This is a genomic window from Bradyrhizobium sp. UFLA01-814 (assembly GCF_046718885.1).
Lineage (GTDB): Bacteria > Pseudomonadota > Alphaproteobacteria > Rhizobiales > Xanthobacteraceae > Bradyrhizobium > Bradyrhizobium elkanii.
Genome location: NZ_JAQOSR010000036.1, coordinates 1 through 57419 on the forward strand (window position 1 = coordinate 1; position 57419 = coordinate 57419).

48 protein-coding genes and 1 pseudogene are annotated in these 57419 nt (G+C 65.5%); 27 read left to right on the forward strand and 22 right to left on the reverse strand.

Annotated features, from left to right (window positions below; translation table 11 throughout):
- Positions 1 to 85: 85 nt before the first annotated feature.
- Positions 86 to 853 (reverse strand): hypothetical protein, encoded by a 768-nt coding sequence (locus tag PMN64_RS13470; RefSeq protein ID WP_411781039.1) that lies wholly within the window; start codon positions 851 to 853, stop codon positions 86 to 88.
- 16 nt (positions 854 to 869) lie between these two features.
- Positions 870 to 1064, reverse strand: coding sequence for a hypothetical protein (locus tag PMN64_RS13475; RefSeq protein WP_024579523.1), 195 nt, complete (start codon positions 1062 to 1064; stop codon positions 870 to 872).
- 295 nt (positions 1065 to 1359) lie between these two features.
- Between PMN64_RS13475 and PMN64_RS13480 the strand changes: the two genes are divergently transcribed.
- Positions 1360 to 2292 (forward strand): DUF2336 domain-containing protein, encoded by a 933-nt coding sequence (locus PMN64_RS13480; RefSeq protein WP_411781040.1) that lies wholly within the window; start codon positions 1360 to 1362, stop codon positions 2290 to 2292.
- On the opposite strand, the gene PMN64_RS13485 is transcribed toward PMN64_RS13480, so the two are convergent.
- Positions 2289 to 2633, reverse strand: a complete 345-nt coding sequence (locus PMN64_RS13485; RefSeq protein WP_411781041.1) for a DUF1491 family protein — start codon at positions 2631 to 2633, stop codon at positions 2289 to 2291. The two genes, PMN64_RS13480 and PMN64_RS13485, sit on opposite strands and share 4 nt — an antisense overlap.
- Positions 2634 to 2858: 225 nt before the next feature.
- On the opposite strand from PMN64_RS13485, the gene PMN64_RS13490 reads away from it, so the two are divergent.
- Positions 2859 to 4502 carry a hypothetical protein gene (locus PMN64_RS13490; RefSeq protein ID WP_411781042.1) on the forward strand — a complete coding sequence of 548 codons (1644 nt, stop codon included), beginning with the start codon at positions 2859 to 2861 and terminating at the stop codon, positions 4500 to 4502.
- Between the two features lie 119 nt (positions 4503 to 4621).
- Here the strand turns inward: PMN64_RS13490 and PMN64_RS13495 are convergent, their stop codons facing one another.
- Together PMN64_RS13495 and PMN64_RS13500 are read right to left on the reverse strand one after the other, a co-directional pair.
- Complete coding sequence (locus PMN64_RS13495; RefSeq protein WP_411781043.1) at positions 4622 to 5362, reverse strand: peptidoglycan-binding domain-containing protein; 741 nt, start codon at positions 5360 to 5362, stop codon at positions 4622 to 4624.
- Positions 5355 to 7166, reverse strand: coding sequence for a PAS domain-containing sensor histidine kinase (locus tag PMN64_RS13500; protein ID WP_411781044.1), 1812 nt, complete (start codon positions 7164 to 7166; stop codon positions 5355 to 5357). The genes PMN64_RS13495 and PMN64_RS13500 overlap by 8 nt, the downstream gene beginning before the upstream one ends.
- A 433-nt stretch (positions 7167 to 7599) precedes the next feature.
- Between PMN64_RS13500 and PMN64_RS13505 the strand changes: the two genes are divergently transcribed.
- Together PMN64_RS13505 and PMN64_RS13510 are read left to right on the forward strand one after the other, a co-directional pair.
- Positions 7600 to 7980 carry a DUF5330 domain-containing protein gene (locus PMN64_RS13505; RefSeq protein ID WP_028345346.1) on the forward strand — a complete coding sequence of 127 codons (381 nt, stop codon included), beginning with the start codon at positions 7600 to 7602 and terminating at the stop codon, positions 7978 to 7980.
- A 145-nt stretch (positions 7981 to 8125) separates the two neighbouring features.
- Positions 8126 to 8557, forward strand: coding sequence for a SufE family protein (locus PMN64_RS13510; RefSeq protein ID WP_304499400.1), 432 nt, complete (start codon positions 8126 to 8128; stop codon positions 8555 to 8557).
- Between the two features lie 4 nt (positions 8558 to 8561).
- Here PMN64_RS13510 and PMN64_RS13515 read toward each other — a convergent pair whose 3' ends face one another.
- Entirely contained in the window at positions 8562 to 8975 is a 414-nt protein-coding gene (locus PMN64_RS13515) for a MucR family transcriptional regulator (protein ID WP_038387183.1), read from the reverse strand.
- A gap of 177 nt (positions 8976 to 9152) precedes the next feature.
- On the reverse strand, positions 9153 to 10100 hold the full coding sequence (locus PMN64_RS13520; RefSeq protein ID WP_411781045.1) for a DUF308 domain-containing protein: 948 nt from the start codon (positions 10098 to 10100) through the stop codon (positions 9153 to 9155).
- Positions 10101 to 10384: 284 nt separating this feature from the next.
- Here PMN64_RS13520 and PMN64_RS13525 point away from each other — a divergent pair, with 284 nt between their 5' ends.
- Both PMN64_RS13525 and PMN64_RS13530 read left to right on the forward strand, forming a co-directional pair.
- The gene (locus tag PMN64_RS13525; RefSeq protein WP_411781046.1) at positions 10385 to 12034 is read left to right on the forward strand and encodes a glycosyltransferase family 39 protein; all 1650 of its coding nucleotides are present in this window, start codon (positions 10385 to 10387) and stop codon (positions 12032 to 12034) included.
- Positions 12035 to 12180: 146 nt separating this feature from the next.
- On the forward strand, positions 12181 to 12960 hold the full coding sequence (locus PMN64_RS13530) for a class II aldolase/adducin family protein (protein ID WP_028345351.1): 780 nt from the start codon (positions 12181 to 12183) through the stop codon (positions 12958 to 12960).
- 153 nt (positions 12961 to 13113) lie between these two features.
- Here PMN64_RS13530 and PMN64_RS13535 read toward each other — a convergent pair whose 3' ends face one another.
- From PMN64_RS13535 to PMN64_RS13545, 3 genes are all read right to left on the reverse strand, one after another.
- Positions 13114 to 13650 (reverse strand): REP-associated tyrosine transposase, encoded by a 537-nt coding sequence (locus tag PMN64_RS13535; protein WP_028345352.1) that lies wholly within the window; start codon positions 13648 to 13650, stop codon positions 13114 to 13116.
- 110 nt (positions 13651 to 13760) lie between these two features.
- Positions 13761 to 15161, reverse strand: coding sequence for a M20/M25/M40 family metallo-hydrolase (locus PMN64_RS13540; RefSeq protein WP_028345353.1), 1401 nt, complete (start codon positions 15159 to 15161; stop codon positions 13761 to 13763).
- Between the two features lie 95 nt (positions 15162 to 15256).
- Complete coding sequence (locus tag PMN64_RS13545; protein ID WP_028345354.1) at positions 15257 to 16879, reverse strand: helicase HerA-like domain-containing protein; 1623 nt, start codon at positions 16877 to 16879, stop codon at positions 15257 to 15259.
- A 339-nt stretch (positions 16880 to 17218) separates the two neighbouring features.
- Here PMN64_RS13545 and PMN64_RS13550 point away from each other — a divergent pair, with 339 nt between their 5' ends.
- From PMN64_RS13550 to PMN64_RS13615, 14 genes are all read left to right on the forward strand, one after another.
- Positions 17219 to 17584: a hypothetical protein gene (locus tag PMN64_RS13550; RefSeq protein ID WP_016841849.1), complete on the forward strand. Its 366-nt coding sequence runs from the start codon at positions 17219 to 17221 to the stop codon at positions 17582 to 17584.
- A gap of 56 nt (positions 17585 to 17640) precedes the next feature.
- A complete protein-coding gene (locus PMN64_RS13555; RefSeq protein ID WP_018270650.1) occupies positions 17641 to 18048 on the forward strand; it encodes a DUF4332 domain-containing protein in 408 nt (135 codons plus the stop codon).
- 87 nt (positions 18049 to 18135) lie between these two features.
- Positions 18136 to 18993, forward strand: coding sequence for a dihydropteroate synthase (gene folP, locus PMN64_RS13560; RefSeq protein WP_411781047.1), 858 nt, complete (start codon positions 18136 to 18138; stop codon positions 18991 to 18993).
- On the forward strand, positions 18990 to 19370 hold the full coding sequence (folB, locus tag PMN64_RS13565; protein ID WP_016842351.1) for a dihydroneopterin aldolase: 381 nt from the start codon (positions 18990 to 18992) through the stop codon (positions 19368 to 19370). The genes folP and folB overlap by 4 nt, the downstream gene beginning before the upstream one ends.
- A 6-nt stretch (positions 19371 to 19376) precedes the next feature.
- Positions 19377 to 19868 carry a 2-amino-4-hydroxy-6-hydroxymethyldihydropteridine diphosphokinase gene (gene folK / locus PMN64_RS13570; protein ID WP_304499395.1) on the forward strand — a complete coding sequence of 164 codons (492 nt, stop codon included), beginning with the start codon at positions 19377 to 19379 and terminating at the stop codon, positions 19866 to 19868.
- Positions 19869 to 19973: 105 nt separating this feature from the next.
- Positions 19974 to 21848, forward strand: a complete 1875-nt coding sequence (locus tag PMN64_RS13575; RefSeq protein WP_028345357.1) for a methylmalonyl-CoA mutase family protein — start codon at positions 19974 to 19976, stop codon at positions 21846 to 21848.
- Positions 21845 to 22315, forward strand: coding sequence for a GFA family protein (locus tag PMN64_RS13580; protein ID WP_028345358.1), 471 nt, complete (start codon positions 21845 to 21847; stop codon positions 22313 to 22315). Before PMN64_RS13575 ends, PMN64_RS13580 begins: the two co-directional genes overlap by 4 nt.
- A 12-nt stretch (positions 22316 to 22327) precedes the next feature.
- Positions 22328 to 24484, forward strand: coding sequence for a methylmalonyl-CoA mutase (gene scpA, locus PMN64_RS13585; protein WP_411781048.1), 2157 nt, complete (start codon positions 22328 to 22330; stop codon positions 24482 to 24484).
- A gap of 34 nt (positions 24485 to 24518) precedes the next feature.
- Positions 24519 to 24815, forward strand: coding sequence for a nucleotidyltransferase family protein (locus tag PMN64_RS13590; protein WP_028345360.1), 297 nt, complete (start codon positions 24519 to 24521; stop codon positions 24813 to 24815).
- A gap of 25 nt (positions 24816 to 24840) precedes the next feature.
- Positions 24841 to 25098 carry a DUF86 domain-containing protein gene (locus PMN64_RS13595; protein ID WP_245288970.1) on the forward strand — a complete coding sequence of 86 codons (258 nt, stop codon included), beginning with the start codon at positions 24841 to 24843 and terminating at the stop codon, positions 25096 to 25098.
- Positions 25099 to 25161: 63 nt separating this feature from the next.
- Positions 25162 to 25941: an RsiV family protein gene (locus tag PMN64_RS13600; protein ID WP_155258902.1), complete on the forward strand. Its 780-nt coding sequence runs from the start codon at positions 25162 to 25164 to the stop codon at positions 25939 to 25941.
- 77 nt (positions 25942 to 26018) lie between these two features.
- Positions 26019 to 27011, forward strand: coding sequence for a methylmalonyl Co-A mutase-associated GTPase MeaB (gene meaB / locus PMN64_RS13605; RefSeq protein WP_028345362.1), 993 nt, complete (start codon positions 26019 to 26021; stop codon positions 27009 to 27011).
- Positions 27008 to 27655 carry a pyroglutamyl-peptidase I gene (locus tag PMN64_RS13610; protein WP_028345363.1) on the forward strand — a complete coding sequence of 216 codons (648 nt, stop codon included), beginning with the start codon at positions 27008 to 27010 and terminating at the stop codon, positions 27653 to 27655. The genes meaB and PMN64_RS13610 overlap by 4 nt, the downstream gene beginning before the upstream one ends.
- A 521-nt stretch (positions 27656 to 28176) precedes the next feature.
- Entirely contained in the window at positions 28177 to 29550 is a 1374-nt protein-coding gene (locus tag PMN64_RS13615) for a TIGR03808 family TAT-translocated repetitive protein (RefSeq protein WP_411781049.1), read from the forward strand.
- 98 nt (positions 29551 to 29648) lie between these two features.
- Here PMN64_RS13615 and PMN64_RS13620 read toward each other — a convergent pair whose 3' ends face one another.
- The 4 genes from PMN64_RS13620 to PMN64_RS13635 all read right to left on the reverse strand — a co-directional run bounded on the left by PMN64_RS13620 (position 29649) and on the right by PMN64_RS13635 (position 33713).
- Positions 29649 to 30143: a TIGR03809 family protein gene (locus PMN64_RS13620; protein WP_028345365.1), complete on the reverse strand. Its 495-nt coding sequence runs from the start codon at positions 30141 to 30143 to the stop codon at positions 29649 to 29651.
- Positions 30144 to 30695: 552 nt separating this feature from the next.
- Positions 30696 to 32381 (reverse strand): S8 family serine peptidase, encoded by a 1686-nt coding sequence (locus PMN64_RS13625; protein ID WP_411781050.1) that lies wholly within the window; start codon positions 32379 to 32381, stop codon positions 30696 to 30698.
- A 37-nt stretch (positions 32382 to 32418) separates the two neighbouring features.
- Positions 32419 to 33147, reverse strand: coding sequence for a hypothetical protein (locus PMN64_RS13630; protein WP_411781051.1), 729 nt, complete (start codon positions 33145 to 33147; stop codon positions 32419 to 32421).
- The gene (locus PMN64_RS13635; RefSeq protein ID WP_016843228.1) at positions 33144 to 33713 is read right to left on the reverse strand and encodes a sigma-70 family RNA polymerase sigma factor; all 570 of its coding nucleotides are present in this window, start codon (positions 33711 to 33713) and stop codon (positions 33144 to 33146) included. The genes PMN64_RS13630 and PMN64_RS13635 overlap by 4 nt, the downstream gene beginning before the upstream one ends.
- A 418-nt stretch (positions 33714 to 34131) precedes the next feature.
- Here PMN64_RS13635 and PMN64_RS13640 point away from each other — a divergent pair, with 418 nt between their 5' ends.
- Together PMN64_RS13640 and PMN64_RS13645 are read left to right on the forward strand one after the other, a co-directional pair.
- On the forward strand, positions 34132 to 35280 hold the full coding sequence (locus PMN64_RS13640; RefSeq protein WP_411781052.1) for a GGDEF domain-containing protein: 1149 nt from the start codon (positions 34132 to 34134) through the stop codon (positions 35278 to 35280).
- Between the two features lie 59 nt (positions 35281 to 35339).
- Positions 35340 to 36446, forward strand: a complete 1107-nt coding sequence (locus PMN64_RS13645) for a DUF2336 domain-containing protein (RefSeq protein WP_411781053.1) — start codon at positions 35340 to 35342, stop codon at positions 36444 to 36446.
- A 226-nt stretch (positions 36447 to 36672) separates the two neighbouring features.
- Here the strand turns inward: PMN64_RS13645 and PMN64_RS13650 are convergent, their stop codons facing one another.
- Both PMN64_RS13650 and PMN64_RS13655 read right to left on the reverse strand, forming a co-directional pair.
- Positions 36673 to 37311, reverse strand: a complete 639-nt coding sequence (locus PMN64_RS13650; protein ID WP_411781054.1) for an NrsF family protein — start codon at positions 37309 to 37311, stop codon at positions 36673 to 36675.
- Positions 37312 to 37313: 2 nt separating this feature from the next.
- Positions 37314 to 37859: a sigma-70 family RNA polymerase sigma factor gene (locus PMN64_RS13655; protein WP_411781055.1), complete on the reverse strand. Its 546-nt coding sequence runs from the start codon at positions 37857 to 37859 to the stop codon at positions 37314 to 37316.
- 326 nt (positions 37860 to 38185) lie between these two features.
- On the opposite strand from PMN64_RS13655, the gene PMN64_RS13660 reads away from it, so the two are divergent.
- The gene (locus PMN64_RS13660) at positions 38186 to 38854 is read left to right on the forward strand and encodes a hypothetical protein (RefSeq protein WP_411781056.1); all 669 of its coding nucleotides are present in this window, start codon (positions 38186 to 38188) and stop codon (positions 38852 to 38854) included.
- Between the two features lie 124 nt (positions 38855 to 38978).
- On the forward strand, positions 38979 to 39758 hold the full coding sequence (locus PMN64_RS13665) for an enoyl-CoA hydratase (protein WP_016843234.1): 780 nt from the start codon (positions 38979 to 38981) through the stop codon (positions 39756 to 39758).
- A 75-nt stretch (positions 39759 to 39833) separates the two neighbouring features.
- On the opposite strand, the pseudogene PMN64_RS13670 reads toward PMN64_RS13665, so the two are convergent.
- Positions 39834 to 41704, reverse strand: a pseudogene (locus PMN64_RS13670) (acetyl-CoA hydrolase/transferase C-terminal domain-containing protein).
- Between the two features lie 243 nt (positions 41705 to 41947).
- On the opposite strand from PMN64_RS13670, the gene PMN64_RS13675 reads away from it, so the two are divergent.
- Entirely contained in the window at positions 41948 to 43366 is a 1419-nt protein-coding gene (locus tag PMN64_RS13675) for a TolC family outer membrane protein (protein ID WP_411781057.1), read from the forward strand.
- Between the two features lie 138 nt (positions 43367 to 43504).
- Positions 43505 to 44473, forward strand: coding sequence for an amidohydrolase family protein (locus tag PMN64_RS13680; protein WP_411781058.1), 969 nt, complete (start codon positions 43505 to 43507; stop codon positions 44471 to 44473).
- 11 nt (positions 44474 to 44484) lie between these two features.
- On the opposite strand, the gene PMN64_RS13685 is transcribed toward PMN64_RS13680, so the two are convergent.
- From PMN64_RS13685 to PMN64_RS13695, 3 genes are all read right to left on the reverse strand, one after another.
- Complete coding sequence (locus tag PMN64_RS13685) at positions 44485 to 47613, reverse strand: efflux RND transporter permease subunit (RefSeq protein ID WP_411781059.1); 3129 nt, start codon at positions 47611 to 47613, stop codon at positions 44485 to 44487.
- A gap of 115 nt (positions 47614 to 47728) precedes the next feature.
- Positions 47729 to 48976 carry an efflux RND transporter periplasmic adaptor subunit gene (locus PMN64_RS13690; RefSeq protein WP_028345377.1) on the reverse strand — a complete coding sequence of 416 codons (1248 nt, stop codon included), beginning with the start codon at positions 48974 to 48976 and terminating at the stop codon, positions 47729 to 47731.
- A gap of 151 nt (positions 48977 to 49127) precedes the next feature.
- A complete protein-coding gene (locus PMN64_RS13695; protein ID WP_411781060.1) occupies positions 49128 to 50534 on the reverse strand; it encodes a CoA transferase in 1407 nt (468 codons plus the stop codon).
- 122 nt (positions 50535 to 50656) lie between these two features.
- Here PMN64_RS13695 and PMN64_RS13700 point away from each other — a divergent pair, with 122 nt between their 5' ends.
- Complete coding sequence (locus tag PMN64_RS13700; protein WP_028345379.1) at positions 50657 to 50944, forward strand: hypothetical protein; 288 nt, start codon at positions 50657 to 50659, stop codon at positions 50942 to 50944.
- A 1258-nt stretch (positions 50945 to 52202) separates the two neighbouring features.
- On the opposite strand, the gene PMN64_RS13705 is transcribed toward PMN64_RS13700, so the two are convergent.
- Together PMN64_RS13705 and PMN64_RS13710 are read right to left on the reverse strand one after the other, a co-directional pair.
- A complete protein-coding gene (locus PMN64_RS13705) occupies positions 52203 to 55724 on the reverse strand; it encodes an error-prone DNA polymerase (protein ID WP_411781061.1) in 3522 nt (1173 codons plus the stop codon).
- Entirely contained in the window at positions 55721 to 57211 is a 1491-nt protein-coding gene (locus PMN64_RS13710) for a Y-family DNA polymerase (RefSeq protein ID WP_411781062.1), read from the reverse strand. Before PMN64_RS13710 ends, PMN64_RS13705 begins: the two co-directional genes overlap by 4 nt.
- Between the last annotated feature and the right edge of the window lie 208 nt (positions 57212 to 57419).

Here is a 57419-nt window from a genome sequence, read left to right on the forward strand (position 1 = left end):
GAATCATAAGTTTGCTAGTGTCCTTATCGAATCCGAAGTTCGTCCCGAAGGTGCGGCGAATGATGCGAACTTCGGATACGGGACACTAGCCCTTCGTCACCACGGCCTGGCCTGTCACCGGCGCGGAGATGAGCGGCGCGTTGGCCGTGAGCCGGGCGAGCTCGTTGATCTGGCGTTCGGCGTCGGCGGCCATGCCGTCGGGCGCCTGGATCACCAGCCGCTCCAGCGCCCAGCGATAGGACGAGATCCGCCGCTCCAGGGCCTGCTGGACCCATTGCACGATCAGCGTGTTCTCTTCCATCCGCGCCACCGCATCCGCCCGCTCGCGCGGCGACACATCGGCGATCATGTGGAGGCTGGCATTGCGCTTGCGATCGAGCTCGATCACCTGGATCGCGGTGGCGAAGAATGGCTCGAAGCGGGTGATGTCGTCGCGCACCTCGTCGATCAGCAGCGAATAGCGCGAGGCGAACGAGCGATGCGGCTCGTCGATCAGATTGCGGCCATAGGCGGTGCGATCGAACACGACCCTCTGCCGCCACGGCGAAGGCAGCGGCTGATAATCGCCGAATACGCTCTTCCACGCCGGACGCGACAGCGGCGGCTCGATGAACTGATAGGCGAGGTCGCGCAGCTGACGTTCGTGTTCGGTGAGCTGGAATTGCGAAGCGTTCTTGCCGATGCTGCCGGTCGCCTCGGCACCGATCCAGCGATGCATGTCGTCGTTGCGGAAATCGGCGCGGGTGCGGCCGAAATCGCCGCCGCTGCAGCCGACGAGCGCCGAGCCTGCCAGCAGCAGGATCAGCGCCGGGAGTGACCGCCGAGCGGCGGTCCGCTGCACAAGCTCCGGCATTGCCCGATGTCCGCGATCAGGAGCGGCGTCGGCGACGGCGGCCCTGCGCAGTGCCCTGCTCTGGTCCGCGACCACCGCCGGTCTCCTCCGTCGTTCGCTCGATCCGGACGACGGGAAGGATCAGTACGGTCCCCATGCCTTCGCCGGCAGCACCGGCCATGCTTGGCCGCCGTGCAGCCGCATCCGCCGGAAACTCAACGATGGTGCCCATGTTCCGTTCTCTCTGGCCCCGCACGGACATGATTTGCCCCGCGCACGCCGAGTTAAGAACGCGCATGGTTAATGACATCTTAAGCCGGCGGTACGGACGGTTACGGATATGGCGCTGTGCCTTAATAGACACGCGCAATTTCAAGCATTCACCTTCACGGCTTGTTTTCCTTAACTGCCTCTTAAAACAGCCTGCGTAGGCTCGCTGCCACAAGGTTTTCAAACCGAAGTTCACTGGCAAGTCGCGTACGCCCGAGATGAGCGCAGCTCCGCTATTTCCTGGTTTCGATGGGCTGATGACGCTCTCCCGTCGCGAGGGCGTCGACATCCGCCCGACGCTGCTGCGCGTCCTGACCGACCTCTATGTGCAGGCGAGCGCACACTCCGCCGATGAAGAGCGCCAGTTCGTCGAGCTGACGACGCGCCTGATCGACGAGGTTGACGACGCAACCCGTGCCGCCGTCCGCGCGCGCCTTGCGATCTATCCGGCCACGCCCGCAAGGATCATGGACAAGCTCGGGCTGCGCCGCGTCGGTCCCGACCAGCCGATGCCGACGGCAGCGCCAATTCCTGCGCCCGCACCGTCCGCGCTGCCGGCCAAGATCCCGACCGAAGCCGAGCTGCGGATGGCCGCGAGCCTCGCCATGCGGCCGAACGATGCCGCTGAAATCTCCGACATGTTCTTTGCCGCCAGCACGAAGGAGCGCGCGCAGATCCTGCACAATCTGCAGGACACGCCGCTGAAGGCCGCGGCGCGGATCCCGGCCGCGCGCGCCGCGCGCGCGATCCATATCCTGGAGATGGCGGCGTTTGCCGAGGACCTCGATAACTTCACGCTCGAACTCGGCGAGGCGCTGATCCTGCCGTCGCGGATCGCCGCCGATGTGGTCAACGATCCCGGCGGCGAGCCGCTCGCCTGCGCGATGCGGGCGCTTGACGTGTCGAGCGCCGCGTTCCAGCGGATCCTGATGTTCCTCAATCCCGAAGCCGGCTCCTCGGTCAATTATGTCTATCGGCTGTCGCGGCTCTACGATCGCTTGAGCGAGCGCTCGGCACTGGTGATGCTGGCGGCGTGGCGTGGCTCGACCATGGCGGTGGCCCGCGCCAGGTATCGCTCGTCGCTCTACGACGACGAGCGTCATCGCGTGCGCGCGGCACCCTCGCTGACGCGCCCCGCGTCGCAGCCCGGCAGCGCGCCCGCTATCCGTAATCAGAAGTCTGGAAGTTAGCCCTTCGCGAGATCAAGAAAGTGCCGCCCGGCACGGTCCTCGGTCTCGACAATCCAGGCGTCGGGATCGAAGCGGAGCTCCTTGGTCAAGCGCTCCTCGACAGATGGCTCGGATACCGGCTGTGGCGCCGTCGGCACGAACAGCCGCTCGACCGGACGGCTGTCGTCATAGACCGTCTGCGGCGCGGGCGCATACAGCATCGCGTTGCCGTCCATCAGCGCCACCTTGACGAACACGGCACCGGCTTCCTCAGCGCCCTTCTTGCGGACTGCGCCGAACACGCCCTCGGTCTGGCAGCGGCGCAGATACGCCGCGACCCAAATGTTTGTTTTCAATCGCATGCGCCGTCCTATAGGCCAGCGGCGCGGCCACGTCCAATTGTCACAGACGTCGTCGCGGAGCGGCGGGTTGACCGAACCAATCGTCACCCATATCCTTGCATCCGCGGTGCAAGCCGCGCCCGGGTCCACGGGAAGGGTTGAACCCACTTGCACCAATTGAGCGGCCAACCAAGCCTTTGTGCAGCCGGTTTTGTGGACCATCGGCGATGATGCACGGAGGTTTCCATGGACCGATCGCCCGCGCGATCGAATCTCGAACATCTGAAGAAGCAGGCCAAGGAGCTCATTCGCCTTTACCGGCGGCAAGCGCCGGAGGCTTACGCGCGTTTCCGGCATGCGCTTCCGGCTGCGGCCGGGCGCAGCGATACTGAGATCGCTGCGCTCAATCTGCGGCTGCACGATGCGCAGTCCTGCGTGGCGCGCGATCTCGGCTTCGCCTCCTGGCCGGACCTGCGGCGCTATGTCGACGCACAATTGCCGCCCGGTAAAAGCAAGGCCGACCGCGTGCGGCGATGGCTGCAGCTCGTCTATGCCGCAGACGTCGCCGGCACCACCGACCGCGCCAATCCGCGCGTTGCGGCGCGGATGCTCACCGAGGATCCCGGCCTTGTCGCCGACGATCCCTATCTCGCCTGCGCCATCGGTGACGAGGAGACCGTGCAACGCGCCGCCAACGACGATCCCACATGGGTCAACCGTCCCGGCGGTCCGTTCAAACTGCCGCCGTTGGTCGCCGTAACGCATTCCAGCCTGCTGCAGATTGCGGAATTTCAGGCCCGGCTGCATCGCTGCGCACGCCTGCTGCTGCAGGCCGGCGCCGATCCCGACCAGCACATCAGCAGCCGCTGGCCGCCCGGAACGCTCGACGCACCCGATGACAGCAATCCGCTGTCAGCGCTGTACGGCGCCGCCGGCCGCAACCACGATCTCGAGCTGACCAGACTGTTGCTCGAAACGGGTGCCAATCCGAACGACAATGAATCGCTCTACCACTCGCTCGAAGGCTCGGTGACGACAGGCCTGCTGCTCGAGCATGGCGCGCGGATCGCCGGCACCAACGCAATGTACAAGGTGCTCGATGACGAGAACGTGGCGGCGCTCGACCTGCTGCTGCGGCACGGCGGCAATCCGAACGAACCCGCCGGCAACACGCCGTTGACCGATTGCGGGTCGCCGCTGCTGTGGGCGATCCGCCGGCGGCGGTCGCGGACCTGCATCGCGACACTGCTCGACGCCGGCGCAGATCCGCACGTCACGACGCCGGATGGTCTCAGCGCATACCGCTACGCATTGCAGTTCGGACTGACCGAGGTCGCCGAGTTGCTGCGTGAGCGCACCGGCGACAAGACGCTTGCCGATGACGAGCGGTTCGTTGCGGCGTGCAGCAGCGGTGACGAGCGCGAGGCGCGGCGAATCCAGGCCGGTCGGCCCGATCTTCCAGGTTCACTTTCACCGCAGCAATTGCGGCTGCTCCCGGAGCTCGCCGCGGCAGGCGGCGACGATGCGGTGCGGCTGATGGTCGAGCTCGGCTGGCCGATCAAGGTGCGTGGCGGCGACTGGGATGCGTCGGCGCTCAATCACGCGGTGTTCCGTGGCAATGCCGGACTGACGCGATTCCTGCTCGAGCACGGCGCGGAGTGGACCGAGCAGCACGGCTTCGGCGACAACGCGTCTGGAAGCCTGTCGTGGGCCTCCTGCAACGAGCCGGTCAGCGGCGGCAATTGGGTGGGCTGCGCGCAGGCCCTGCTCGATCACGGGATGCCGCGCGCCATTCCAGATCGCTACGATCCGGAATGGGTGCTGGTGGCCGGCCGCAGGAAGCTGTTCTCCGACGAGGTCAGGGACGTTCTGCTGGGCGAGACGCCCTAACTCGTCACGGCCGGGCTTGTCCCGGCCATCCACGTGTTAGCTTCAACAGTCTCAAAGACGTGGATGCCCGGGACAAGCCCGGGCATGACGAATACACATTCAATGCCGTCGTAGAGAGGCTACTCGATTGAATGCCCGATCATCGTGCTGAGTTCGCGCACCAGGCGATCGGACATCTGCCCGGTCACCGGCAGCTTGCGGGCGCGCTCGAACTTCGCGATCGCGTGCTGGGTATCGGCGCCGATCGTGCCGGTCGGTTTGAGCTGGCCGTAGCCATACTCCGTCAGCGTACGCTGGACCGCGGCGATGCGTTTGCCGGCCGGGCTCAGATGCTGTGTCGGAATCGACGCCGGCGGACGAATGACGCTGGACGGCGCGGCGGCCGGGGACGGCGCGGCGGCCGGCGGGGCGGCGGTCGATTTCGCCACCAGATTGGCCATCGGATCGACCGGCTTGGCCTCGGCCTTCGGTTCTGCCGGCTTGGCTTCGATGGACCTGGTCTCGGCTGGCTTGGTCTCCACCGGCTTCACGTCGACGGGCTCGGCCGATCGGGCAGCCGCCTCGGCCGGACGCGGGCGCGGTATCGGGCTGGTGGCCGCGGCAACCGGGGCCGGCGGCGGCAGCGTCACCACCGAACCGCCGAACATCGGCGACGGATGACGGCCGGCCTGCAGGAACAGCGCATTGATCAGGATCGCAACAATGGCAGACGTCGCCAGCACACCGGCAACCAGATCCTTCGGACTGTGCAGCAGCAGGCGCAGGACGAGGCCACGTTCCTCCTCGGCCGCGATGGCCACCGCCTTGGCGCCGCGGCGACGGCGCGGCGTTTCGTCGTCATCCAAAGTCTGTCTAGGCACTCTTCTTCACCTGATGGGTTTGCTCTTGTAGTCCGGAACGCAGCGCGGGCTTCAGGGTCGAGACATTGCTGGACGGCTCGACGGCGGCGGGCGGGGTGAACGCCAGCGGCAGCGCGACCGACACCGTGGTGCCCTCGCCCACCTTGCTCTCCACATTGATTTCGCCGTGGTGCAGGCCAACCAGTCCCTTCACGATGGAAAGACCAAGACCGGTGCCCTCGTGGCGGCGCTGATAGGTCTTGCCGGCCTGGAAGAACGGATCGCCGATTCGCTTGAGATCATCGGCGGCGATACCGACGCCGGTGTCGGAGACACGCAGCACCAGCCGCGATCCCTCGACGCCGGCCGACACCGTCACCTTGCCGCCGCGCTCGGTGAACTTGATGGCGTTGGAGACCAGATTGAGCACGATCTGCTTGAATGCGCGCGGATCGCCGTTCACGATCGGCAGATCGTCGGGCACGCGCGTGACGAGGTCGACGCCGCTCTCGCGCGCCTTCAACGCCACCAGATTGCAGCAATTGAGCAGCGCCGGCCGGGGCGCAAACGGCTCCGGCGAAATCTCGAAATTCCCCGACTCCATCTTCGACATGTCGAGGATGCCGTTGACGACCGACAACAAGTGCTGGCCCGAATCGTTGATCAGCTGCGCGTATTCCTTGCGGCGGGCCACGTCGAGGCCGAGCACGTCTTCCTGCGCGATCATCTCGGAGAAGCCGATGATGGCGTTGAGCGGGGTGCGCAGTTCGTGGCTCATGGTGGCCAGGAAGCGCGTCTTCGACGCATCGGCCTGCTCGGCCACGTCGCGCGCCTGTTCGAGCGCCTGCTCCTGCACCTTGCGATCGGTCACGTCGCGGATCACGGCGACGACCTCGGCATCGGCGGCGGCCTGATCGAGCGGGCGGCAGCGCATCTCGGCCCAGATGAATTCGGCGACGGCTTCGCCCCGCGCACCGTCACGGCGCACGCGGAACTCGACGCTGCGCGAGTCACCGCGCGCGGCATCCGATAGTGCCGTGAGATAGGCCGGGCGATCGGCGACATGAACGCGATCGAACAGACCATGGCCCAACAGCCGCGATGCCGGCACGCCGAGCATGTTCTCGGCCGCGGGCGAAATGAAGCGCACCGCGCCGTTGCGGCTGTGCCGCGACAGCACGTCGCTCATGTTATGCGCGAGCAGGCGGTAGCGCTCCTCCTCGACATAGAGCAGCGCCACGCTGGTACGCGCCAGCGACTCCGCGCCGAAAGCGAGCGCGGCGGCGTAAAAGATCCCCGACACGACGCCGAAGCCGACCAGCGTGCTGTTCGAGGCAACCGCCGGATCGGCGACCGGCAGCACATGGTAATGGCCGAGAACGCTCAGCAACGCCGCGCAGATCATCGCCAGCGCGAATGCAAACGCCACCACGCGCCGCGAGGCCGACAGCGCCGCCTCGATCGGAATCACGACGAGCCACACGGCGGCGAACGAGGCGATGCCGCCGGTCGTCGCCGCGATCATCATCACGAGACCGGCGAGCGCCAGCGACGACAGCACATGCGCGCCTTCATAGCGGCCGGTGCGCGACAGGAACCACGACAGCAGGATCGGCGCGATCAGCCAGGCGAATGCCGCGACCTCGATCGCCGTCGGCGCACCGCGCATCGCAAGAAAGGCAGGGAACGAGGCAAGCGCCGCCAGGCTGCCGAGCAGCCGCGGCGCCATGAAGGCACGATGGCGCGCACGCGTCAGCGCATCATATTGCGCCGACGGATGCAGCAGCGCATCCAGGCAATCGCGGATCAGACTCAAACTACTCACAGCACTCGCGCTTCGGCTCAATCGTCAACACAGACGCGCCGGAACGCCTCCTTTGTGATTGCAGGTCAACGTGTCAGAGCGAACTTAAGCGAACGCTAAGGCTGGGCGGCCTGCCGCCAAACACCGTGCATTGGAGTGGGTTTGACCCGCTATTCACCGGCCATTTGTCGGGGATGGTGAACGGCTGGTTTCCGGATGCGACATGCTATGGTTTCGAAATGGTGGACGCGGCGGATCCTACGCATCCGGCGCGCGTCGGCCGCCATCAATCGAAAATTTACGGCGAATCAATTCGGGCGAATTTTCCGCGATTTTTCGGCGGATTTACTTCAATGCAGATACTTCCGATTTATCGACCGATGCTAACCCTCAAGGCCAATAGCGGCATCGACCGCGCAAGAAGCAAGACAAGACAGACGACCGGGATCGCGCCATGTTCTTCCTGCTCCGTTTGGCATTCTGGCTCGGGCTTGTGCTCGTGCTGCTGCCGAGAGACAAAACACCCGAAGCGGACAAGACGCCGCCGATCAGCGCGTCGGATGCGGTGTCGGCCGCGACCGCGACGATCAACGACATGGGTCAGTTCTGCAAGCGCCAGCCGTCCGCCTGCGAGGTCGGCGGCCAGGCCGCGACCGCGATCGGCCAGCGCGCGACCGACGGGGCGCGCAAGCTCTACCAGATCATCACCGACAAGAAGCCGCCGGACCACACCGGCTCGATCGGCAAGGACGATACCGATTCAGCCACCGCGTTCCGCGACACGCTGACCGCGGACGACCAGTCGATCGAATTCCGCCTGCCGCCGACGCCGTGAGCGGAAACCAAAGCGCCGTCGCGCGAAGCGGATCCCGGTTCGCGTTGAATAAAACCCGTCAAAACAACCGGGAACCGGTTCCATTTTCATCGCTTTCGCGGCCCGCCTTCCTATATAAGCCGTCAAGGACAGGACGCGGGCCACGATGACGACGATCGACGAAATCAGGGACAATTTTGCGCTGCTGGACGAGTGGGACGACCGTTACCGCTATGTCATCGAGCTCGGCCGCACGCTCGAACCGTTGTCGGAGGCGGAGCACTCGGCCGAAAACAAGGTGCAGGGCTGCGTCAGCCAGGTCTGGCTGTCGAAGCGGATCGAGCGCGGTGCCAACGGCGAACCGCGCCTGATCTATATCGGCGACAGCGACGCCCACATCGTGCGCGGCCTGGTCGCGATCGTGCTGACGCTGTTTTCCGGGCAAACGCCCAAGGAAATCCTCGGCACCGACGCGCTCGCACTGTTCGATGAATTCGGCTTCCGCGACCATCTGACGCCGCAGCGCTCCAACGGCCTGCGCTCGATGGTCGACCGCATCCGCAACGATGCGCGCGAGGCGCTGGCGTCCGCCGCGTAATCTCCTATTTCCGCTTCCGCGCCTGCTGGCCGAGGCCCATCTTCTTGGCGAGCTGCGAGCGCGCCACCGCATAGTTCGGCGCCACCATCGGATAGTCGGCCGGCAGCCCCCATTTGTCGCGATACTGCTCCGGGGTCATGTTGTACTGGGTGCGCAGATGGCGCTTCAGCGACTTGAAGCGCTTGCCGTCCTCGAGGCACACCAGATATTCGGGCGTGATCGACTTCTTCATCGACACCGCGGGCTTGGCCGGCTCGTTCGGCGTGTCGCTGCGTCCGCTCGACACCCGCAACAAGGCGGAGTGGACCTGGCTGATCAGGTTCGGAATGTCCGAGGCCGGCGTCGGATTGTTGCTGAGATAGGCCGAAACGATGTTGGCGGTCAGCTCGACCGGCGTTTTGCCTGACGTATCGGACATGGCTCAATCTTCCCCGTGCTATCGACAGCCCGGCGCCCACCGGACAGTATCCATGCGCAGCAATACATTAATGGAATCGCGTACTACTTTGCGAATATGCACGAATTACAGCAAATCTGACAACAACGGCCGCGTTTCCGGCGTCGGGCCGGCCGCGCGCAAGTATTGACGCCGATCTTAGGGTCGCTGCTCCAGGTGCGACCTGAGCTCGTCGATCGAGGCAAATCGCATCATGCCCTCCGGCATTTGCGCCTCGATCGATCCGTCCGAATAGAGCGAATAGGCCATGCCGTCGACGACGCCGGATTTGAGCACGGTCACCGGCGGCTGCTCCTGAGGCGGCGGCGGATGGCCCGATGCCGGCGAGGCGGCGGCGGCCGACTGGGCCTCGCCGAAGGTCGATGGCGTCCGGGGGCCGCGTCGGGGGGCGACGTCAACCGACCGCGGCCGGTCGGCCTTCGGCCAGGCATCGTCGAAGGTTGCCGGCGCCGGTTCGGCCGAACCGCCCGGATTCGAGCGCAGTTCCGGCGATAGCAGATCCGGGGTGAGCGGCTCGGCGGCACGCCCTTGGCTCCGTTCGCGCTCCTTGCGCGAGGAGGAGAACAGCAGATTGCGCCGCTTGGGCGGTGCCGCTCCGTCCGCGGGTGCGGCCGCCCGCACGGGCGGCGGCGCCTCGCCTGACGCGCCGCGCGAGGCGATTTCATCGTGCCAGGGCGGCGGCGCCGTCGGCGCGGATGGCGGGAACGCTGGAGCCAATGGCGGAGGCGCCGAGACCTTCGGCTCAGGCGGCGGGAACACCGGATCGTCGGGAGTGCCGCGCGGGGAAGTTGCAGACGGCGGCCCGGACCGCAGACCCACGGCAACGACGGCATCGAGCCGGTCGCCCATGGCTTGGAGTTCGCGAAGGATGGCGGCAAGGGCCAGAACAATCACGCCGGTACATGCGCCGGTCACGCCTGTCGCGATCAACGTGCCGCCGACGCTGAATTCCTTGTTTGGAATTCCGAGGCCGATCGCCGCCAAGCCCGCCACGACCAGGCCCGCGCCGACGACCAACAGACCAACCTTCATCGAACTAACCCCCGGGAGACCCGACCGAAAATCGGCGCGGGCCACCAACGCCACGATACCGTCATATTGCTCACACCGCCAACCGCCAATTGTAGACAGAGTTCCCTAAAATCCCGCTTAACCGGGCGCGATGCGCTGCTTCATCGCGGCCGCAGCGGCTGTCGGGCAGCCAGCTCCCGTAGATCTACTGGCTACGAATTGCTGCCAATTTATTGCAACGCATCTGGGAAATTACGCCACAATTACCAATTACTCGGAAACGGAACTGCGCTATGGATGCCGGGGAATGAGGCCCTAAAGCGCCAATCTGGGCCACAGGCACGCCGGTATCACTAGCTATGTCATCGATTACGACGTCTGCCCTCGAGGCGCCTGCGCGGCGCTCGGTGGAGAAGACCTGCGACGATCTCGCTGTCCTCGTCCTCGGCGTGGTCGCCGTGGTCGCCGGCTTGACGTTCCGCGATTACGGTCTGGGCTGGGACGATTACACCCACGCTGAATATGCCGACCTCCTGCTGCGCATGTACGGGTCCGGGTTCAAGGACACCGGCGCGCTGTCGTTTGCCAATCTGTATATGTACGGCGGCGGCTTCGACATGGCCGCAGCCCTGCTGCACAAGATCATTCCGCTCGAACTGTTCGAGACGCGCCGCCTGCTCGGCGCGATCGTCGGCGTTATCGGCCTTGCGGTAACCTGGCGCCTGGCGCGCCGCGTCGGCGGCCCGCTGGCGGGACTGGCGGCGCTGCTGCTGCTGGCGCTGTGCCCGACCTTCTACGGCCACATGTTCATGAATCCGAAGGATGCGCCGTTCGCCGTGGCGATGGTGGTCCTGATCATGGGCCTGGTCCGCCTGATCGAGGAATATCCGGCGCCCTCGCCGCGCACCATCCTGATCGTCGGCATGGGGGCCGGCCTGTCGATCGGCTGCCGCGTGCTTGGCGGGCTCGCATTGATCTACGCCGTGGTCGGCTTCGCCCCGCTCCTGATCGAGGAGTTCCGCAAGCAGGGCCCGCGCGAGGCGACCCACCGCTTTGCCCATGTCGTCTATGTGCTGCTGCCGGGGCTTGTGCTGGGCTATCTCGTGATGGGCCTGATCTGGCCGTGGTCGATCATGGAGCCCGGACATCCGCTCGAGGCGGTGACCTATTTCTCGCACTTCTTCGAGAAACCGTGGAAGGAGATGTTCGACGGCGCGCTGGTGTCGGTGCCGGACATGCCGTGGTCCTACCTACCCACTCTGTTCGCGCTGCAGCTTCCCGAAGTGCTGCTGGTTCTGCTGGCCGCCGCCGTCGTCATCACCTTGATGTCGCTGTCGCGCTACGACGTCACCGCAAAGCGCAAGTCGATCATGCTGATGCTGACGCTGGCGGCGACGCTGCCGCTGGTCATCGCGATGGTGAAGCGGCCGGCGCTCTATAACGGCATTCGTCACTTCATCTTCGTCATTCCGCCGATGACGGTGCTGGCCGGCGTCGCATTCGCGCGCGGCATGGACTGGCTCGGCGAGAACCGCCGCGCCTGGCAGCCCGCGGCGCTCGCCGTGTTCGCGTTCGGCCTCTTGCTGCCGCTCAGCGAAATGATCCGCCTGCATCCGTATCAGTACACGCACTTCAACCACATCGCCGGCACGGTGCGGACCGCGGACAACTTCTTCATGCTGGACTATTGGGGCCTGGCGCTGAAGCAGGCATCCGACGGGCTGCGCGAGCAGCTGGCGGAACGGCAGGAAGTGCCGCCGCAGAACCGCAAGTGGAAGGTCGCGGTGTGCGGACCGCAGCGCCCCGCGCAGGTCGCACTCGGCCCCGACTTCACGATCGGCTGGGACAGCAATGCTGCCGATTTCGCGATGACGCTCGGCGAATTCTACTGCAAGGGCCTGGCCGCGCCGGTCATGGTCGAGATCAAGCGCGACGACGTCGTGTTCGCCCGCGTCTACGATATCCGCGGTCGCAGCATCTCGAGCCTGCTGGCGATCCCGGCGCCGTAACGCATCACACTGCCCACTGACGACCGCCGTTCGGATCGTGGGCCGCATGCCGACATGACTGTCACGCCGTTACCCTGCCTTGCTGCGGTCCGGCGGCGGCGCTACGCTTGGACCAAGCAATAACGCCATCAATGGAGCAATCGGCCATGTCGCCAGCGGAAGCGCGCCTGAAGGAAGTGCCGTCGGATATGAGTGCGGCGGAATGGGAGCAGCGGATCAATCTCGCCGCCTGCTACCGGCTGGTCGCGCTCTATGGCTGGGACGATCTGGTCGATACCCACATTTCCGCCCGCGTCCCCGGACCCGAGCACCACTTCCTGATCAACCCCTACGGGCTGATGTTCGACGAGATCACCGCATCGAGCCTGGTCAAGGTCGACCTCGACGGCAACCAGCTCTCGAAGAGCGACTACAGCATCAACCCGGCCGGCTTCACCATTCATTCGGCGATCCACGAGGTGCGCGAGGACGCCGGCTGCGTGCTCCATCTGCACACCGTCGACGGCACCGCGGTGTCGAGCGGCCCCGAGGGCCTGCTGCCGCTGAACCAGACCGCGCAGCTCGTCACCCACGACCTCGCCTATCACGACTATGAAGGCATCGCGCTCGATCATGACGAGCGTCCGCGCCTGCAGCGCGATCTCGGCAGCAAGAACCACATGCTGCTGCGCAATCACGGCACCCTGACGGTCGGCCGCTCGGTCGCGTCCGCGTTCGAGCGGATGTACCATCTGGAGCGTGCCTGCTCGATGCAGGTGGCGACCCGCGCGCTCGGACCGATCGCCTATCCGGTCGACCCGCACGCGATCGACAAGAACACCGAGCTGCTCTCCAACCCGGATCGCGCCGAGCTGCGCTCGACCCAGCTGGTCTGGCCGCCGCTGCTGCGCAAGCTCGACCGGGTCAATCCCGGCTATCGTGATTGAAATTTCACAATCTTCGGCTAGGCTAACGGCCAACACCCTCTGCACTATCGGAATCAAAACGCCGCCCAATTCCGGGCGGCGTTCTTATGCCCGGCGGCCTGGCGGAGACCCGTAGGATGGGTAGAGCGCAGCGAAACCCATCACGCCTCAGCATCAAGACCGCTCACCGAACGCCCCATCCGCTCTCTCCCCATCGCCAGCCCAATCCTCTGGGTAGACTCCGAGCTTGACCATGCGATGAAACGACGAATACGGCCAGTCCTTCACCCGCTTCACGAGGCCGTGCTTGAGCGGATTGATGTGCACGTAGTCGATGTGACGAGAGAGGTCATCTTCATGCCGGATCGTGTGCTCCCAGTATCGTCGCTGCCAGATGCCGCGTTCCGATCTGGCCGCTCGGCTACCCGAAATGAGTTCGCCGGCCGGGAGGCTTCGTGAAAATGCCGACTTGATCTGCCGCCGGCGCGTCGCAAAGTCAGCATCACCTTCCGGCAAGCTCCAAACTGCATGGAGGTGATCGGGCAGAATGACAATCGCCTCGGTCGTGAAAGGATGCCGATCGCGCGTTTCACGGAAAGCGGCGCGCAGTTGATCGATGTGGTCTGTCAGCAATCGCAGACGCCGGTCCTCTAGATTGACCGTGAAGAAGAAACTGCCTCCAGCAATGAAATTGCGGCGATAGGTGACCATGACTGATCGCAATGAAGAAGCGATGGGTTTCGCTTCGCTCTACCCATCCGACATCCGAATCAAAACGCCGCCCAATTCCGGGCGGCGTTTTTACGTGCAGGCGCCTTGCGCTATTTGGCGTCGGCGAATGCCGCCAGGATCCGCGCCCAGGAGCGGATGCCCTTGTGGTAGCTCTTGAGGTCGTACTTCTCGTTCGGCGAATGGATGTTGTCGTCGTCGAGCCCGAAGCCGATCAGCACACTGTCGAGGCCGAGCGTGTGCTTGAAATCGGCGACGATCGGGATCGAGGCGCCGGAGCCGATCAAGAGCGCCTCCTTGCCCCATTCGTCGGTCAGCGCGCGGCGCGCGGCTGCCAGCGGCTTCATGTTCCAGTCGAGCGCGATCGCCGGCGCGCTGGAATGGTCGGTGAACTCGGCCTTGCAGTCGGCCGGCAGGCGCGCCTTCACATAGTCGCGGAACGCCCTTCGGATCTTCTCGGGATCCTGTCCCTCGACCAGGCGGAACGAGACCTTCGCTGACGCCTCGGCCGCGATCACCGTCTTGGAGCCCTCGCCGGTATAGCCGCCGACAATGCCGTTGATGTCGCAGGTCGGGCGCGAGGAGACCTGCTCGATCAAGAGCCGGTCCTTTTCGCCGGCGGGCACCGAGAGGCCGATCGGCTTGAGGAAGCTCTCCGGCGTCAGATTGAGTTGCTTCCATTGGGCCAGAATATCCGGCGGCAAATCCTTCACGCCGTCATAGAAACCGGGGATGGTGATGTGGCCGTTCTCGTCATGCAGGCCGCCGAGGATCCGCGTCAGCACGCGGATCGGGTTCTGCGCGCCGCCGCCGAACACGCCGGAATGCAGGTCGCGATTGGCGGCCTTGATCTTGACCTCGTCATAGACGAGGCCGCGCAAGGAGGTGGTGATCGCCGGCGTATTCGGGTCCCACATGCCGGTGTCGCAGACCAGCGCGAAGTCGGCCTTGAGCTCGGCCTTGTTCGCCTCGAGGAACGGCACGAAATTCTTCGAGCCGATCTCCTCCTCACCCTCGATGACGATGGTGATGTCGACCGGCAGCGATCCCGTCACCGTCTTCCAGGCACGGCACGCCTCGACGAAGGTCATCAACTGTCCCTTGTCGTCCTCGGCGCCGCGCGCGACGATGATCTTGCGCCCATCGGCATGGTCGGTCACGACAGGCTCGAACGGCGGTCGGTGCCAGAGATTCAAGGGATCGACCGGCTGCACGTCGTAGTGACCGTAGAACAGCACATGCGGGCGTCCGTCGGTCGAACCGTTCAGCTTGCCGACCACGGCCGGATGGCCGGCGGTCGGCCGCACTTCGGTCTTGAAGCCGAGGGTTGCGATATCCTTGGCGAGATGATCGGCAGCCGCCTTGCAGTCATCAGCGAAGGCCGGATCGGCCGAGATCGATTTGATCCGCAGCAGCGTGAACAGCCGCTCGAGACTGTTGTCGAAATCGGCGTCGATGCGGTCGAGGACGGGCTGCAGCTTGGCGTTGGACATCGCGGATATCCCTTTTGTTGAACGTTGCGCCAGGTTGTAGCGCGCCGGCCGCGGGAGGCAAAGCCGGTCTCCCGCTTCAGCCGGCCGGCGCAATGCTATCTGCGCAGCAATCCACCGAGAGCGCCGCGCACCAGCGCCCGGCCGATCGAGCCGCCAACCGAACCGCCGACCGATTTGCCGAGATCGGCGACCACGCCACCGATCACCTTGTCGGTCACCGAGCGCGTGACGCTGCGCGCAATCACCTGTCCGGTCGACATGCGGCCGCGTTTGACGTTGGTGCCGAAGATCGTGGACGCGATCGAACCGATCTGGCCGAGGATGCCGCCACCCTCGCCGCCGGCGCTGCCGTCCGCCGGCGCCGCCGTCCCGGCGAGCCGCTTCTGGATGATCTCGTAGGCGGATTCGGCATCGACCGCGGTGTCGTATTTGCCCTTCACCGGGCTCGCATCCATGATCGCCTTGCGCTCCTCCGGCGTGATCGGCCCGATCCGCGCCGACGGCGGGCGCACCATGACGCGCTCGACCATCGACGGCGTGCCGCCGCCCTCGAGGAACGACACCAGCGCCTCGCCCTTGCCGAGCTCCATGATCACCCGCGCGGTGTCGAGCTTCGGATTGGGCCGGAAGGTCTGCGCGGCCGCGGCAACCGCCTTCTGGTCGCGCGGCGTGAAGGCGCGCAGCGCGTGCTGCACGCGGTTGCCGAGCTGCGCCAGCACCTTGTCCGGCACGTCGATCGGATTTTGCGTGACGAAATAGACGCCGACGCCCTTGGAGCGGATCAGCCGCACCACCTGCTCGATCTTGTCCATCAGCGCCTTCGGCGCGTCGGTGAACAAGAGATGCGCCTCGTCGAAGAAGAACACCAGCTTCGGCTTCGGCAGGTCGCCGGCCTCCGGCAATTCCTCGAACAATTCCGAAAGCATCCAGAGCAGGAAGGTGGCGTAAAGCCGCGGGCTCTGCATCAGCTTGTCGGCAACCAGGATATTGACCATGCCGCGGCCGTCGCGGTCGGTGCGCATGAAATCCTTCAGCGTCAGCGCCGGCTCGCCGAAGAACTTGGCGCCGCCCTGGTTCTCGAGCACCAGGAGCTGACGCTGGATCGTTCCGACCGTCGCCTTGGACACATTGCCGTAGCTCTGCGCCGCTTTGCGGATCGGTGCCAGCGGATCCTCCTCGTCGCCGGCAGCCTTCTTGCTGCCGTCGGGGGCGATCGCATCCAGCAGCGCCCGCAGATCCTTCATGTCGATCAGCGTGAGGCCGTTCTCGTCGGCGACACGGAAGGCAACATTGAGCACGCCCTCCTGCACGTCGTTCAGATCGAGCATCCGCGAGAGCAACAGCGGTCCCATCTCGGTGACGGTGGCGCGCACCGGATGGCCTTGCTCGCCGAACACGTCCCAGAATACGGTTGAGAACTGATCCGGCTGGAAGGTCAGGCCCATCTCCTTGGCGCGCTTCAGGATAAAGTCCTTGGCCTCGCCGACTTCGGAGATACCGGAAAGATCGCCCTTGATGTCGGCTGCGAAAACCGGAACGCCGGCGCGCGCAAATCCTTCGGCCATGACCTGTAGCGTGACGGTCTTGCCGGTTCCCGTCGCACCGGTCACAAGGCCGTGGCGGTTGGCCAGCGCAAGCATCAGCCAGGCTGTTTCCTCGCCCTTGCCGATAAAGATTTTCTCATCGGTGTCGGCCAACTTGGTGTCGGACGTCGCCATCGCTTCGCCTCTTAACGCGATTTTAAATCGGCTCGATCCATTCGAACCGATGACATCATATTGCATCTTGCAGGTCGATTGAAACCATCGGCGCGCACTGATGTATATTGTCGCTCCACCAGTTCCTCATACTTTATTCCCGGCCAAGTGACGAAAGGCATTGCGCATTGCGACAAGATGGTGTGAATCCGCCGCTCACTCTTGCAGAGGTGCAACACTTCCGACGCGATCGAAAAAGAAAACGAACTGAAATGCGCGGATCGCTTGTATTTCGTGACACAGGCGCTCAAGATAAATCTTCAAGAATGATCCGGCAAAAACCGGTTGAGGCGGGGCAATATGGACGAATTGGTTGGGCAGCTGGCCGCGAAGGCCGGCATCGACGGTGCTGTCGCTGAAAAAACCATCGGCATCGTTCTGGGTTTCCTCCGTAACGAGGGACCTTCCGACAAAGTCCAGGCTCTGATCGACCAAATCCCCGGCGCCGAAGCGGCAATCGCCGCCTCCAACAACAGCGGTGGTCTATCGCGGTTGATGGGTGGCGGTCTGATGGCTGTCGGCACCCGGCTGATGGCGCTTGGATTGAGCATGAGTGAGATTCAGAACGTCGCGCGTGAACTTTTCAGGTTCGGCCGCGACAAAATCGGAGCGGATCAAATGGGCGAGATCATCTCGGGGACGCCGGGCCTCAGCCAGTTTGCCTGAAGCATTTTCCCAAACGCCATTGCACGTGCGCTCCCTTCTACCTGCATACGAGTATCATGACATACCCCCTCTCCGAGATCGAAGGCCTGTCCGCCTATTGCGCCACCAAACTGAAATCGCAGGGTATCCGCACGACCGACGCACTGCTTGAAGCCGCCCGCACCGTCAAGGGACGCAAGGCGCTCGCCGCCAAGACCGGGATCAGCGAACAACAATTGCTCGAATGGGCCAACATCTCCGACTACATGCGGATTCCCGGCATGGGCAAGGCGAAGGTCGGCCTGGTCCGCGCCGCCGGCGTCACCACCGTGCGCGAGCTCGCGCACCGCAACCCGTCGCGGCTCGCACAGAGCATGAAGGACGCCAATGTGCGGCGTAAGCTCGTCCGCGTGATGCCGTCGGAGAAATCGGTCGAGCTGCTGATCGAAGAGGCACGCAAGCTGCCTCCCAAAATCACCTATTAGCCTGTCTTAACGGCATTCGGCCGCCGGCCGCGTCACCCGTCATCGCCACACCTTGACTTGCTGCTGCGGTCAGCGCAAAGCCACCGCATGATGGCGAGCAAGCCCATAGCATCGGCGGTGACCGACCCGGCCGTATCGGCGGTGCTACCGGCGCTGTTGTCGCGGCCTTATCCGGCGGTGATGGGCATCCTGAACGTGACGCCGGACTCGTTCTCCGACGGCGGCCAGTTCGCCGCCCCCGAAGAAGCGCTGGCACAGGCCCGCAAGCTGGTCGCCGAGGGCGCCGATATCATCGACATCGGCGCGGAATCCACCCGCCCCTACGGCTCACATCCGGTCACCGCCGAGGCCGAAATGGCGCGGCTGAAGCCGGTGCTCGCCGACGTGATCGCGCTTGGCGTGCCGGTCTCGATCGACAGCATGAAATCGGAGGTCGTGGCCTGGGCGCTCGACCAGGGCGCTGTCATCGCCAACGACGTCTGGGGCCTGCAGCGCGATGCCGGCATGGCGCCGCTCGTCGCCGCACGCGGCGTGCCCGTGATCATCATGCACAATCGCGAGCAGACCGATCCGGCGATCGACATTATGCAGGACATCGCCGCCTTCTTCGAGCGCTCACTCGCGATCGCCGCAAGCGCCGGCATTTCGCCCGACCGGATCGTGCTCGATCCCGGCATCGGCTTCGGCAAGACCCCGGAGCAGAGCATGATCGCGCTGGCGCGGCTCTCCGAGCTCGACGCGTTCCGACTGCCGCTGCTGGTCGGCGCCTCGCGCAAGCGCTTCATCAGCACGGTCGTGCCGTCGGAGCCGCAACAGCGGATCGGCGGCTCGATCGCGGCGCATCTGATCGCCGCGCAGAACGGCGCCCACATCATTCGCGCGCATGACGTCGCCGAAACCGTTCAGGCGCTGCGCGTGGCCGCAGCAATCGAGGGACAGCAATGACCGATACGATCTTCATCACCGGGATCGTCATCCATGCCCGTCATGGCGTGATGGAACATGAGACCGAAGTCGGGCAGCGCTTCGTCATCGATCTCGAGCTCTATACCGACCTCTCGGAATCCTCGCGCACCGATCGCCTCTCCGACACCGTCTCCTATTCCAACGTGGTGGCGACCGCGACATCGGCATTCAAGAACACCAACTACAAGCTCCTGGAGCGCGCCGCGGGTGCGGTGGCCGAGGACATCCTGGCGAGTTTTCCGCGCATCCGGGCGGTCAAGGTCACGGTGCACAAGCCGCACGCGCCGATCGCCGCGATCTTCGACGATGTCGGCGTGGTGCTGACCCGCTCGCGCCATCAACCGCCCCAGGGTTGAACGCAGATGGCTGACGTCCTGATCGCCCTTGGCGGCAATGTCGGCGACGTCCGCATCACGTTTCGCAAGGCGATCGCCAATATCTGCGGCATGACCCAGGCCGCGCTCGTCGCGCGCTCGTCGGATTATTCGACGCCGCCCTGGGGCGAGCAGCAGCAGGACAGCTTCATCAACGCCTGCATCGAGATCGAGACCAGTCTCGATCCGCATGCGCTGCTGTTCACGCTGCACAAGATCGAAGCCAAATTCGGCCGCGACCGCGCCAATGAGCGGCGCTGGGGGCCGCGCACGCTCGACCTCGACCTGATCGCCTATGACGACGTCACACTGAACAAGCCGGAACTGACGCTGCCGCACCCGCGCCTGTTCGAACGCGCCTTCGTGCTGGTGCCGCTCGCCGAGATCGTTCCCGACCGCGTCATCGCCGGGCGCCGCGTCGCCGATGCGCTAGCCAAGGTCTCCGCCGACGGTATTTTCCGTCTAGCGGACCTCGATTAAAGCCAAACCACCGCAAACAACCGTTTGGCTTGGCCGCCCGCCCGTGGCAATTTCCGGCCAAATCAAGGGGCTCCTCGCGGGGCCGGTGAAGGACGATTTGGGCGGATGACGACCTCGACTGACGATTTGGCTCTGGCTTCGGATTTTCGACCTGCGACCTATGACGACTGGCGCAAGCTGGTCGACGGCGTGCTGAAAGGCGCCCCGTTCGAGAAGCTGGTCGGCAAGACCTATGACGGCCTGAAGATCGATCCGATCTACCGCCGCGCCACCAACTCAAGCCCGCTTGCCGGCCGCGCCGCGGCTGCGCCCTGGCAGATCCTGCAGCGGGTCGATCACCCCGATGCCGCACAGGCCAATGCGCAAGCGCTGCAGGATCTCGAGAACGGCGCGACCGGCCTCGAATTCGAGTTCGCCGGCGGTCCCGGTGCGCGCGGCTTCGGCCTTGCCGATGCCAGCAAGAAGACGCTGGCGCGCGCCTGCGGCGGCGTCCATCTCGATGCCGGCATCATGATCGCGCTCAACCCGGTGATCGGACGCGAGAACGCCGGCGAGACCTTTGCCGACATGGTCGAGGCCCGCAAGCTCGACCCGGCCAAGCTCGACCTGCATTTCAATTACCAGGCGCTCAGCACCATGGCCGTGCGCGGTGCTGCGGCCATCGCCTGGCCCAACTACGAAAAGTCGTTCGGCCAGGTCGTCAATGGCCTGATCAAGCGCGGCTTCAAGGGGCCGTTCGTGCTGGCCGACGGCCGGCCGGTCCATGATGCCGGCGGCTCCGAGGTGCAGGAACTCGGTTTCACGCTCGCGCTGGGCCTCGCCTATCTGCGCATGCTGGAAGGCGCCGGCATCGATCTCGATGCGGCGCGTGCGGGCATCTCGTTCCGCCTCAGCGCCGATGCCGACCAGTTCCTGACCATGGCGAAATTCCGCGCGTTGCGGCTGCTCTGGGCACGGGTCGAGCAGGCCTGCGGCCTCGCGCCGAAGCCGATCTTCGTCAACGCGCAGACCGCCTGGCGCATGCTGACCCAGCGCGATCCCAATGTGAACATGCTGCGCGCGACGATCGCAACCTTTGCGGCCGGGCTCGGCGGCGCGAACGCGATCACGGTGCTGCCGCACACGCTGGCGCTCGGCCTGCCTGACGACTTCGCCCGGCGCGTGGCGCGCAACACCCAACTCGTGCTGCTCGATGAGTCCAACCTGGCAAAGGTCTCCGATCCCGCGGCCGGCGCCGGCGGCATCGAGACGCTGACCTCGCAACTCTGCGAAGCGGCGTGGACGCTGTTCCAGGAGATCGAGAAGGCCGGCGGCGTCTTCGCCGCACTCGAGCAAGGCCTGCTGCAAAACAAGGTTGCGGCGACGCGATTGCTGCGCGAGACCAATGTGGCGAAGCGCCGCGACGTGCTGACCGGCGCCAGCGAATTCCCGGATCTGCGCGAGGCCGCCCCCGCGGTGCTGGATGTGAAACCATCAGCGCCGGCGTCCCCCGCCGACGCCAAGGTGAAGTTCGATGCCCTCGCACCGATGCGGCTCGCCGAGCCGTTCGAGGCGCTGCGCGACAAGTCGGATGCCGCGCTCAGGGCGCATGGCGCACGGCCGAAGATCTTCCTGGCCAATCTCGGCACCGCCGCGGACTTCACGGCTCGCGCGACCTTTGCCAAGAGCTTCTTCGAAACCGGCGGGATCGAGGCCATCGACAGCGAAGGGTTTGCCGACGCGGCGGCGCTGGCTGCAGCCTTCAAGGCCTCGGGCGCCACGATGGCGTGCATTTGTTCCTCGGATAAGGTCTATGCCGTCAGCGCCGCCGAGGCCGCCAGGACCCTTCAAGGCGCCGGAGCAAGGCATATCTATCTGGCAGGGCGGCCGGCCGACCAGGAAGCGGCGCTGCGGGCGGCCGGCATCGGCGAGTTCGTCTTCGCCGGCGGTGATGCGCTGGCGACATTGCGCGAGGCCTATCGGCGGATGGAGCAGACATGAGCGCAGAGGCACCATCGACACCCGTTCTGACCGGCGGCTGCCAGTGCGGCGCCGTCCGATTTGCCGTCTCGGCGGCACCGACCCGGATCAGCATCTGCCACTGCCGGATGTGCCAGAAGGCGTCCGGCGCGCCATTTGCCTCCTTCGCCGACATCGATCGCAACGACTTCAAATGGACCCGCGGCAAGCCCGCCGCGTTCAGGTCCTCCTCGATCGCCGAGCGCGACTTCTGCGGGGCCTGCGGAACGCCCCTGAGCTTCCGCCGTATCGACGGGCCGCGGATCGAGATCATGACGGGCTCATTCGATCGGCCCGACCGGGTGATACCGACGCAGCAATTCGGGACCGAGTCCCGCCACGGCTGGGTGGTCGGCATTGCCAACCTGCCGAGCCAGACCACGATGCAGAATTACGGACCGGACAAGATGGCGACGATCGTCAGTCATCAGCATCCGGATCATGACTAAGGAAGCCCAGGAATGACCCGCATTCCCAATTTCGCCGATGTCGCCTTCCAGCCCGTTGCCACCACGGCCCCGGCTGCGAGCGCCGAGCCGTGGCTGACGCCCGAGGGCATCCCGGTCAAATCCGTCTACGGCGAGGCCGATCTCGAAGGCATCGACTTCCTCGAGACCTGGCCGGGCATCGCCCCCTATCTGCGCGGCCCCTACCCGACCATGTATGTCAACCAGCCCTGGACAATCCGGCAATATGCCGGCTTCTCCACGGCGGAGGATTCCAACGCATTCTATCGCCGTAACCTCGCCGCGGGGCAGAAGGGCCTCTCGGTCGCGTTCGACCTCGCCACCCACCGCGGCTACGACTCGGATCATCCGCGCGTCTCCGGCGACGTCGGCATGGCCGGCGTCGCGATCGATTCCATCTACGACATGCGCACGCTGTTCGCCGGCATCCCGCTCGACCAGATGAGCGTGTCGATGACCATGAACGGCGCGGTGCTGCCGATCCTCGCGCTGTTCGTTGCGGCCGCCGAGGAACAGGGCGTGCCGCCGGAGAAACTGTCGGGCACCATTCAGAACGACATTCTGAAAGAGTTCATGGTGCGCAACACCTATATCTATCCGCCGGCGCCCTCGATGCGGATCATCTCCGACATCTTCGCCTACACCTCGCAGCGGATGCCGAAATACAACTCCATTTCCATCTCCGGCTACCACATGCAGGAAGCCGGCGCGACGCAGGACCTCGAGCTCGCCTATACGCTGGCCGACGGCGTCGAGTATCTGCGCGCCGGGCTTGCCGCGGGCCTCGACGTCGATCGTTTTGCCCCCCGCCTTTCTTTCTTCTGGGCGATCGGCATGAACTTCTTCATGGAAGTCGCCAAGATGCGCGCTGCGCGGCTGCTGTGGGCCAAGCTGCTCAAGCAGTTCAACCCGAAGGATCCGCGCTCGCTGTCGCTGCGCACGCATTGCCAGACCTCGGGCTGGTCGCTGACCGCGCAGGACGTGTTCAACAACGTGATGCGCACCACGATCGAGGCGATGGCGGCAACGCAAGGCCACACCCAGTCGCTGCACACCAACGCGCTCGACGAGGCCCTGGCGCTGCCGACCGACTTCTCCGCGCGCATCGCCCGCAACACCCAGCTGTTCCTGCAGCAGGAGAGCGGCACCAACCGCATCATCGATCCCTGGGGCGGCTCCTATTATGTCGAGCGGCTGACCCGCGATCTCGCGCAGAAGGCCTGGGGTCACATCCAGGAGGTCGAGGCGCTCGGCGGCATGGCCAAGGCGATCGAGGCCGGCGTGCCGAAGCTCAGAATCGAGGAAGCCTCCGCCAAGACCCAGGCTCGGATCGATGCCGGCCGCCAGGCGGTGATCGGCGTCAACAAGTTCAAGCCGGACAACGAGAAGGCGATCGACGTGTTGAAGGTGGAGAACTCCACCGTGCGGCGGCTGCAGATCGATAAGCTGGCGCGGCTCAAGAAGGAGCGCAACCAGAAGGACGTCGATGCGGCGCTCGCCGCGCTCACGCGCTCGGCGGGCGAAGGCAACGGCAATCTGCTGGCGCTCGCCATCGACGCCGCGCGCGCCAAGGCCACCGTCGGCGAGATTTCAGACGCGATGGAAAAGGTGTTCGGTCGCCACCGTGCCGAGATCAAGTCCATCACCGGCGTCTACAAGCGAGAGGCAGCGGCGATGTCCAACAAGGTCGAAAAGGTGCAGGCGCTGATCGATGCGTTCGAGGAGGCCGAAGGCCGCCGCCCGCGCATCCTGGTGGCAAAAATCGGCCAGGACGGCCATGACCGCGGCCAGAAGGTGATCGCATCCGCGTTCGCCGATGTCGGCTTCGACGTCGATATCGGACCGCTGTTCGCGACCGCCGACGAAGCCGCCCGCCAGGCGGTCGAGAACGACGTCCACATTCTCGGCGTCTCCTCGCTTGCCGCGGCGCATCTCACTGCGGTGCCGGAATTGAAGGCGGCGCTGAAGAAGCACGGCCGCGACGACATCATGATCATCATCGGCGGCGTGGTGCCGCCGCAGGATTACGACGCGCTGTATGCGGCCGGCGCCGAGGCGATCTTCCCGCCGGGCACCGTGATCTCGGATGCCGCCGAGGAGCTGATCCACAAGCTCAACGCCCGGCTCGGCCATAGCGCGGCGGCGGAGTAGATGATAGATTAGTGGGATTGCAAGGTCTCAAACCATGACACGCGAAGAGATCGTGGCAGCGATACGAGAGAATGCCGATGCCATCAAGGCGGAAGGCGTGTCGAAGCTCGCGATCTTTGGATCGCGCGTGCGCGGCGACTATCGGCCCGACAGTGACGTCGATGTGCTGGTTGAAGTCGAGCCGGACGCCTCGTTTTCGCTACTCAACCTGATCGGCGTCGAGCATATCATTGAAGACGCGACGGGCTTGCAGGCGCAAGCAACCATGAAGCGATCCCTTCCTCCTCGGCTGGCACAACGAATCGCCGACGACATTCTCGAAGTATTCTGACGTGCAGCCAACCGTTGCAGACCGCATGGGCCACATTGCCGCAGCGATCGATAGCATTCGGGACATAACGGCCGGGCAAACCCACGAGAGCTTCGCCAACAATCTGGTGATGCGGCCGGCTGTGGAGCGGCTGCTTGAGATGATCAGCGAAGCATCAAGGCACATTCCAACCGATTTGAACGCCAAGGAAACCGGCATCAACTGGAGGCGATTGGCCGATCTCGGAAACTGGTTGCGCCATGCCTATCATCGGACCGACGCTGGCTTGTTGTGGATCAGTTGAGGATGATCTGTTGCCATTGAAGGCGTTCGTCGATCAACTCGCCAGGGAATTGAAACATTGACTATCATCGTGAAGTGGGCCGTTGCCCTGACATCGGGCTTCCTCTTCATTTCCCCCGCCATCGCCGTCGACCCGAAGCCCGACGCCACGATCAAGAACGCAAGCATCGAGGCCAACGTCTATCTCGACGACAAGATCAAGGCAGATAGCGCGCTGGCGGCCGATTGCCTCGGCGAGGGCCGGAAATGGATCGACAAGAATGCCGCCGAGGCGGCGTCCGCCCGGAAGGATGAGTCTGAGCTCTTCAGGGACCGCGGCGGCTACTCGTTCGAACGCAAATACTCCGAGCGTTCCGTCGTCGACGACCGCTATGTGAGCGTGCTGCGCGATGACTACATCGACACCCACGGCGCGCATCCGAACTCCGACGTCAACACGATCCTGTGGGACGCGACGGCGAAGAAGCGCATCAGCATCCGCCCCTTCTTCACCGAGACAGCGGACAACGGCCCGACCCTGACAGCGATGCGCAAGGCCGTCATCGCCGCGCTGAACGCCGAGAAGAAGCGGCGCGGCGCCGGCGAGACCGCGACCGCCGAATGGTACAAGGAGTTGAAGCCGACCCTGCTCAAGATCGGCGCCGTGAGCTTGGCGCCGTCGACCGTGTCAGGCAAGAGCTCCGGCCTCACCTTCCACTACCCGCCCTATGCTGTCGGCCCCTACGCCGAAGGCCAGTATGTCATCTTCGTTCCGTGGGAGACGCTGAAGCCATATCTGACGCCGGAAGGCGCAAAAATCTTCGCCGGTGCGCGGCCGAAGGGCGACGCGGACGATAAGCAATAGGGCGTCATCAACAAGCCGCGACAGTGCCGATCCGCGTTCCCCTCGCCTGCCATGGCCAGCCGTTGTAAAGCAAGACCATGACCGCATCGAAGCCTGCTGCTCCCGACATAAGCGCCCTCGCCAAGGACCTCCGCGCCGGCCACCGCGCCGCGCTGGCGCGGGCGATCACGCTGGTCGAGAGCCGGCGCGGCGATCACCAGGCCGAAGCGCGCGAGCTGGTGCAGGCGCTATTGCCCGACACCGGCAAGGCGGTGCGGGTCGGCATCACCGGCTCGCCCGGCGTCGGCAAATCGACCACCATCGATGCGCTCGGCATGTTCCTGATCGAGAGCGGCCACAAGGTCGCGGTGCTGGCGGTCGATCCCTCCTCGGCGCGCACCGGCGGCTCGATCCTCGGCGACAAGACGCGGATGGCGCGGCTCGCCGTCTCCGACCAGGCCTTCATTCGCCCCTCGCCCTCCTCGGGCACGCTCGGCGGCGTCGCGGCGAAGACCCGCGAGGCGATGCTGCTCTGCGAGGCCGCCGGCTTCGATGTGGTGCTGGTCGAGACCGTCGGCATCGGCCAGTCCGAGACCGCGGTCTGCGACATGACCGACTTCTTCCTGGCGCTGATGCTGCCGGGTGCCGGAGATGAATTGCAGGGCATCAAGAAGGGCCTTGTCGAGCTCGCCGACATGATCGCGATCAACAAGGCCGACGGCGACAACCTCAAGCGCGCCAACCTCGCCGCCGCCGACTATCGCAGCGCGCTGCACATCCTCGCGCCGCGCTCCGAGCACTGGCATCCGCCGGTGGAGACCTATTCGGCGCTGACCGGCGCCGGGCTCGACCGGCTCTGGCAGAAGATCCTCGACCACCGCACCGCGATGAATGCCTCGGGCGAGTTCGCCGGCCGCCGCAGGGAACAGCAGGTGAAGTGGATGTGGTCGATGCTGGAGAGCCGGATGATGGCGCGGCTGCGCTCGGATGCCGCGATCCGCGCCAAGGTGAAGAAGATGGAGGTCGAGGTCGCCGGCGGCCGCATCTCGCCCGCGGTCGCCGCCGAACAGATCGCGGAGATGCTGCATTGAGCGGCAGGCTGCGCATCCTTGTCACCGGCTTCGGGCCGTTTCCGGGTGCGCCGTTCAACCCAACCATGCCATTGGTGAAGCGGCTGACCGCCCTGCGCCGGCCGGCGCTCGACAATGTCGCGCTGTCGAGCCACATCTTCGATGTCACCTACGCGGCCGTCGATCGCGAATTTCCGGAGCTGATCGCACAACGGCGCCCACAGGCGCTCTTGATGTTCGGCCTCGCCGGCCGCACCGACTATCTGCGGATCGAAAGCCGCGCCCGCAATGCGGTGACCACGCGCTTCCCCGACGCCGGCCGCCAGCATGCGCGCAAGGGATCGATCGAGGGCGGCGCCGATGCGCGCATGTTCGGGCCTCATACTGAAAAATTACTGCGCGCCGCGCTGGCGACCGGGATCGACGCGCGAGCCTCGCGCGATGCCGGCAGCTATCTCTGCAACTATCTAAGCTGGCGGGCGATCGAGGCCGTGAACCGCGACAATGATCTCCGCCTCGCGCAATTCGTCCACGTTCCGCCCCTCGCCCATGACGGAACGGCCGCGCCTGGCAAATCACACATCACGCTGGAAGCGCTCGTCGATGCCGGCGAAGCGATGCTGATGGAGCTGGTGAAACTGACCCGGCAGGCCTCGCGCGCGTGAGCGCGCGGATTGGGCGGTGCAAGTACACGCCCCTAGTTGGCATCCTCCAACTCACGCGTACGCAAGCTGCGGATCATTTCAATAAATTCAGGCTCCGCAGGATCGATCTTGCGGAATCTGTAAGGCTCGAACCCAATCGTCGGAGGAGGTAGCGCGATGCCCGCCAGCCCGACGGTCAGACTACCCGTCCAGGTCGTCCCGATGAAATTGACGGGACGGCGCTTGGGAAGGAGCCGTGAGCCCTCAATCTCCCGGTATCAGGCCCCGCGCATGCGGTCATCCAGGACGCCGCGGCCTCTCGGCTCAAGCACCGGCGTTTCTGGAATACTGGATCACCCGCATGCGCTGGTGATGACATCGAGGAACGACTGTTTGACGACGTGAATCGGTTGCACCCGCGATTAACCCTACCGCCAACAATCGCCCCGCTGCGTCGGCGTGTTCACCATGCGGCGCCGCGTTTCGCGCTACCACTCGACCCGCGAACGTCACCGCTCGCGAATATTGCGAGGGCCTTGCCCATGGACGTCAACCGCCGCCATCTGATCGGAGCAACCGCCGCCGGCGCAGCCGGCGCGCTTGCGATGTCGCCTGACGCTGCGCGTGCCGCCGCTCCATCGACCGGCTCGCTCGGCCGCGACGTCACGCAATACGGCGTGCGCCCCGGCAGCCCCGACGACCAGACCCGCAATTTGCAGCGCGCGATCGACGACGCCGCACGGGCGCAGGTGCCGCTGGCGTTCCCGCCCGGCCTCTACCGCACCGGCCTGTTGCGGCTTGCGCCCGGCAGCCAGCTGATCGGCGTCCGCGGCGCCAGCCGTCTGCTGTTCAACGGCGGCGCCTCACTGCTGGAAGGCGAAGGCGCCGGCGGCGTCGTCCTGATGGGCCTCACCTTCGACGGCGGCAATGTCCCGCTGCCGAACCGGCGCGGCCTCGTGCATTGCCTGTCCGGCCGCGACGTCCGCATCACCGATTGCCGCTTCACCGGCAGCGGCGGCAACGGCATCTGGTTCGAGCAGATGTCGGGCGACGTCAGCAACAACGTCTTCACCGACATCGCGACCACGGCGCTGGTGTCGTTCGACGCGATCGGCCTGATGGTGTCGCGCAACACCATCAAGGGCACCCACGACAACGGCATCGAGATCCTGCGCACCGCGATCGGCGATGATGGCTCGATCGTCGCCGACAACCGCATCGAGGACATCAAGGCCGGCCCCGGCGGCTCCGGGCAGTACGGCAACGCCATCAACGCCTTCCGCGCCGGCAACGTGATCGTGCGCGGCAACCGCATCAAGAACTGCGACTTCTCGGCGGTGCGCGGCAATTCGGCCTCCAACATCCACATCACCGACAACAGCGTCAGCAATGTCCGCGAGGTTGCGCTCTACTCGGAATTCTCGTTCGAGGCCGCGGTGATCGCCAACAACACCGTCGACGGCGCCGCGATCGGCGTCTCCGTGTGCAATTTCAACGAGGGCGGCCGCATCGCGGTGGTCCAGGGCAACATCATCCGCAACCTGCTGCCGAAGCGCCCGATCGGCACCGACCCGAACGACGGCGCCGGCATCGGCATCTATGTCGAGGCCGACAGCACCGTCACCGGCAATGTGATCGAGAACGCGCCGACCTTCGGCATCGTCGCCGGCTGGGGCAAGTACCTGCGCGACGTCGCGATATCGGGCAACGTGGTCCGCAATGCCTTCGTCGGCATCGGCGTCTCGGTGGTGCCGGGCGCCGGCACCGCGCTGATCAACAACAACATGATCTCGGAAACTCCCGGCGGCGCCGTAGTCGGGCTCGACCACGCCCGCCCGATCACGCCGGATCTGTCGGCCGGCGGCGCCCAGCAATATGCGCAGCTTGTGGTCGGCGCGAACGCGGTGCGGCGCTAGCGCGTGATCCGGACAAGCGCGAAGCGGTTTTCCCTCGCGACAAACGCGGAACGCGTCTGCACGGAGATCATGCTCAAAAAATAAGCGAGAGCGGTCGCCTACAGCGCGTTGCGCAGCAGCGGATAGCGCCGCTGGATGGTGTCGAGATCGAGCACCGGCGGCCGCACCGCCGGAGGGGGCATCTCCAGCGGCGGCGCGTCGGCCACGGTGAGCGGCTGCTCCAGCACTTCCGTTGCCGTCTCCAGCGCGGCCGCGACCGCGGTCATGGCGGCCTCCGCCAGTGTCGCGGCCTCCGACCGCCGCTCCGGCACTGGCGAGATATCGCGCGGCGGCAGTTTCGACCTGCCGCGGCCGAGCCAGGACAGATCGATCGGCGAATTGTCGAGCGAGGCTTCGCGCGACAGCAATTCGCGCCAAATGTCGACCGCGGCGCGGGCTTCCCTGATGTTCTCGAGAAAGGCCTGCTCGCTGTGATAGCGCCGCCAGCGCCCGGTATCGAACAGTTCGGTAAGGTGCTCCAGCCTTTGCTCGGCGAGGTTGCACCAGCGTGCAACGATCTCCTGGCCTCTGGCCACGTCGGTCCGATGTGTCATTCAAGTTGCCCGCAGGAAAAGAAACGGACGCAGACGCAACCGAACCGAATCAACTGGACGTGACGCCGATATTCTGTGGAAAAGGTAAATAAAGTCTAACTAAATTCTTAATCGCAAACCGGCGATCGAAGAAGTCCGCTCGACTACGGAGTTTCTCGCTCGAACTGCCGTCAAGTCATCGACTGCCATGGTGACGATGCGCACCGCTCCCGAGCAACGCACAGCGGAATGATCCACAGCAAACCGTCGCAGCCGTCGCGCGTATGCCCATCCCGCCGCAATCGGCCGACGCCGGCGCGGCGCACGATCAAGCCCGTCATGCAAGGGTGCCCCCAAAATGAAAGACCCGTCCGGGGGGACAACCGGACGGGTCAAAGCCATATGGGCGCTTGGGGTGGATGGGCGCTCGCGCCTGATATAGCCGGGGAGGGATAAACCGCTCCCACACACATAAGTCGTGAGAGGAACGCGGACGTTCAAATCGCCGGCGATTTTTTTAACCTTCTCGCACCGCGGTTCCATCGCACCGTTGCCGGCGTTCAGCGTCGAAAATCACTGCGCAGCACGGCGATTTGCTACGGAATCCTCCGATGCGATCGACGGCGCAGGTTCATTCGACGTGCGGCTCACGGAAGTGTTATTGCCGTCGGCCTGCTTTGCAGGCTGCGACGGTTTGTCCGCGGCGGAAGCGACGGGAGCACTGGTCGCCGCCATCACCGCGGCAAGCGCATCCGCCTCGCCGGCGCCGAACAGATCGTCACGTCCAGGCGTCCCGAGATCACGCGCCGTGCTGGTCAGGATCCGTCGCACCTCGGCGGGCTTCAATGCCGGATTGCGTTCCAGCACCAAGGCCGCGATGCCGCTGACGAACGCGGCCGAAAACGAGGTGCCCGACATCAGCTGGTACTTGCCGTCAAGCACCGGCACGAGGAGGTCGGCGCCCGGGGCCGCCAACGCGATATGGCTGCCGCGGTTTGAGGCCGCCATCAGCCGGTCGCCGGCATCGGTACCACTCACCGCGATCACAGCGGGATTGGCGGCCGGGTACAGCGGCGGCGATGTCGCGCCGGCATTGCCGGCCGCGGCGACCAGCACGACGTCCCTCGCCGCGGCGGCGGCCACGGCGCGTCCGACAAGTGCATCCTGCGGTCCGGCAAAGCTCATATTCACGATCTGCGCGCCATGCGCCACCGCGTGGTCGAGACTCCTGAGGATCACATAGGAGGTGCTCCCGGCGCCGCCCGCGACCGCACCGAAGGCGCGGATCGCCAGGATCCGCACTTCCGGCGCGCTCCCCGTCAGCCTGACGCGCGCCGCAATCGCGCCGGCAATGGCGGTGCCGTGGGCTTGCGGGCCATCCTTGCTGCCGAGCGCATCGAACGTATCCGCGACCGTGTTCGCCAGCTCCGGATGGGAGGCATCGACACCGGAGTCGATGACGGCAATGGTGACATTCATTCCACGCGCCAGTTTGTGGGCCGCGGGCAGATGGAGCTGTGTCTGGGCATATTGCGCCGGATCGCTGCCGCCCGACGCCTTCTGGTCCTGCAGCGCGTAACGGTAGTTCGGCTGCACGGAGCGGACGCCGGCATCGCCTGCGACCTCGCGGCTCGCCGTTTCGGCCGAACGATTGCCCAAGATGCGGAACAGGCCGATCGTCGCACCCAGCAGCGCGACATTCTGCGAGGCGATCCGCCTCAACCCATGGCGGCGCGCGAGCGCATCGGCCTCCGCCTCCGTCAAGGCGCCGTCGATTTCGGCCACGAGCTCATTCGGCACGGTTCGCGTGCCGGGCGCATCCTGCGTACGCAAACGGCCGCCACCGCCGGCCCTGCCCTTCCGCGCTGCGCCCTTGCCGCTGCCGTTGCTGGCGGCCGTGCGGTCGGAGCATTGGCCGCGATCGCTGTCATCGCAATTGGCGGAGAAACGCGGCGCGGGGCGCACAGGGGGCGGCGACACGCGCGATCGTGGCCCATCGTCGGTCCACGACGTGGCCGGGCCGCGGTCCACCGACGGCGGCATGCGGCCAACCGTGCCGCCGAACCCGCCGACGGGATTGCCACCAACACGGCCCATACCGGGATTGGCCCGCTGCCCAAGCGAGACCTGTGGCGCGCCACCGATCGGCGATCGCATGAAATTCTGGGCGGAGGCGGAGCCGGCAACACAAACCAGCAACAATGCTGCGGCCGCGGCGATCACGTGGTTCGTCGATCTGGTCCGGCCGTTGGCGGCCATGGTGACCTCAACTCGGCGCAGAACCGTCAGCCGCCGATTACGGCGTTTCGACCGCGAGGCTGACGATCTTCTCCTTCTGCAAACGCGCAATCAGCGCGGCGACGCTGCTCTTGTCCATTGCGCGGAACTGCAACCGGAACATCCCGCCCTTCCCGTCGAGGATCGAGGCCTGGTAATTGTCGAGCAGCGACGTGATGTCGGCGATCCTGGCATCGGGCGTGAAGCGCACCAACAGCCGGGTCGGCGTCGCCGCCACGCTGGCACCGAGGTCGCGGGTGATCGGCGCATTGGGTGCAACGGCGCTCGGCGCGCTGCGTTGTTCGACGGCATCAAGCGAGGCGGTCTCGAACAAGGCCGGTTGGCTGCGCATCAGCACCGCGCCGATCACGCCCGCCTGCAACAACACCACGACCGCGCCGAGGCCGGACGACCAGGCCAGCGTCCGCGGCGATAATTTCGAAAAGAACTCCGAGACGGAGGCCGACATGCGTGCCCCCATCGACGGCTTGTGCTCTGGCTCGGCATCGATCGCGGCGAACAGCTTATGCATGGCGCGCGCCGAGGGCGCACCGAGGCTCTCGTTGAGGCCGATGGTCTCGGCATATTCCTCGCGGATGACGGCATATTGCCGGGCGAGCTCCGGATCGCTCGCGAGCGCGTCCTCGACGCGGCGCGTGTCACGCGCGTTCAGCGTGCCAGCCGCGTGCCAGGGCAGCAGCATCTCGATATCGTCAGGCTCTTGCACCTTTTTTCTCGCAGCCATCATGGCCAACCTCGCTCGACACCGGCTGCCTTCAGCAACTCGGCAAGTTTCTTGCGCGCATAGAACAGGCGCGTCTTCACGGTATTCTCCGGAATCCCCACGATCTCAGCGACATCTTCCACGGATTTCTCGTGATAGTAGACAAGATCGACAATTTCCCGATGTTCCGCCGATAGTCCCGTCAGGCACCTACGCAGCGTGTCACCGGTGTCCTTCTTCTGCACTACCGTTTCCGGATCGTCGGACGTGTCCTCGATCGCGTTCGCGGCCTCATCGTCCAATTCGGCGTCCTTCCTTCGCCGCAGCGAAGACAACGCCTTGAACCGGGTAATCGCCAGAAGCCAGGTCGAAACGGCGGATCGTCCCTCAAACTTGCCCGCCTGACGCCACACGTCCAGAAAGACCTCGCTGATGAGATCTTCCGCCACCTGTTCGTCCCGCACGAGCCGAAGCCCGAAGCGGTACACCCTGACATGGTGCCGCCCGTACAGCACCTGCATGGCAAGCCGGTCGCCTTGAGCGATCCGAGCGATCAGAACGTCGTCTGAAGCCGCCTGTGTCGCGCTCAATGGCCGTCTCGCAAAGTTGGTCTGAAGGGGGCGGTGCGTGGTTCGACGCGAGAGCCAAGATTCTTCACATTACGGCAATGTCCGCACTGCATGTGTGATCTATGCCACAGTCGGCGATTCAAATGAGGAAAAATCGGCCGAGACTCGATAAACGGTATCATAGTAGTGAGAACTCTCGCGGGCAGGGCACCATCGGGCGCGACCATACCAAGGCTTTATCGGCAAGCCAGCACCCTCACCAAGTCCACCACGGCGCAGGCTCCCGGCACACCGCTCCCGACCCGCTTCGGCAAACGGATTCCCCTTACGAAACAAGGGCGATGACCGGATCACACCGGGGTAGATTCGGTTCCAAAAGATACCAAACCTAAAGGCTTTCCCACGTAGATTTTCGCCGAATTTCACCAATGGCGGGACCATGGGCAGCGCTGCGTCGTCACTTCCCGGCCCGATTGCGGGCGCATCGGAAAGCGGCCGTCCCAGGCTCACGGCCGAGCGCCTGGCGCGCCGGGCCAGGCAGCGCCGCCAGATCCAGTCGATGATCGCAGCCTGCTTCGTGCTCGACGCCGTCGTGCTGCTGATCTACGCGCATGCCGGCACCACGTCCGTTTGGGTGGCGGCGGCCTACGCGCTGACCGGCCTCTGTTTGGTCGTTGTCTATGTGATGCTTTCCGAGCGCGGCTTTCACGAACGCTTCCGCGACCATTATCTGGTCGCGCCGCAATCGGCGATCAACATGGTGAACCTGCTGGTGTTCACCTACATCGCGCCGGAAGTCGGCGTGCTGTTCCTCTGCAATCTGTTCGTGGTGTTCGGCTTCGGCGCGCTGCGCACCTCGGCGCGGCAGACCGCGATCGTCTGGACCGTCATGGTGCTGGGCCTCGCCGCGCTGTTCCTCGGCACCGACAAGGCGATCGGGATGCCGACCGCGACCCGGATCGATCGCCTCGCCACCATGCTGGTGTTCGCGCTGACGATCGGGCGCTGCATGTGCCTCGGCATCTTCTCCAGCTCGATGCAGCAATCGCTGTATCAGAGCGGACTGAAGCTGAAGGAGGCCTACCGGCGCATCGAGGAGCTCGCGGAGCTCGATGAACTGACCGGCGCCTCCAATCGCCGCAGCATCATGCGCACGCTCGACGAGGAGATCGCCCGCTGCGCCCGCAACGGCAGCTCCTGCGCGGTTGCGCTGATCGACCTCGACCATTTCAAGCGCATCAACGACGTCTACGGCCATCCGATCGGCGACGAGGCGCTGCGCACCTTCGCCATCGGCATGTTCGCCAACCTCCGCAGCGTCGATCGCTTCGGCCGTTACGGCGGCGAGGAATTCCTGCTGGTGCTGCCCGACCTGTCGCAGGATCAGGCGATCCGCGCGCTCGAGCGGCTGCGCGCGATCATCGCCGATCTCGACTGGAGCGCATTCTCGCCCGGCATGCGGGTGACGATCTCCGCAGGCGTCACGACGCTCAAGCCGCGCGAAAACTCCGACACGTTACTCGCCCGCGCCGACGGCGCGCTTTACGCAGCCAAGGCCAGGGGACGCAACCGCATCGCCAGCGCCTGAGACCCTTCATTCCCTCTTCGGCGCCGGAGAAGCCGTCGCCACTGCTCCAGGACAGAGTCATGAGTTTGAAGCCCGAGACCGCCCCCGAAAGTCTGCTCGACGAGCTGCAGACGACGCTCGCGCACGGCACCGTCGCACGCCGCGTCGAGACGCTGCGCCGCGTGACCGACCTCTTCATCAACGGCTCGGTGAACTATTCCGACGAGCAGATCGTGCTGTTCGACGACGTTTTCCAATGCCTGCTCGAGCACATCGAAAACTCGGCCAAGGCGCTGCTCGCCAACCGCCTCGCCCCGATCGACACCGCGCCGCCGCAGACCATCCGCACCCTTGCCTTCGACGACCTGATCGAGGTCGCGGGCCCCGTGCTGACGCTGTCGCCGCGGCTCGACGACGACACCCTGATCGAAACGGCGCGCAGCAAGAGCCAGGCGCATCTGCTCGCGATCTCGAACCGCAAGACGCTGAGCGGTGCCGTCACCGACGTGCTGGTGCTGCGCGGCAATGACGAGGTGATCCAGAGCGCGGTCAACAATCCCGGCGCGGAGTTCACCGAGCGCGGGTTCACCCGCCTGGTCAGCCGCGCCGAGGGCGACGACAATCTGTCGACCTGCGTCGGCCTGCGCCCGAACATCCCGCGGCATCTCTATCTCAAGCTGGTTGCCAAGGCCTCGGACGCGGTCAGGCAGCGGCTCGAGGCCGCCAATCCGCAGCAGGCCAAGGAGATTCCGATCGCGGTGAAGGAAGCGACGCGACGCGCGCGCTCGGCGCCGGCCGCCGTGACGCCGGACACCGCGATCGCGCATGCCCTGGTCAAGTCGCTCTACCAGGACGGCCGGCTCGACGAATTCCAGCTCGCAGCCTTCGCCGAGGCCGGCAAGTTCGACGAGACCAATGCCTCGCTCGCCGCGCTCGCCAACGTCTCGGTCAGCGTCGCCGAGAACATGATGATCGAAACCCGCGCCGAGGGCGTCATGATCCTCGCCAAGGTCTCGGGCCTGTCATGGTCGACGGTGCGGGCGATCATCAACCTGCGCGACGACATCTCGGGCGGCGAGCCGACCGATCTGCAGGCCTGCAAGGACACCTATGAACGGCTGCGGCCGTCGACCGCGCAGCAGGTGCTGCGCTTCCATCGCATGCAGCAGTCCGCGCCCGCGGCCTAGTATCTCTGCCGTAGCCCGGATGAAGCACAGCGCAATCCGGGCTACGACGTTCTCTTCCCCTTCCCCCTGAAAGGGGGAAGGTCGGGATGGGGGTCCAGCCGCAGGCGACGCTGCTCTTGACGAGAGCTGATCCCCACCCGCTTTGCTCTGACGAGCAAAGCGACCTCCCCTTTTCAAGGGGAGGTTAGGGCTCAGCCGGATTTCGCTCCGCCCAGACTACGATTGCTCAATATCGTAGCGCCCTCGTTCCCATCAGCGCGCCGACGCTCGCGACGATCGCGGTCGCCAGCGTGTACCAGGTGGCGACGAACAGCGGCGAGTCATCGGTGCAGTGCGACGCGTAGACGGTCGCCGCGAGCCCTGCCGAGAGCAGGCCGGCTATCGCGCCGGCGACCGCCGGTCGCGCCGGCGCGCCCTGCCGCAGCCCGTACAGCGCGCCGACCAGCAGCGGCAGCGACATCGCGGGGATCGCGGTCATGCAGGCCATCGAATTCTTGCCGATCAGCCGCGTCATCATCGGCGTACGCTGCGGCATCATCATCTCGCCACTGATCGCGGCGACGAGGATGCCGGCGGGAATCAGCAGCCACCAGCCGAAGCCGCGCAGCGAAGCCTCCGGCCGCGTCAGATGCAGACTGACCGCGATCGCCGAAGCGGCGAGCGCCAGCGTCACCGCGAACTTCAGGTCGAAGAACGGATTGTGCATGGCGGTCATCACGTCGGGCCGCACGCCGAGTTCGGCGAAGAAAATCAGGAGCGAGACCGGCGCCGCCGCCAGCAGTGCCAGCATCAGCGCAAGACCGATCGGACGCGCGCGATAGGCATTGTCGGCGGCCAGGGTCCGAATGAGTTGATCGGTGTCCATGCTCATCGATCCCGTAATTTCGCGGTGAGGCTCGCAAGCCCGCGATGCAGCGCGACCCGCACCGCGCCCTCGCTCATCGAGAATTTCGCCGCGGTGTCCTTGATCGAGGCGCTGTCGACCGCGATCGATTGCAGCACCTCGCGCTGCCGCGCGGGCAACGCCTGCAGCTGGGCGCTTACCTCGCCCGGCGAGGCCGTCGGTTCCGGTGTTTCCCCGGGCAGCGTCTCGACAAAATCATCGATGTTGACGAAGATCCGCTTGCCGCGGCGGCGCAGCGCGTCGATCAGCTTGTTGCGTGCGATCGCGAACAGCCACGGCGCGAACGCCGCGCTTGTATCCCAGGTCTGTCGCTTCAAATGCACCGCCAACAAGATGTCCTGCACGATGTCCTCGGATTGATCGACCGGCTGTCCCGCGCGCGCCAGGCCGCGGCGCGCCGCGGCACGGAGTACCGGCGTGATGGCCTTGAGCAGGCGATGATACGCCGCGTCATCGCCTGAAATGGCCGACCGCATCAGGCCGGTCCATTCATCCTCACGTTCGCGCACGCAGGCTCCTGAATTGCAATTCGGCCGATCTTTCAGTTCGTTACGCGGCACACCAGACGATCACGAATTCGTGATCTCCATCCTCCGGCAAGACCGCGCCGAGGATCGGCCTCAAGAATCGCACCGGCGGGTTTCCAGACGTCACGGCTCATAACACCGATCGGTTCGACAAGCATCGGTACTGCTGCCCGCCCGATCGACCACTAGGACGAAATTGCCCAGCTTTTGCCCCCGGATGCCCGAAGATTCCCTTTTTCTGCCCCGGTGTGGACACGCAGCGGGGTCTCTTTTCGCCCTTGGGCGGGCGACATGGGGAGATCATCAAAATGAAGATCAAAGCCGGCGGGCGCTTGGCATTGATGGTTGCGACAGGACTGACAGGGCTTTTCATGGGTCTCGCCGGTCCGCTGCCGGCACATGCGGCCGGTTCGGACACATCAGCATCGAAATCCGACAGCGCAACGGCCGACAAGTCCGCGCAACAGAGCCCCCGGCATAGCCGGCGCCATGCGCGCCGCCAGTCCTCCAAAACGGCCGATAAATCCGAGAGCAAGAAGGCCACCAGCAGCGACGCCGGCAGCGTCACCTCGGCAGGCATTCCCGCCACGGTCGCAAACGCCAATGCGGAGCTGACCTCCGGCGACGACAATGCGGCGGCGACGCCGGTGAAAGCCAATGCGTTGATTGCCGCGGCCGACAAGCCCGCGGACCAGTCCGACGGTAATGTGGTCGCATCCGACCAGCTCAACGACGTCGACCGCGCCCTGCAGCAGGAGCAGCCGGCGGAACAGCCGCAGCCGGCCCAGCCGCAGACCGTCCAGCAGGAGACACCGCCTGCGCAACAGCCGGTCGCCGTGGCGGCACCCAAGCCGGCCCCGGTTCTGGCGAGCAGCGACAGCGCGAGCTGGGACCAGACCTCGCTGATCGGGAAGATCTTCATCGGCTTCGGCGCCCTGCTCACGGTGGCCTCCGCCGCGCGCATGTTCATGGCCTAGCGGAGGCACCTGCGGTGCGGCGCGGGGGGCGCCGCACCGCAGTCCAAAGCCTCGCTTCAGCCACTTGAAGCGCATCCCGTCAGCGGGCACATTGCCCGGCAAATCAGGCACGGGGTTTGCGTCCATGGCTACGTTCGAATTCATCATCGTCGAAAGCAAGGGACCGGTCGGCGTCATCACGCTGAATCGGCCGAAAATGCTGAATGCGCTCTCGTTCGGCGTGTTCCGCGAGATCGCCGCGGCGGTCGACGATCTCGAGGCCGACGACAAGATCGGCTGTATCCTGATCACCGGCAGCGAGAAGGCCTTCGCGGCCGGCGCCGACATCAAGGAGATGCAGCCGAAGGGCTTCATCGACATGTTCAACAGCGACTTCACCGCGATCGGCGGCGACCGCGTCGCCCGTTGCCGCAAGCCGACCATTGCCGCGGTCGCGGGCTATGCGCTCGGCGGCGGCTGCGAGCTCGCGATGATGTGCGACATCATCATCGCCGCCGACACCGCCAAGTTCGGCCAGCCGGAAATCACCCTCGGCACCATTCCCGGCATCGGCGGCACACAGCGCCTGACCCGCGCGATCGGCAAGTCGAAGGCGATGGATCTCTGCCTGACCGGGCGGATGATGGATGCGGCGGAAGCGGAACGCTCGGGCCTCGTGTCGCGGATCGTGCCGGCCGACAAGCTGCTCGAGGAGGCGCTCGCGGCGGCCGAGAAGATCGCCTCGATGTCGCGCCCGGCGGTCGCGATGGCCAAGGAAGCCGTCAACCGCGCGTTCGAAACGCCGCTCGCGGAAGGCATGAATGTCGAGCGCAACCTGTTCCACTCGACCTTCGCGCTCGAGGATCGCTCCGAGGGCATGGCGGCGTTCATCGAGAAGCGCAAGCCGGTCAACAAGAACCGCTAAAGCATGATCCGGAAAAGTGCGAAGCGGTTTTCCGGACAAGATCATGCGCAGACAACAGGCTAAAGCGCGATGATCTCATCGCGCTTTAGCCCTTCGGCTCCGTTGCAAGGCCGCGGTGACGAGCGCGCGATAGGCGCGCTCGGCGAAATGCGTCGGCTTGTCGAGACCGAGCCGCGCCAGGCATTCGCGGTCGGCGGCCTCGGGCGGATGCCGCATGCCCTGCCACAGCAGGCCGGCGAGTTGCAGCGGCGTGTGCTGCGCCTGCTGCAAGATCTGCAAGGCCGGAATCAGGCGCTGCTCGACATCGGTGAAGTCGCTGCCGAACGGGAATGACGGCAGCAGCCCGGCGTCGCGCGCGGGCTTCAGCGCAGCACCGATGCGCTCGGGATAATTTTCGCGATACGCCGCGGGAATCTCGTGGCTGCGCGGCAGCTTGCCGGCGTCCTTGGCCTGCCGCATCAATTCGCCCTGGAAGCGGGAGTCCGACACCTTCAGCATCGCGGCGATCACGTCGGCATCGGATTTCCCCCTGACGTCGGCGACGCCATATTCCGTGACAAAGACATCGCGCAGATGCCGCGGGATGGTCTCATGTCCATAGGACCAGCGGATGTTCGACTGCGCCTTCCTGCCGGACTGACGGGTCGCCTCCAGCGCCAGCACCGAACGTGCGCCCTCGAGCGCGAATGCCTGCGCCACAAAATTATACTGGCCGCCGACCCCGCTCACGACCTGGCCGTTCTCGAGACCGTCCGAGATCGCAGCGCCGAGCAGCGTCGCCATCATCGCATTGTTGACGAAGCGCGCATCGACCCGGGCGCGACGCTTGCCGTCTTCGTCGCCGAAGATCTCGTTGGTGAAGGAAACCGGCATCATCTGGATTCGCGCCAACTGCTCCGGTGCCATCTCGCGCAGCGCCCGGTAGAATGATGGCGGGCCCAGGAAGAATGCGCCGTGCAGGATCACGCCGCCAACGTCGCGCTTGAGGATGCCGGCGTCGATCAGCCCGAGGAACGCCTCGAACAGCATCTCGCTGACGCCGTAGAGACCCTTTTCGAACGACCCGGTCTCGGCCGCGGCGAGTTGCCCGGTACCGGGCGCAAGGCGCTGCATGATGCCGTGGAATTCGGCGTTGTCGCGATGGCGGACCACGAGCCCCTGCGCCAGCGCGTCGCCGACCTGCCCGATGCCGATCTGCAGCGTGCCGCCGTCGCGCACCAGACCGGCGGCGTGCAAGCCGATCGCATATTTGGTGTCGCTGATCGGCTCGGACGGCGGCGCGAACAGCGGGAAATCGGTCTCGGGACTGTCGAGCACCGCGGCGAATTCGTCCGCCGGCAGGTCGCCGGCGCCGGGCATGAACGGCAGCTCGGAATTGACCTGGCCGATTAGCTTGAACGACGCCCGCCCCTGCGCACGGGCGCGCAGCACGTCGAGCGTGGTGTCGGTGTTGCAGCTCAGGCTGTAGCGCGGCGCACCGTCGACCACGCGCTTGGCAACGAGCTGAGGCACGACATCAGTCCGCGCGACAACAAATATGACGCCGCGTGGGTGTAGTTGGCGGAAATGTAGTGCTGTTGTGCGAATGGCTGGTGCAGCCACTGCCCCGCGAGGAAGAAGAACTCGATCACCTTGACGTTGGGCGGAAGTGCGCCGTGATGCAGCGCGTCCGCGTAGACGAGATCCGGATAGCCGCCGAACAGGCGATCGATCACCGGTCCGATGAAGCGCCGTTCGAGCAGGCTCTTCGGCTTCGGCTTTTCCAGCGTCAGCGCGGAGAACAGCGTCAGGTTGATGGAGCGGTCGGCCACTGCTCGCGCATACAGCGCGTTGACGATGTGGTTGGCCTTGCCGAGGCCGAGCGGCAGCCCGACCACCAGTTCGGTTCCGACGTCACGAATGATGTGCTCCGCGATCGCCTCGGGGTCGGAGAACAATATGGGCATCAGCAATGGACCCGGAGGAGACAGTGGATAACCGGCGTCGTTGAATCGACGGCCAGCGGTTCAAACTTATACTTCATATGACCGATACGTGCGCCTGTGACGAACCGGCAACAGACAAGAACTGAAATGATGTGCAGATGTCGCGCGGCGGTTTGTCTGTGGCGGCACCGCCCCGTAAACAGGTAGATGTGTCGGCGGCGTCGGCGGGGGCGCACTGCCGGGGTTTTTGGTTTGCGGGATCACATGGTTGAGCGTGCCGCGAGGGTCGGCGATGTTGCGAGGCGCGTGCTTTTGTCGGGCATCGGCCTTGGCGTGCTGGCATGCGCGCTGCTGACGGAGACAGCGGCCCGCGCCGAGAGCCTGCCGGAAGCCCTGGTCAAGGCATATCAGACCAATCCGCAACTCAATGCCGAGCGGGCTCGCCAGCGGGCGACCGACGAGAACGTGCCGCAGGCGCTGGCCGGCTACCGTCCCCAGATCATCGCCGGCCTGTCGGTCGGCCTGCAGGCGGTGCGCGACCAGCTGCCCGGCAATGTGATCCAGACCGCAACGCTGAAGCCGTGGCAGATCGGCGTCACGGTGACGCAGACCCTGTTCAACGGCTTCAAGACCGCCAACAGCGTCCGCGCCGCCGAGTTGCAGGTGCAATCCGGCCGCGAGGCGCTGCGCAATGTCGGCCAGGGCGTGCTGCTGGATGCCGTCACCGTCTACACCAATGTGCTGGCCAACCAGACCCTGGTCGAGGCGCAGCGCGCCAACGTCGCCTTCCTGAAGGAGACCCGGGCAATCACCGAACGACGCCTCAATGCCGGCGACGTGACGCCGACCGATACCGCCCAGGCCGAGGCACGGCTCAACCGCGGCCTCGCCGACCTCAACGCCGCCGAGGTCAATTTCGCGGTCAGCCAGGCCACCTATGCGCAGGTGGTCGGCACTGCGCCATCCCAGTTGCGTCCGGCCGAGACCATCGACCGGCTGCTGCCACGCAGCCGCGAGGATGCTATCGCGCTCTCGCTCCGCGAGCATCCCGCCGTCACCGCGGCAGGCTTCGACGTCGACGTCGCCTCGACCTCGATCCGCGTCGCCGAAAGCAGCCTGATGCCGAATGTCTCGGTGCAGGGCAGCGTCAGCCGCAGCCGCGACACCGACACCACGCTCGGCAGCTTCGGCACCGATCAAGCCTCGGTGATCGGCCAGGTCACCCAGCCGATCTATGACGGCGGCACCGCCGCATCGCAGACCCGGCAGGCCAAGGAAGTCGCGGCGCAGAGCCGGCTGGTGCTGGATAAGGTTCGCAATCAGGCCAAGACCGCCGTAGTCAGCGCGTGGGTTGCCAATGAAGGCGCCAAGATCGCGGTGTCGGCCTCGGAGTCCGAGATGAAGGCCGCGGAAGTTGCGCTCGCCGGCGTGCAGAAGGAAGCCGCGGGCGGCCAGCGCACCACGGTCGACGTGCTCAACGCACAGCAGGATCTGATCACCGCGCGGGCACGGCTGATCGGTGCGCAGCGCGACCGCGTGATCGCCTCCTACACGCTGCTCAGCGCGACCGGACGGCTCGACGTCAAGACGCTGAACCTGAAGACGCCGGACTATCTGCCCGAGGTGCATTACCATCAGGTGCGCGACGCCTGGCACGGCCTGCGCACGCCGTCGGGACAATAGGCATTGCGGAACCGTTCGCACCGCGAACTGGCCCTTCCCGCCCGCTCTCTCCGCCGATAACCTCCGCCCCCGCCGGCAACCCATAATGCCGGCGCGCGTATGACGCGCATAACAGCCGAGCACGCAGGGAGACGTCCAATGCTGACGCGACGCGATATGATGCTGGCTTCCATCGCAGCCGGAGTGACCATGACCAGCAGCAACGCATTTTCCAAGGCAGCGCAACCATCGACCGCGGTGAATTTCGACGTGCCTGCCGGGGCGTGCGACTGCCACACCCACATCCATGGCGACCCCGAGAAATTCCCGTTCTTCGCCGGCCGCGTCTACACGCCGGAACCGGCCTCGCCGGAGGAGATGAGCGCGCTGCACAAGGCGCTCCATGTCGAGCGCGTGGTGATCGTGACGCCGAGCGTCTACGGCCCCGACAATTCGTCGACCCTGTTCGGCATCACGGCCCGCGGGCCGACCGCGCGCGGCGTCGCCGTGATCGACGACAAGACCAGCGAGAGCGATCTCGATGCCATGAACAAGGCCGGCTTCCGCGGCATCCGCCTCAACCTCGCGACCGGCGGCGTCAACGATCCCAATGTCGGCCGGCAGCGCTTCTCGGCCGCGATCGAGCGGATGAAGGCGCGCGGCTGGCATGTGCAGCTGTTCACCAGTCTCGCCATGATCTCCGCGATCAAGGACCTCGTCGCCACAGCGCCGGTGCCGGTCGTGTTCGACCATTTCGGCGGCGCCGAAGCCGCACTCGGCACAGGCCAGCCGGGATTTGCCGACCTGCTCGCACTGGTCAAGTCCGGCAAGGCCTATGTCAAGATTTCCGGCGCCTACCGCGCCTCCAAGCTCGCGCCCGATTATGCCGACGCCACGCCGCTGGCGCAGGCGCTGATCGCGGCCAATGCCGAGCGCATCGTCTGGGGCACCGACTGGCCGCACCCGGATTCGGTGACGCCGCAAGGCAGGAAGGTCACCGACGTGACGCCGCTGTATCAGATCGACGACGGTCGCCTCCTCAACCAGCTTCCGGTCTGGGCGCCGGATGCCGCGATCCGCAAGGCGATCCTGGTCGACAACCCGGCACGGCTCTACGGCTTCACCTGATTCCTTCTGAGCTAGCGCTCACGCGGCCGGCGCGAGAAATAGAAGATCAGCACCGGCAGCGTGATCAGGATCACCAGCGGCGCCAGCATCATGCCGGTGACGACGACGATGGCGAGCGGCTTCTGCACCTGCGAGCCGATGCCTTCCGAAATCGCCGCCGGCAACAGGCCGACGCCCGCCACCACGCAGGTCATCAGCACCGGACGCAACTGCAGCTCGCCGGTGCGGATCACCGCGCGCATCCGGTCGTAGCCTTCGTCGATCAGCTGGTTGAACTGCGACAGGATGATGATGCCGTCCATCACGGCGATGCCGAACAGCGCGATAAAGCCGATCGCCGCCGAGACGCTGAACGGAATCCCCGAGATCAGAAGCCCGAGCACGCCGCCGAAGATCGCCATCGGGATCACGCTCATCGCGAGCATGGTGTCGACCATCGAGCCGAAATTGAAGAACAGCAGCACCGCGATCAGCGCGAGGCTGATCGGCACCACGATCGACAGCCGCCTGATCGCATCCTGCAGATTGCCGAATTCGCCGACCCACTCGACACGCGATCCCGGCGGCAGCTGCACCTGCTCGTCGATCTTCTGCTGCGCCTCCCGGATCGCGCTGCCGAGGTCGCGCTCGCGCACCGAGAACTTGATCGGCAGGTAACGTTCCTGCTGTTCGCGGTAGATATAGGCCGCGCCGGAGATCAGGTTGATCGAGGCTACTTCAGAGAGCGGGATCTGCGTGATGCCGCCATTGGCGTTGGCCACCCCGATCCGCAAGTTCTGGATCGCCTCCGCGCTCTTGCGGTATTCCGGCGCAAGGCGGACGATGATCGGGAAGTGCCGGTCGCTGCCGGGCTCATAAAGGTCGCCGGCGCTGTCGCCGCCGACCGCAACCCGGATCGTGGCGTTGATGTCGCCCGGCGACAGGCCATAGCGCGCGGCACGGGCGCGATCGACGTCGATCTGGATGGTCGGCTGGCCGAGCGAGGTGAACACCGCAAGGTCGGTGACGCCCTGCACGGTCGACAACACCGACTTGATCTTGTTGGCGGTGTCGGTCAGCGCCTGCAGATCATTGCCGTAGAGCTTGATCGAGTTCTCGCCCTTCACGCCGGACACCGCTTCCGATACGTTGTCCTGCAGATATTGCGAGAAATTGAATTCGACGCCCGGGAATCTCTCCTGCAACTGCGCCAGCAATTGCGCGGTAAGCACTTCCTTGTCGTGGGTGGTGGGCCATTCGCTGGCCGGCTTCAGCGGCGCGAAGAACTCGGCGTTGAACAGGCCGGCCGCGTCGGTGCCGTCGTCGGGACGGCCATGCTGCGACACCACCGACAGCACCTCGGGACGGCTGCGGATCAGCTTGCGCATCTCGTTGACATAGGCATTGCCTTCCTGCAGCGAGATCGTCGGCGGCAGCGTGGCGCGGATCCACAGATTGCCCTCCTCGAGCTTGGGCAGGAATTCGAGGCCGAGGAAGCGCGCGAAGATGATGGTCATGACCACGAGACCGGCCGCACCGGTCATCACCATCCTGCGGTTGGCGATCGCCCAGTTCAGCACCGGCACGTAGATCCCGTCGAGCTTCTTGACGATCCAGGTCTCGGTCTCGTGGATGTGTGCCGGCAGGATGATCGCGCTCAGCGCCGGCGTCACCGTGAAGGTCGCAAGCAGGCCGCCGGCAAGCGCATAGGCATAGGTGCGCGCCATCGGGCCGAAGATGTTGCCCTCGACACCGGATAGCGTGAACAGCGGCAGGAACGCCGCGATGATGATCGCCGCGGCAAAGAAGATCGAACGCGACACATCGGCCCCCGCCGACAGGATGGCGTGGCTCTTCATCCCCATCACCGTGTCCTCGGAGATGTGGCTTCGCTCGTCTTCCGACAGCGCGGTGGTCTGCGACAGCCGGCGGAAGATCGCCTCCACCATGATCACGGTGGCATCGACGATCAGGCCGAAATCGATCGCGCCGACCGACAGCAGATTGGCGGATTCGCCCCGCAGCACCAGGATGATCACGGCGAAGAACAGCGCGAACGGAATCGTCGCACCGACGATCAGCGCGCTGCGGAGGTCGCCGAGGAAGATCCACTGCAACAGCACGATCAGGAGGATGCCGACCACCATGTTGTGCAGCACGGTGTGGGTGGTGAGCTCGATCAGGTCCTTGCGGTCGTAGATGCGCTCGATCTTCACGCCGGGCGGCAGGATCGAGGAATGGTTGATGTCGTGGACCAGCTGCTCGACGCGGGAGATCGTCGGCGAGCTCTGCTCGCCGCGGCGCATCAGCACGATGCCCTGCACGATGTCGTCGTCATTGTCGAGGCCGGCGATGCCGAGCCGCGGCTTCTCGCCGATCGTGACATGGGCGATGTCGCGCACCAGCACCGGATTGCCGCCGGACTGCGAGACCATGGTGTTGGCGAGGTCGTCGATCGAGCGGATCAGGCCGACGCCGCGCACCACGGCCGATTGCGAGCCGATGTTCACGGTGTTGCCGCCGACATTGATGTTGGCGTTGGAAACCGCCTGCAACACCTGCGGCAGCGTCAGGCCGTTGGCGACCAGCTTGTTGAAGTCGACCTGGATCTCATAGGTCTTGGTCTTGCCGCCCCAGCCGGTGACGTCGATCACGCCGGGCACCGCACGGAAGCGGCGCTGCAGCACCCAGTCCTGCAGCGTCTTGAGGTCGAGCACGCTGTAGTTCGGCGGTCCCTTCAGGCGGTAGCGGAAGATTTCGCCGATCGGGCTCAGCGGAGAGATGCCGGGCAGCACGTTGCCCGGCAGCGGCGCGAGCTGCGACAGGCGGTTGAGCACCTGCTGCAGCGCCTCGTCATAGGTGTAGTCGAAGGAGAACTGCAGCTTGACGTCGGAGAGGCCGTACAGCGAGATGGTACGGATGGTCTTGAGGTTCTTGATGCCGGCGACCTGGGTCTCGATCGGGATCGTGATGTAGCGCTCGATCTCCTCGGCCGAGAGGCCCGGGCTCTGCGTCACGATGTCGACCATCGGCGGGGTTGGATCGGGATAGGCCTCGATGTTGAGCTGCTTGAACGCGAGCAGGCCGCCGATGAAGACGGCCACGAACATGGCCACCATCAAGTAGCGGCGATTGACGGCAAGGGCGACGAGGCGATCCATTCAGATCGGCGCTTTCAACTGGAAGGGACTTTTCTTATTGAGCGTGATCTCCGCGCAAACGCGTTGCGCGTTTGTCGCGAGGGAAAACCGGTTCCCACGTTTCCGGATCATGCGCTTAGGTGCCTGATGCGGCGCGGTCGATGAAGAGGCTTCCCTTCGTCACGATCTGCTCGCCCGGCTTGAGGTTGCCGGCGACCTCGACGAGGTCGCCATTGATGAGGCCGGGCTTGATCTGGCGCAGTTCGATGGTCTTGTCGTCGGGCCTCGCGACCCAGACCCGAACCTGGTCACCCTCGTAGATCAGCGCCTGCTTCGGCACGCCGACCGCCGGATGATCGCCCTTCGAATACAGCGTCACATTGGCGAACATCTCGGGCTTCAGCCGCTTGTCGGCGTTGTCGATGGTGGCGCGGACCAGGAGACGGCGCGAGGTCGCGTCGATCGCTGCGGCGACATAGTTGACCCGGGCGTTCAGCACCTTGCCCGGCAGCGCCATCACGCTAAAGGTGAGGTCCTGCCCGACCGCGACGCTGTCGGCGTCGGATTCGCGGACAAAGGCGATCAGCCAGACCGTCGACAGATCGCCGATCACGTAGACCGGGTCACTGGCGCCGGTCGAGACATACTGGCCCGGACCGGCCTTGCGCTGGACCACGGTGCCGCCGATCGGCGCGAACACCGTCGTCTCCGGATTGAGGCGGCCCTTCTGCCGCAGCGTCGTGATGTCGTCGTCGCTGAAGCCGAGGATGCGCAGCTTGTTCTGCGCCGCTTCCAGAAGCGTCTGCGCCGAACGCGCATCGTTCTGCGCCTGCACGAGCGCCGCCTGCGCCTGCTGATAATCCTTCAGCGGGATTGCCTTGCCCTCGGACAGATCCTTGGCGCGCTTCTCCTGGATCTGGGCCAGGTCGAGCGCCGACTGCGCCTTGTTGAGGCCGGTCATCGCCGCGACGTAATCGTTCTGCGCCTGCACGGTGTCGGCCGCCTCGATCACGAACAGCGGCTGGCCCTTCACCACGGCATCGCCCGGCCGCACCATGAGGCGGGTGACGCGCCCGGTGTAGGGCGAATAGACCGGGGTGGAGCGGTCCTCATCGATGCCGATCTTGCCCTCGGTCACCAGCTCGGAGCGGAAGGTGCGCTCGCTCACGGTCTGGAAGGTCAGGCTGGCCCACTCGGCCGCCGACGGGGCGTAGCGCGCGCCGCCCTTGCGGGACTGGCTCGAGACTTCCGAAGATGTCTGCTTTTCCGTGCCGAAACGCGTGTAGCCATAGGCACCCGCGCAGGCAACCGCCAGCAGCACCGCGGCCACGACCAGGCGCGGGCGGCTAAAGCTCTGCATTCTCTTGGTAAACTCTTTCACCATGCGGTCCGCGGGGTCGATCGTTGCAGCGTCCGGCGGGACAGCCCCAGCGGTGCGCTAATAGTGCTGAATTGGCGTTTCAAACAACCTAAAAATCGCCCTTCGGCGATGCCAGTCGTTAAAGTTTGCATAGCCTGAACGGCAGCTGAATGTCTCATCCGGGAAACTCCGGGGGAGGAAACTCCGGAGGGTGGCTGCCGAGCGGCATGGCCGGACGGGACCAATGGGCCGGGGTCCGCGACAGCACCGCCGCATGGCGGACCGAGCTCAGCATGCCGAAACCGGACGGCAGCCGTTCGATGAAGGGCTGCACCGCATCCGCCTTCAGGTCCTCGGTCGCAAGGCCTCCCTCGAGGCGGCCGAGATTCCACAGCCAGCGCCCGGTCTGCGCCAGCGATACCCGGACGTGCCAGCTGCCGCCCTCGCGGGCCTGGCGGGCCTTCGCCATCATGGCACCGAACGCCATGAAATATCCGGTCGCGTGGTCGAGCATCTGGGCCGGCAATTCCTTCGGCCCATCCGTGCCGGCCGCCTGTCCTTCGGCATGATTGAAGCCGGTCGTGGTCTGCACCAGCGAGTCGAAGCCGCGGCGCCCGGCCCATGGTCCGGCATGGCCGTAGGCCGACAGCGTCACATAGACGATCCCGGGATTGATCCGCGCCGCTTCCTCCGGCGAGAAGCCGAGCCGCGCAATCGCCTGCGGACGATAGCCCTGCGAGAGAATATCGGCCTGCGCCACAAGACCCTGCATCACGCCCCGCCCCTCCTCGCTCCGCAGTTCGAGGAAGCTCGTGAGCTTGCCGCGGCCGGTGTCGATGGTGAGCCAGGGGATCGCCGGCAGATCGGGACCGGAGATCAGCAGCACGTCGGCACCATGCGCCGCAAGCGTGCGGCCGGCGACGGGACCGGCGATCACGCGCGACAGATCGAGCACACGGATGCCGGCCAGCGGCCGACTGCCGGCGGGCCACGGCTTCGGCGCGGCCTCGCCGATCTTCTCGATCGAGATCAGCGGCAGCTTTGCCAGTTCTTTGGCATGCGGCGTCGCCGACCACTCGTCGTGCGAGCGCATCAAGGCGACGACGCCGCCGGCGGCGTAGGCCGCGGTCTCGAACGCCTCGCCGTCCCATTGCAGCAGCGCGGCCTGAACCTCGTCACATTCGGCGTTGCAGCCCAGCACCTTGCAGACGGCATCGCGATGATGGGGGAAATTGGTGTGCAGGCGGACGAAGCGGTTGTCTTTGACACGATAGACGCCGGCGATCTTGTCCCAGGCCGGCGGCGGCGGCTTGTCGTCGACGCGCAAATAGCGCTCGCTGCGGCATTCGACGACGGCATGGCGGATGTCGACCGCGACCTCCTGCTGCTCGCCGCTGCGGGCCTTCCAGATCTCGGCCGCCGCGAGGCCGGCTGCTGCGATCGGCGCCTGCGCCGCGGCTGCGACCCGAAACGACGACGGCAGCTGCGGCTCGCTGCCGGTCAATGCGACCGCATCGAGCGCGGCCGGCGCGCCGCCAGCGCCGGTCCAGACATCGGAAAGGATTTCACGAATGTCCTGCATGCGCATACCCGTTTGCGATTATTCTATGCCCGAGCATGATGACAAAAAGGCGGTGCCCGATCCCAACCGTCATTTCCAGCCCTGCTTATATCTAGCTCTGCCCGACCCACACAGGAGTTGCAATGGCTGCCATCGATCCCCTCACCGCCGGCGGTGTCTTCCTCGCGACCGCAGCGACCGACGCGGTCTATGTCATGTTCACCTCGGCGGTCGTGGCACGCAAGCGCGTGCCGGCGGCGACCTGGAGCAGCGTCTGGTATGTGCTCTCCTCCTATGCGGTGATCAGCTACACCGAAAACTGGCTCTACGTCGCCTTCGCCGCCCTCGGCTCCTGGGTCGGCGCCTACGCATCGATCACCTTCCTGCACCGCCCGCCCGGCGGACCGCCGGTCGGCGCCGCGGTGGAGTAGCATGCAGCGGCTGAGGAAGTCATCCGTCGTCGATGCGACGGTGAGACCCGTCCGACAGCGGCCAGTTGTAAGCTGCGTGTCAGCATTCGCGTGTAGGCTGCACGCTCGCATTCTCGCGACATAAGTCGATGAACTGAGCGGATGGACAATGGCGCGTTCGCGCCGCATCCACCATCCTGCTTGCTGTTTCGAGACGGCCGCTGCGCGGCCTCCTCAGCATGACGGTGACGGACACGGGCTGACGATCTGCTCAACCGTCGTTCTGGCCTAGTGCGCAATGCGCACGGTGGGCCAGGACGACGGCGGTGGATGGTCCTCGATTCATGGTGACAAACACACGGGTGTCATCACCTGCGGGCGATCCAGTATTCCAGAGACGGTCGTGCTTGAGCCGAGAGGGCGCGTCCTCCGCTGTCGTCCCTGCCTAGTGCGCAATTGCGCACGGGAGCAGGGACCCATACTCCGTGGCGGTTGTTGTGGAGGGGGCTCGTCGTTGCAGCACGGCTCAACAATGACCATCGGTGGTTATGGGTCCCTGCTTTCGCAGGGACGACACCGAATGTGTGGCGGCTTCTGAGTCAAACTTCCGCGTTCTCGCGACATGTTTTGTCCGAGCTTTGCTCTTCGTTCCGCCCTCTCTCTTGAAGAGGGCGCAGGGAAAGCCGGGTGCCGATCGCACCCATGGGCCCCGTGCAAAAAGTAGAAAGCACGGGGGTAGGACCACAGGTGTAACCGGAGCAATCCGGCTTTCCCTGCGCGATGGCTTACAGCTTATACGTGCTCTCCCCGGCGAGACTGGGCTTTTTTGTCACCGCCCTCGCAAAACGCTTGCCGCTTTGCGAGAGGACACCTGCCGCTAGGGCGTCAGGCCTGCACGATTTCGCCGTCCGCCTCATGCGCACTCGTCAGTCGCGCAATCGGCGTCCACCGCATCTCGACCGCGTTCGTGACGACCGCGAAGCGCCCCTCGATCGGGCGAGACGGGCATATTGAACATCTGAGTTGGGTCTGCCGTCAAGTTAAATTCCGAAAAGCCGAATAAAATATTCGAGGATTGACGGCATAGGATGGGATTGTTTCGTTTCGATCGCGATAACGTGGATAGAGGATACCGTCATCCTGAGGTGCGCGCGCTTGCGCGCCTCGAAGGATGCACGGCTCCGCTGGCAGTCGCGCGGAGAAAGCCGGGCCGTCGCCCTTCGAGACGGCCGCTTCGCGGCCTCCTCAGGGTGACGGTGAAAGAGTTGCGCCGCGAGCCTCAATGGAAATCGCGGGACGGCGGCAGGATGCGGACGTTGCGCGGGTGGCGGATCTTTTGCGGCGAGTTGTCGCCGTGATCGCGGCGGTCGTCGTTGAGCGGCTCGATCAGCGCGGGGCCCGCGGGCACGGGATGCTTGCGGCTCAAGGATTCATTGGCGAGGCCGATCAGATCGTGGGAGCGATCGGTCATGCGCTGCGCCACCAGATGTGTCACGCCCTCGGGACTGCTCTGGATATAGCCCTCGACCAGGATCAGGCGCGCGCCCATCACCTCCTTGCGGTACTGCTCCATCACCTTCGGCCACACCACGATGTTGGCGATGCCGGTCTCGTCCTCCAGCGTCATGAACACGACGCCCTTGGCGCTGCCCGGCCGCTGCCGCACCAGCACGACGCCGGCACAGCGGACGCGGCGGCGGTCGTTGCTCTGGTTGATGGTGTGACAGGCGACGACGCGCTCCTTCGTGAAGGTGTCGCGCAAAAACTCCATCGGATGGCCCTTCAGCGACAGGCGAATGGTCTGATAGTCGGCGACCACCTGCTCCGGACGTGGCATCTCCGGCAGCGGCTTGGCGCCCTCATCCGGCTGCTCGCGCGCGGTGGCGGTCTCGAACAGCGGTAGCGGCACGTCGTCGGGCAACCGCCGCACCGCCCACAGCGCCTCGCGGCGGTCGAGCCCGAGCGAGCGGAACGCGTCGGCGTCGGCGAGCAGGATCAGCGCGCGCTTGGGCAAGCCGGTGTCGCGGGCGAAGTCTTCCAGCGAGGTGAACGGCCGGCGGTTGCGCGCGGCGACGATGCGGTCGGCCCAGTCCTGCTCTTGCTTCGCCTCTCCCGCTTGCGGGGGAGACCGCAGCGCAGATGCGCTGCGGGCGGGGGCTCTCTCCTCAGTGGGACTCGTGGAGATACCCACACCCCGACCTCGAGAGCGAGCTTCGCTCGCCTCGGACCCCGCAAGCGGGAGAGGGAACGCAGTCCCTCTGTGGCTGGCCTGCATTCGTTTCAGCCGCTCCTCGTCCTCATCCAGCCAGTGAAATCCGTCGATCTGGCGGAAGCCGAGCCGCACCGCGCAGTATTTCCCGTCGCGCTCCTCCAGCGTATTCTGCGCAAAGCTATGGGAGACATCGACCTCGCGCACCGTGACGCCGTTCTTGCGGGCGTCACCGACGATCTGGGCCGGGGCATAGAAGCCCATCGGCTGCGAGTTGAGCAGACCGCAGCAGAATGCATCGGGATGATGGTGCTTCAGCCAGGAGGAGATGTAGACGAGCTGGGCGAAACTCGCGGCATGGCTTTCCGGGAAGCCGTAAGAGCCGAAGCCCTTGATCTGGTCGAAGCAGCTGCGGGCGAAGTCCGGATTGTAGCCGCGCGCCACCATGTTGCCGACCAGCTTCTCCTCGTAGCTGCCGATGGTGCCGAGATTGCGGAAGGTCGCCATCGAGCGGCGCAGGCCGTTGGCTTCCTCGGAGGTGAACTTTGCCGCCTCGATCGCGATCCGCATCGCCTGCTCCTGAAACAGCGGCACGCCGAGCGTCTTGTGCAGCACGTTGTAGAGTTCGTCCTTGTCGCCCTGGTCGGGCGCCGGCGATGGATAAGTCACCCGCTCCTGCTTGTTACGCCGGCGCAGATAAGGATGCACCATGTCGCCCTGGATCGGACCGGGACGCACGATCGCGACCTCGATGACGAGATCGTAGAAGGTGCGCGGCTTCAGCCGCGGCAGCATATTCATTTGCGCCCGGCTCTCGACCTGGAACACGCCGAGCGACTCGCCGCGACACAGCATGTCGTAAACTTCTTCTTCGTCCTGCGGGACGGTGGCGAGCTCCCGGCGCTCGCCCTTGTGGTCGGCGATCAGGTCGAAGCATTTGCGGATGCAGGTCAGCATGCCCAGCGCCAGCACGTCGACCTTCATCATGCTAAGGGCGTCGACGTCGTCCTTGTCCCATTCGATGAAGGTGCGGTCGTCCATCGCGGCGTTGCCGATCGGCACATAGGTGTCGAGCCGGTCCTGGGTCAGCACGTAGCCGCCGACATGCTGCGAGAGATGGCGCGGAAACTCGATCAGCTCGGTGGCGAGCTCGACTGCGAGGTTGATCATCGCATTTTTGGGATCGAGCCCGGCCTGGCGCACCTGCATGTCGTTGAGGCCCTTGCCCCAGCTGCCCCACACGGTGTCGGCGAGCGCCGCGGTGACGTCCTCGGTCAACCCGAGCGCCTTGCCGACATCACGGATCGCGCTGCGCGGGCGATAATGGATCACGGTGGCGATGATCGCGGCACGGTGGCGGCCGTAGCGGCTGTAGACATATTGCATCACCTCCTCGCGCCGCGAATGCTCGAAATCGACGTCGATGTCGGGCGGCTCCAGCCGCTCCTTGGAGATGAAGCGCTCGAACAACAGATCGACCTTGGTCGGATCGACCGAGGTGACGCCGAGCACGAAGCAGACCGCGGAATTCGCCGCCGAACCGCGCCCCTGGCACAGGATGTTCTGGCTACGCGCATAGTGCACGATGTCGTGCACGGTGAGGAAGTAATGCGCGTATTTCAGCTCGGCGATCAGCGCGAGCTCCTTGTTCAGGGTGGTGCGAAGCTTTTCGTCGATCTCGCCGCCGAAATATTTGTCGACACCTGCCCAGGTCAGATCTTCCAGATGCTGCTGCGCGGTCTTGCCCGGCGGCACCGGCTCGTCGGGATACTGATATTTGAGCTGGTCGAGCGAGAAAGAGATGCGCGCGGCAAAGCGCATGGTTTCCGCGATCGCGTCCGGCAGATCGCGGAACAGCCTGATCATTTCATGCGCCGGCTTGAGATGCCGCTCGGCATTGGCCTCGAGCCTGCGGCCGACCGCCTCGATCGTGGTCTTTTCGCGGATGCAGGTCAGCACGTCCTGCAGCGGGCGGCGCGCCGGATGGTGATAGAGCACCTCATTGGTGGCGAGCAGCGGCACACCGGCATCAGTGGCGAGGCCATGCAGCCGCGCAAGGCGGCGCCTGTCGTCGCCGCGATAGAGCAGGCTTGCGGCGAGCCAGACGCCGTCGGCGGCGCTTGCCTTCAGTTGCGCAAGGATATCGAGCGCAACAGGCGCCTCGAAGCGATGCGGCAGCGCCAGCACCAGAAGCTGGCCTTCGGCGAAGTCGATGAGATCGGACAGGGTAAGCCGGCAGTCGCCCTTCTCGATGCGCTCGATGCCACCGCCGCGCTTGCCGCGGGTCAAGAGCTGGCACAGCCGTCCATAGGCGGCGCGATCGCGCGGATAGACCAGGATGTCGGGCGTAGAGTCGATGAAGACGATGCGGGCGCCGATCAAAAGCTTTGGCGGATGGGCGACCTTCTCGCTGTCGAGCTCCTTCCAGGCGCGCACCACGCCGGCCAGCGTGTTGTGATCGGCGAGCCCGATCACGGGAATCCCGAGTTCGCTCGCCTGATGAACATAGGCGCGCGGATCGGAACCGCCGCGCAGGAAGGAGAAATTGCTGGTGATGCCGATCTCGGCATATTCGGGTGGAGGTGTGCTCATGCGAACAGCCCGTGCACATACCAGCTGGCCGGGACGGGCTTGCCTTCCTCGTCGCGCAGCTCGCTCTCGTAGAGGCCGTCGCGAAAGATCCAGAAGCGCTGGCCCTCAGCGTCCTCGACGCGGAAGTAATCGCGCGTCAGCGACGCGCCGTCCTGCTGCCACCATTCCATCGCGATGCGCTCGGGGCCCTCGACCCGCACCACGTCATGCTGCGCGCGTCGCCAGGTGAATTGATGCGGCGGACCGTCGGGCACGGTCGCGAACGGCACCTTGATCGGTTCGGGCCGCTCGAACAGCCTGAGCGGACGCAGCGGCGGTTCGCCGGCGACCCGTTCCGGCCAGGCGGCGGCGCTGGCCGCGGCCAGATGATGCTGCGCCGGCAGTGCCAGCGCCGATCGTTCGGGGATGTGGCTCTCCAGCGGCAGATGCACGACGACGCGTTTTCCGCCGATGCGGGCGGCGATGCGGTCGATCAGCGCCGAGAGCTCGTCATTGTCGTGCACTGACGCGTCGAGATCGCGCTGCTGCTGCACCACGATCTCGGTACGCCCTGCGGCGAGGCGAATGAGATCGAAGCCGAAGCCGGGATCGAGCGGATCGTTCAGCGCATCGAGCCGCTCGCGGAACAGGCGGTCGATCATCTCGGGCCGCGTCACCGGACGCCCGGTCTCGACCATGATCGCGCGCACCGCGCCGTCGGTGCGGAAGAAGCTCGCTTCCAGCTGCCGCGCGCCCTTGCCCTGCTTGTCCATCGCCGCAACCAGCATCTTGGCGAGGCTCGAGAGCGTCAGCGCGATCACGGTGTCGGTCGCGACCGGCTCGGGGAAACGCTTCTCGACGATGTAGTCGGGCAGCGGCTTGCGCGGGCTGATCGGGGCATCGCCCTGCCCGAGCGCGTGGCTGAGCAAGGTGGTGAAAGCCGCACCGAACCGCGCCGAGATTTCATGCGGCGCGCGGGAGGCGACATCGCCGATGGTCTTCAAGCCGGCACGGCGCAGGCCGGTGGTGACAGCGGCATCGGCACCGAGCGCCGACACCGGCAGCGGGCCGACCGCCGCCGCCTCCTCGCCATCGGCGACAATCTTGCCCGAGGCGGTGCGCGTCAGCGTACGCGCCGCGATCGAGGTGCCGGCAATCGCCGCGCTGACGGCAAAGCCGCGCCGGCTCAGCGCCCCCGTCACGGTCTGCAGCAGCGCGCGCTCGCCGCCGAACAGATGCGCGCAGCCGGTGATGTCGAGAAACAGACCGTAAGGCAGATCGAGCGCGACCAGCGGCGTGAAGCGGTCGCACCAGTCGGCGATGTCGTTCAGCGTCTTCAGGTCGGCGGCGGGATCGGCATCATAGACCGTGAGCTCCGGACAGATCGCCCGCGCATTGGCGAGCGGCAGCCCGATCGACAGCCCGGCGCGCACCGCGGCCTCGTCGATCGCGTGCAGCAGGATGGCGTTGTGGTCTTTTGCGACGACAACGCTGGGGAGTTCTTGCACCGTTGTCGTTTGTAAAAAAAGTCGGTGGTCTTTCTTCGCCTCTCCCGCTTGCGGGGGTCGAGACGAGCGAAGCTCGCTCTTAGGCCGGATCGCATCGTGAGATGCGATCCGGGTGGGGGCTCTCTCCTCAGCGGGACTCGTGGCGAGACCCCCACCCCTGTCTCTTATACACATCTGACGCTGCCGACGACCATGGTATAGTGTAGAT

Coding starts and splice junctions, on each gene's coding strand:
- PMN64_RS13535 (WP_028345352.1), bottom strand. CDS start 13,650: ATGGTCACCTATCGCCGCAATTTCATTGCTGGAGGCAGTTTCTTCTTC.
- scpA (WP_411781048.1), top strand. CDS start 22,328: ATGACCCGCATTCCCAATTTCGCCGATGTCGCCTTCCAGCCCGTTGCC.
- PMN64_RS13510 (WP_304499400.1), top strand. CDS start 8,126: ATGACGACGATCGACGAAATCAGGGACAATTTTGCGCTGCTGGACGAG.
- folB (WP_016842351.1), top strand. CDS start 18,990: ATGACCGATACGATCTTCATCACCGGGATCGTCATCCATGCCCGTCAT.
- PMN64_RS13530 (WP_028345351.1), top strand. CDS start 12,181: ATGTCGCCAGCGGAAGCGCGCCTGAAGGAAGTGCCGTCGGATATGAGT.
- PMN64_RS13680 (WP_411781058.1), top strand. CDS start 43,505: ATGCTGACGCGACGCGATATGATGCTGGCTTCCATCGCAGCCGGAGTG.
- PMN64_RS13505 (WP_028345346.1), top strand. CDS start 7,600: ATGTTCTTCCTGCTCCGTTTGGCATTCTGGCTCGGGCTTGTGCTCGTG.
- PMN64_RS13575 (WP_028345357.1), top strand. CDS start 19,974: ATGACGACCTCGACTGACGATTTGGCTCTGGCTTCGGATTTTCGACCT.
- PMN64_RS13615 (WP_411781049.1), top strand. CDS start 28,177: ATGGACGTCAACCGCCGCCATCTGATCGGAGCAACCGCCGCCGGCGCA.
- PMN64_RS13475 (WP_024579523.1), bottom strand. CDS start 1,064: ATGGGCACCATCGTTGAGTTTCCGGCGGATGCGGCTGCACGGCGGCCA.
- PMN64_RS13625 (WP_411781050.1), bottom strand. CDS start 32,381: ATGGCCGCCAACGGCCGGACCAGATCGACGAACCACGTGATCGCCGCG.
- PMN64_RS13650 (WP_411781054.1), bottom strand. CDS start 37,311: ATGGACACCGATCAACTCATTCGGACCCTGGCCGCCGACAATGCCTAT.
- PMN64_RS13620 (WP_028345365.1), bottom strand. CDS start 30,143: ATGACACATCGGACCGACGTGGCCAGAGGCCAGGAGATCGTTGCACGC.
- PMN64_RS13640 (WP_411781052.1), top strand. CDS start 34,132: ATGGGCAGCGCTGCGTCGTCACTTCCCGGCCCGATTGCGGGCGCATCG.
- PMN64_RS13470 (WP_411781039.1), bottom strand. CDS start 853: ATGCCGGAGCTTGTGCAGCGGACCGCCGCTCGGCGGTCACTCCCGGCG.
- PMN64_RS13705 (WP_411781061.1), bottom strand. CDS start 55,724: ATGAGCACACCTCCACCCGAATATGCCGAGATCGGCATCACCAGCAAT.
- PMN64_RS13700 (WP_028345379.1), top strand. CDS start 50,657: ATGGCTGCCATCGATCCCCTCACCGCCGGCGGTGTCTTCCTCGCGACC.
- PMN64_RS13665 (WP_016843234.1), top strand. CDS start 38,979: ATGGCTACGTTCGAATTCATCATCGTCGAAAGCAAGGGACCGGTCGGC.
- PMN64_RS13580 (WP_028345358.1), top strand. CDS start 21,845: ATGAGCGCAGAGGCACCATCGACACCCGTTCTGACCGGCGGCTGCCAG.
- PMN64_RS13645 (WP_411781053.1), top strand. CDS start 35,340: ATGAGTTTGAAGCCCGAGACCGCCCCCGAAAGTCTGCTCGACGAGCTG.
- folP (WP_411781047.1), top strand. CDS start 18,136: ATGATGGCGAGCAAGCCCATAGCATCGGCGGTGACCGACCCGGCCGTA.
- PMN64_RS13660 (WP_411781056.1), top strand. CDS start 38,186: ATGAAGATCAAAGCCGGCGGGCGCTTGGCATTGATGGTTGCGACAGGA.
- PMN64_RS13490 (WP_411781042.1), top strand. CDS start 2,859: ATGGACCGATCGCCCGCGCGATCGAATCTCGAACATCTGAAGAAGCAG.
- PMN64_RS13555 (WP_018270650.1), top strand. CDS start 17,641: ATGACATACCCCCTCTCCGAGATCGAAGGCCTGTCCGCCTATTGCGCC.
- PMN64_RS13685 (WP_411781059.1), bottom strand. CDS start 47,613: ATGGATCGCCTCGTCGCCCTTGCCGTCAATCGCCGCTACTTGATGGTG.
- PMN64_RS13595 (WP_245288970.1), top strand. CDS start 24,841: ATGGGCCACATTGCCGCAGCGATCGATAGCATTCGGGACATAACGGCC.
- meaB (WP_028345362.1), top strand. CDS start 26,019: ATGACCGCATCGAAGCCTGCTGCTCCCGACATAAGCGCCCTCGCCAAG.
- PMN64_RS13525 (WP_411781046.1), top strand. CDS start 10,385: ATGTCATCGATTACGACGTCTGCCCTCGAGGCGCCTGCGCGGCGCTCG.
- folK (WP_304499395.1), top strand. CDS start 19,377: ATGGCTGACGTCCTGATCGCCCTTGGCGGCAATGTCGGCGACGTCCGC.
- PMN64_RS13485 (WP_411781041.1), bottom strand. CDS start 2,633: ATGCGATTGAAAACAAACATTTGGGTCGCGGCGTATCTGCGCCGCTGC.
- PMN64_RS13540 (WP_028345353.1), bottom strand. CDS start 15,161: ATGTCCAACGCCAAGCTGCAGCCCGTCCTCGACCGCATCGACGCCGAT.
- PMN64_RS13480 (WP_411781040.1), top strand. CDS start 1,360: ATGACGCTCTCCCGTCGCGAGGGCGTCGACATCCGCCCGACGCTGCTG.
- PMN64_RS13550 (WP_016841849.1), top strand. CDS start 17,219: ATGGACGAATTGGTTGGGCAGCTGGCCGCGAAGGCCGGCATCGACGGT.
- PMN64_RS13590 (WP_028345360.1), top strand. CDS start 24,519: ATGACACGCGAAGAGATCGTGGCAGCGATACGAGAGAATGCCGATGCC.
- PMN64_RS13515 (WP_038387183.1), bottom strand. CDS start 8,975: ATGTCCGATACGTCAGGCAAAACGCCGGTCGAGCTGACCGCCAACATC.
- PMN64_RS13630 (WP_411781051.1), bottom strand. CDS start 33,147: ATGATGGCTGCGAGAAAAAAGGTGCAAGAGCCTGACGATATCGAGATG.
- PMN64_RS13695 (WP_411781060.1), bottom strand. CDS start 50,534: ATGCAGGACATTCGTGAAATCCTTTCCGATGTCTGGACCGGCGCTGGC.
- PMN64_RS13690 (WP_028345377.1), bottom strand. CDS start 48,976: ATGGTGAAAGAGTTTACCAAGAGAATGCAGAGCTTTAGCCGCCCGCGC.
- PMN64_RS13545 (WP_028345354.1), bottom strand. CDS start 16,879: ATGGCGACGTCCGACACCAAGTTGGCCGACACCGATGAGAAAATCTTT.
- PMN64_RS13675 (WP_411781057.1), top strand. CDS start 41,948: ATGGTTGAGCGTGCCGCGAGGGTCGGCGATGTTGCGAGGCGCGTGCTT.